At 43.2% G+C, this 56585-nt stretch carries 40 protein-coding genes (1 of these 40 cut by a window edge); 24 read left to right on the top strand and 16 right to left on the bottom strand.

Annotation, left to right across the window (positions count from 1 at the left end):
- From B4A24_RS06750 to B4A24_RS06725, 6 genes are all read left to right on the top strand, one after another.
- On the top strand, positions 1 to 448 hold a 448-nt coding region (locus B4A24_RS06750), incomplete at its 5' end, for an SDR family NAD(P)-dependent oxidoreductase (RefSeq protein WP_293943786.1).
- Positions 449 to 473: 25 nt separating this feature from the next.
- Positions 474 to 1256: an SDR family oxidoreductase gene (locus tag B4A24_RS06745; protein ID WP_293943784.1), complete on the top strand. Its 783-nt coding sequence runs from the start codon at positions 474 to 476 to the stop codon at positions 1254 to 1256.
- Positions 1257 to 1303: 47 nt separating this feature from the next.
- On the top strand, positions 1304 to 2305 hold the full coding sequence (locus B4A24_RS06740) for an NADP-dependent oxidoreductase (protein WP_293943782.1): 1002 nt from the start codon (positions 1304 to 1306) through the stop codon (positions 2303 to 2305).
- Positions 2306 to 2986: 681 nt separating this feature from the next.
- A complete protein-coding gene (locus tag B4A24_RS06735) occupies positions 2987 to 6097 on the top strand; it encodes a SusC/RagA family TonB-linked outer membrane protein (RefSeq protein WP_293943780.1) in 3111 nt (1036 codons plus the stop codon).
- 16 nt (positions 6098 to 6113) lie between these two features.
- A complete protein-coding gene (locus B4A24_RS06730; RefSeq protein WP_293943778.1) occupies positions 6114 to 7502 on the top strand; it encodes a RagB/SusD family nutrient uptake outer membrane protein in 1389 nt (462 codons plus the stop codon).
- A 21-nt stretch (positions 7503 to 7523) separates the two neighbouring features.
- Positions 7524 to 8930 carry a sulfatase family protein gene (locus B4A24_RS06725; RefSeq protein WP_293943776.1) on the top strand — a complete coding sequence of 469 codons (1407 nt, stop codon included), beginning with the start codon at positions 7524 to 7526 and terminating at the stop codon, positions 8928 to 8930.
- Between the two features lie 198 nt (positions 8931 to 9128).
- On the opposite strand, the gene B4A24_RS06720 is transcribed toward B4A24_RS06725, so the two are convergent.
- Positions 9129 to 9839 (bottom strand): TetR/AcrR family transcriptional regulator, encoded by a 711-nt coding sequence (locus B4A24_RS06720; RefSeq protein WP_293943774.1) that lies wholly within the window; start codon positions 9837 to 9839, stop codon positions 9129 to 9131.
- Between the two features lie 232 nt (positions 9840 to 10071).
- Positions 10072 to 12402, bottom strand: a complete 2331-nt coding sequence (locus tag B4A24_RS06715; protein WP_293943772.1) for a GAF domain-containing protein — start codon at positions 12400 to 12402, stop codon at positions 10072 to 10074.
- A gap of 211 nt (positions 12403 to 12613) precedes the next feature.
- On the opposite strand from B4A24_RS06715, the gene B4A24_RS06710 reads away from it, so the two are divergent.
- Together B4A24_RS06710 and B4A24_RS06705 are read left to right on the top strand one after the other, a co-directional pair.
- Positions 12614 to 13372, top strand: coding sequence for a YoaK family protein (locus tag B4A24_RS06710; RefSeq protein ID WP_293943770.1), 759 nt, complete (start codon positions 12614 to 12616; stop codon positions 13370 to 13372).
- 111 nt (positions 13373 to 13483) lie between these two features.
- Positions 13484 to 13909, top strand: a complete 426-nt coding sequence (locus B4A24_RS06705; RefSeq protein WP_293943768.1) for a hypothetical protein — start codon at positions 13484 to 13486, stop codon at positions 13907 to 13909.
- A gap of 172 nt (positions 13910 to 14081) precedes the next feature.
- Here the strand turns inward: B4A24_RS06705 and B4A24_RS06700 are convergent, their stop codons facing one another.
- Complete coding sequence (locus B4A24_RS06700) at positions 14082 to 14273, bottom strand: cold-shock protein (protein ID WP_104381945.1); 192 nt, start codon at positions 14271 to 14273, stop codon at positions 14082 to 14084.
- A 428-nt stretch (positions 14274 to 14701) separates the two neighbouring features.
- Positions 14702 to 16009, bottom strand: coding sequence for a fatty acid desaturase family protein (locus B4A24_RS06695; RefSeq protein ID WP_293943763.1), 1308 nt, complete (start codon positions 16007 to 16009; stop codon positions 14702 to 14704).
- 361 nt (positions 16010 to 16370) lie between these two features.
- Between B4A24_RS06695 and B4A24_RS06690 the strand changes: the two genes are divergently transcribed.
- The 5 genes from B4A24_RS06690 (at position 16371) to B4A24_RS06670 (ending at position 25327) form a co-directional block, all read left to right on the top strand.
- On the top strand, positions 16371 to 16877 hold the full coding sequence (locus B4A24_RS06690) for a catalase (protein ID WP_293943761.1): 507 nt from the start codon (positions 16371 to 16373) through the stop codon (positions 16875 to 16877).
- Positions 16834 to 18486 carry a catalase gene (locus B4A24_RS06685; RefSeq protein WP_293943759.1) on the top strand — a complete coding sequence of 551 codons (1653 nt, stop codon included), beginning with the start codon at positions 16834 to 16836 and terminating at the stop codon, positions 18484 to 18486. The genes B4A24_RS06690 and B4A24_RS06685 overlap by 44 nt, the downstream gene beginning before the upstream one ends.
- 101 nt (positions 18487 to 18587) lie before the next feature.
- Entirely contained in the window at positions 18588 to 20306 is a 1719-nt protein-coding gene (locus B4A24_RS06680) for an FAD/NAD(P)-binding protein (RefSeq protein ID WP_293943757.1), read from the top strand.
- Between the two features lie 329 nt (positions 20307 to 20635).
- On the top strand, positions 20636 to 22960 hold the full coding sequence (locus tag B4A24_RS06675; RefSeq protein ID WP_293943755.1) for a TonB-dependent receptor: 2325 nt from the start codon (positions 20636 to 20638) through the stop codon (positions 22958 to 22960).
- Between the two features lie 30 nt (positions 22961 to 22990).
- Positions 22991 to 25327, top strand: coding sequence for a TonB-dependent receptor (locus B4A24_RS06670; protein ID WP_293943753.1), 2337 nt, complete (start codon positions 22991 to 22993; stop codon positions 25325 to 25327).
- Positions 25328 to 25368: 41 nt separating this feature from the next.
- Here B4A24_RS06670 and B4A24_RS06665 read toward each other — a convergent pair whose 3' ends face one another.
- The 5 genes from B4A24_RS06665 to B4A24_RS06645 all read right to left on the bottom strand — a co-directional run bounded on the left by B4A24_RS06665 (position 25369) and on the right by B4A24_RS06645 (position 30199).
- On the bottom strand, positions 25369 to 25554 hold the full coding sequence (locus B4A24_RS06665) for a hypothetical protein (RefSeq protein ID WP_293943751.1): 186 nt from the start codon (positions 25552 to 25554) through the stop codon (positions 25369 to 25371).
- A gap of 263 nt (positions 25555 to 25817) precedes the next feature.
- Positions 25818 to 26714, bottom strand: a complete 897-nt coding sequence (locus tag B4A24_RS06660; RefSeq protein WP_172393973.1) for a helix-turn-helix domain-containing protein — start codon at positions 26712 to 26714, stop codon at positions 25818 to 25820.
- Between the two features lie 17 nt (positions 26715 to 26731).
- Positions 26732 to 27739 carry an aldo/keto reductase gene (locus B4A24_RS06655; protein ID WP_293943747.1) on the bottom strand — a complete coding sequence of 336 codons (1008 nt, stop codon included), beginning with the start codon at positions 27737 to 27739 and terminating at the stop codon, positions 26732 to 26734.
- 194 nt (positions 27740 to 27933) lie between these two features.
- Positions 27934 to 28629, bottom strand: coding sequence for a response regulator transcription factor (locus tag B4A24_RS06650; protein ID WP_293943745.1), 696 nt, complete (start codon positions 28627 to 28629; stop codon positions 27934 to 27936).
- Between the two features lie 19 nt (positions 28630 to 28648).
- Positions 28649 to 30199: a sensor histidine kinase gene (locus B4A24_RS06645; RefSeq protein WP_293943744.1), complete on the bottom strand. Its 1551-nt coding sequence runs from the start codon at positions 30197 to 30199 to the stop codon at positions 28649 to 28651.
- 185 nt (positions 30200 to 30384) lie between these two features.
- On the opposite strand from B4A24_RS06645, the gene B4A24_RS06640 reads away from it, so the two are divergent.
- Positions 30385 to 31230, top strand: a complete 846-nt coding sequence (locus B4A24_RS06640) for a GLPGLI family protein (RefSeq protein WP_293943742.1) — start codon at positions 30385 to 30387, stop codon at positions 31228 to 31230.
- Between the two features lie 8 nt (positions 31231 to 31238).
- Positions 31239 to 33866, top strand: coding sequence for a hypothetical protein (locus B4A24_RS06635; protein WP_293943740.1), 2628 nt, complete (start codon positions 31239 to 31241; stop codon positions 33864 to 33866).
- Between the two features lie 121 nt (positions 33867 to 33987).
- On the opposite strand, the gene B4A24_RS06630 is transcribed toward B4A24_RS06635, so the two are convergent.
- Together B4A24_RS06630 and B4A24_RS06625 are read right to left on the bottom strand one after the other, a co-directional pair.
- Positions 33988 to 34344 (bottom strand): DUF4406 domain-containing protein, encoded by a 357-nt coding sequence (locus B4A24_RS06630; RefSeq protein ID WP_293943738.1) that lies wholly within the window; start codon positions 34342 to 34344, stop codon positions 33988 to 33990.
- A gap of 60 nt (positions 34345 to 34404) precedes the next feature.
- The gene (locus B4A24_RS06625; protein ID WP_293943736.1) at positions 34405 to 34992 is read right to left on the bottom strand and encodes a Crp/Fnr family transcriptional regulator; all 588 of its coding nucleotides are present in this window, start codon (positions 34990 to 34992) and stop codon (positions 34405 to 34407) included.
- 341 nt (positions 34993 to 35333) lie between these two features.
- On the opposite strand from B4A24_RS06625, the gene B4A24_RS06620 reads away from it, so the two are divergent.
- The 8 genes from B4A24_RS06620 (at position 35334) to B4A24_RS06585 (ending at position 52509) form a co-directional block, all read left to right on the top strand.
- Positions 35334 to 36152: a M12 family metallopeptidase gene (locus tag B4A24_RS06620; RefSeq protein WP_293943734.1), complete on the top strand. Its 819-nt coding sequence runs from the start codon at positions 35334 to 35336 to the stop codon at positions 36150 to 36152.
- A gap of 63 nt (positions 36153 to 36215) precedes the next feature.
- Positions 36216 to 37112 carry a hypothetical protein gene (locus B4A24_RS06615; protein ID WP_293943732.1) on the top strand — a complete coding sequence of 299 codons (897 nt, stop codon included), beginning with the start codon at positions 36216 to 36218 and terminating at the stop codon, positions 37110 to 37112.
- Between the two features lie 105 nt (positions 37113 to 37217).
- Positions 37218 to 41228 (top strand): two-component regulator propeller domain-containing protein, encoded by a 4011-nt coding sequence (locus B4A24_RS06610; protein WP_293943730.1) that lies wholly within the window; start codon positions 37218 to 37220, stop codon positions 41226 to 41228.
- A gap of 181 nt (positions 41229 to 41409) precedes the next feature.
- Entirely contained in the window at positions 41410 to 44274 is a 2865-nt protein-coding gene (locus tag B4A24_RS06605) for a TIM-barrel domain-containing protein (RefSeq protein WP_293943728.1), read from the top strand.
- A 28-nt stretch (positions 44275 to 44302) separates the two neighbouring features.
- Positions 44303 to 47440: a SusC/RagA family TonB-linked outer membrane protein gene (locus B4A24_RS06600; RefSeq protein ID WP_293943726.1), complete on the top strand. Its 3138-nt coding sequence runs from the start codon at positions 44303 to 44305 to the stop codon at positions 47438 to 47440.
- A 12-nt stretch (positions 47441 to 47452) separates the two neighbouring features.
- Positions 47453 to 49081 carry a RagB/SusD family nutrient uptake outer membrane protein gene (locus B4A24_RS06595; RefSeq protein ID WP_293943725.1) on the top strand — a complete coding sequence of 543 codons (1629 nt, stop codon included), beginning with the start codon at positions 47453 to 47455 and terminating at the stop codon, positions 49079 to 49081.
- Between the two features lie 49 nt (positions 49082 to 49130).
- The gene (locus tag B4A24_RS06590; protein WP_293943723.1) at positions 49131 to 50066 is read left to right on the top strand and encodes a hypothetical protein; all 936 of its coding nucleotides are present in this window, start codon (positions 49131 to 49133) and stop codon (positions 50064 to 50066) included.
- Between the two features lie 10 nt (positions 50067 to 50076).
- On the top strand, positions 50077 to 52509 hold the full coding sequence (locus B4A24_RS06585; protein ID WP_293943721.1) for a glycoside hydrolase family 2 TIM barrel-domain containing protein: 2433 nt from the start codon (positions 50077 to 50079) through the stop codon (positions 52507 to 52509).
- Between the two features lie 184 nt (positions 52510 to 52693).
- On the opposite strand, the gene B4A24_RS06580 is transcribed toward B4A24_RS06585, so the two are convergent.
- Positions 52694 to 52891, bottom strand: coding sequence for a hypothetical protein (locus B4A24_RS06580; protein WP_293943719.1), 198 nt, complete (start codon positions 52889 to 52891; stop codon positions 52694 to 52696).
- 416 nt (positions 52892 to 53307) lie between these two features.
- On the opposite strand from B4A24_RS06580, the gene B4A24_RS06575 reads away from it, so the two are divergent.
- The gene (locus B4A24_RS06575) at positions 53308 to 53766 is read left to right on the top strand and encodes a MaoC family dehydratase (RefSeq protein WP_293943717.1); all 459 of its coding nucleotides are present in this window, start codon (positions 53308 to 53310) and stop codon (positions 53764 to 53766) included.
- A 70-nt stretch (positions 53767 to 53836) separates the two neighbouring features.
- Here B4A24_RS06575 and B4A24_RS06570 read toward each other — a convergent pair whose 3' ends face one another.
- The 4 genes in view from B4A24_RS06570 to B4A24_RS06555 are tightly spaced (at most 35 nt apart) and all read right to left on the bottom strand, a layout consistent with a single transcriptional unit that may run on beyond the window.
- Positions 53837 to 54070: a DUF6755 family protein gene (locus tag B4A24_RS06570; protein ID WP_172393983.1), complete on the bottom strand. Its 234-nt coding sequence runs from the start codon at positions 54068 to 54070 to the stop codon at positions 53837 to 53839.
- A complete protein-coding gene (locus B4A24_RS06565; protein WP_293943713.1) occupies positions 54067 to 54567 on the bottom strand; it encodes a Rieske (2Fe-2S) protein in 501 nt (166 codons plus the stop codon). The genes B4A24_RS06570 and B4A24_RS06565 overlap by 4 nt, the downstream gene beginning before the upstream one ends.
- 35 nt (positions 54568 to 54602) lie before the next feature.
- Complete coding sequence (locus B4A24_RS06560) at positions 54603 to 55169, bottom strand: 4Fe-4S dicluster domain-containing protein (RefSeq protein ID WP_293943710.1); 567 nt, start codon at positions 55167 to 55169, stop codon at positions 54603 to 54605.
- Positions 55170 to 55189: 20 nt separating this feature from the next.
- A protein-coding gene (locus tag B4A24_RS06555; RefSeq protein WP_293943707.1) for a molybdopterin oxidoreductase family protein crosses the window boundary here: on the bottom strand, positions 55190 to 56585 show its 3' portion. The gene runs 821 nt beyond the window's last position; 1396 of the gene's 2217 nt are visible here — the last part of the coding sequence; its start codon lies beyond the right edge, outside the window; the stop codon is at positions 55190 to 55192.

Raw genomic sequence — 56585 nt, 5'->3', positions numbered from 1 at the left:
TAATAATAACGCTGCCGAAAAGGCGGACACCGGGATCAACACCGACTATATTAGCGTGATCCATTTCACTTCATTGCTTACTCCACTGCTTTTGCAACAGGAGGAAGCGGCGATTATCAACATTTCTTCCATCGCTGTATTCAGGTCAAATAAATACCTGCCGACTTACTCTGCCAGCAAAGCGGCACTTCACAGTTATACTGAAGGACTAAGGGATACCTTTGCAGAAAACGAAAAATTGAATGTCTACGAAGTATATCCACCTTTGGTCAATACGGATTTTTCGGCAGAAATAGGGGGCGCCAATGGTATTCCGCCATCTGAGGTAGCCGATGAGCTGTTTACTGCTTTGGGAAAAAATCAGTTTGAAGTGCCAGTGGGAGAAACCAAGGTCTATGCTGCGGCAATCCAGGAAGCATTTGCAAACATTGTGCGCGGAAAAGCGTAAATTCAATCATTTAAAAACATTCACAATGGATTTAAAAGGAAAAAGAATATTAATCACCGGCGGAGGTTCGGGTATCGGCTTGGAAGCTGCAAGACAGTTTCTAAATATCGGCGCTCAGGTAATCATTACCGGAAGAAATCAGCAGAAACTGGATGCAGCAAAAAAGATGCATCCAGCTTTGATTACGATGCAAAGTGATGCTTCCACTGAGGCCGATGCAAATGCGCTATACCAACAGGTAGAAACATTGGGCGGCATTGATATTTTGTATCACAATGCTGGTGTGGGTGTACCGCCAACAAATCTCGGCATCCCCAATAAAAAGCATCTGGAAGGGGCTATTTATGAAATGGAAGTCAATTATTTGGGGGTTATCCGATTGAATGAGCTTTTCTTAAATATGCTTAAAGCAAAAAATGAAGCGGCTATCATCCATACCACATCCATCCTCAGTATTGTACCTTCGATAATGGAAGCGACGTATTCTGCATCCAAAACAGCTTTGGCTTTTTATACCAAGATGCTCCGTGCACATCTGGAAATTATAGACAGCAAGGTAAAAGTTTTTGAGCTTTTACCTCCGTTGGTCGATACGGACATGGTGGCCGACCGGGATGACAAAAAAATCAGTCCGGAGCAATTGGTAAAGAGTCTGATCAGCGGTCTGGAAAAAAATGAATTCACCATTCGTGTGGGCGATACTAAAGCGCTGTATCTTATCAACCGTTTGGCACCCAAAGCGGCATATGGCATGGTAAACCAAAAAAAATACGCTGAATACTTAAAAGGGGGCGTTGCCATAGCATAAATAAGAGAGATCATACGAAATAATCAGCATCAAAATAGACAGACAAGATGAAAGCATACAGTATGTCCAGGTATAGCAAAGAAGATAAGCTCCAGCTTATCGAAATGGCTGAACCGAATCTGAGAGACAATGAAATATTGGTCCAGATATACGCCTCCAGCGTCAATCAGCTGGATTCTAAATTGAAAAGTGGAGAATTCAAACTGATTTTACCCTATAAGCTTCCGCTCGTGCTGGGACACGACCTGTCAGGAATTGTGACCCGGGTTGGTTCAAAAGTGAGCAAATTCAAAGTAGGTGATGAAGTTTACTCAAGAACAGCTGATTTCCATATCGGTACGTTTGCCGAGTATATCGCAATAGCGGAGGAAGATGTAGCATTAAAGCCTAAAAATATCAGTTTCGAAGAGGCTGCATCCATTCCATTGGTCGCACTGACCGTATGGCAGGCATTTGTAGTGCGCGCACATCTTAAAAAAGGTCAAAAAGTCTTTGTCCAAGCGGGTTCGGGAGGTGTCGGAACAATTGCAATCCAGTTAGCAAAGCATTTGGGGGCGACAGTGGCTACTACGACCAGTGCAAAAAATGCCGATCTGGTAAAAAGTCTGGGTGCCGACCTGGTGATCGATTATAAAACACAGGACTTCGAAAACGTCCTGAAAGACTATGATCTGGTACTAAATAGTCAGGATCAAAAAACACTTGAAAAATCATTGAATGTACTGAAAAGGGGAGGAAAAGTCATTTCCATTTCCGGGCCACCAACACCGGTGTTTGCGAAGGAATTTGATCTGCCCTGGTATGTCAAGTTGGCAACAAAGCTATTAAGTAGAAAGATCCGAGCAAAGGCAAAAAAATTGAATGTGGATTATGAATTCCTATTTATGAAAGCCAATGGCGAACAACTTGCTCAAATTGCTGCGTTAATAGAGCAAAATGAGATACGTCCGATAATCGATAAAGTTTTTCCCTTTGAACAGACCAACGAAGCTATCGCATATGTGGAGAGCGGTAGGGCCAGGGGGAAGGTGGTAATAAAAGTCTATTAATTTAGTAGTTTTTTTTCAAAAAAAGTCTATATTTGGATCAGCAACAAAAAAATGACTTAAATGAATTTTTATATAGCAACTATTCTGATTTCTCTCAAAAAATTCAACAATGTTGGGTTTAGGGCTTACTTATTACAATTCTATGGATAGAAGAAAGAAATAAAGAGGAGAACAAGGTTCTCCTCTCATTATTTAACAATGAAACAAGTATCAATTGGCGTCGGCACTTGTAAGTATTCACTATTAAACATATCAAAGTTATGAAAAAAAACGGAGTAATCCGGTATTCAACCTACCTACTGTAGCCTTTTTCACTGTCTTCAAAGACAGTTAATTCATAAACACGCGCTGGAATTCTCATCAATATATCGTTTATCGAGCGGGTAATTGATGCTCAAAACAGCCAGACCTAACACCAGGCTTAACAGTACACCTTAAAAGCAATCATAGGCATCGTAAAAACAGATCGGAGCAGCAATGCTCTTGCTCTATATTTTAAATTAAATGAGATTATTTATCCTTTATTGTTATTGCTATTCGATGCGAATGTGAATTTCTGGGCGACCATCACAATACGTTGATTTAGGTTGTTCACCATCCTCGAATTATCGATAAGATCATAAACAGGTTTTCAATTGGCGTTGGCACTTGTTACTTACTTCACCATTAAATTAACATTACATGAAAAAAAATCGGATACTGCGGTATTCATTAGTATTCGCCTTGCTTGGAGGTCTTCAGCCGATCCAGTACAGCAATGCACAAGAAACCAATCCTATTATCAATGCCTCGCTGACAGGGAAAGTCATCGATGCGGTCACCAAGGAGCCTCTAGAAGGTGTAACCATCCAGCTGGATGCGGTCACCCATAGCGTAAAAAGTGATCGCGACGGGAATTTCCATTTTGTCACGGGGCAGACACTCCCTTTCAAGCTAAAAGTCTCGTTCGTTGGTTACACTTCCAAAACATTGGTTGTTACTGCGTCACCTACCGTTATCGCATTGGAGCCATCCACCGAGCATTTAGACGAAGTTATTATAGTTGGCTATGGAACACAGCGAAAACGGGATTTAACAGGCGCTGTGACGAGTTTAAAAGATGTTGATTTCAATAAAGGAGCAGCAGTAACCTCCGTTGATCAATTACTTCAGGGAACATCTGCAGGTATCAACATCCAGCAGTCAAGTTCGGAACCTGGAGGCGGAGTGAATGTACGTATACGCGGAAATAATTCCATCAATGCGGGATCGAGCCCCTTGTATGTTATCGATGGCCTACCCATCGATAACGCGACCAACCTGACTTCTTCCTCAGGAGAGGGTGGGATTGCCAATAATCTGGTGGCCAAAAACCCGATCAATGCCATCAATCCAAATGATATTGCTTCCATAGAGGTTTTAAAAGATGCTTCGGCAGCAGCTATCTATGGTTCAAGGGCCGCAAACGGGGTTATCCTAATAACCACAAAACGCGGTGCCAAGGGACAACGTAGACTAAACTATTCGCTTAATGGGGGGGTACAATCGATAGCGAAAAAGATCGATATATTAAATACCAGGGAATATATCGATGTGATCAATCAATTGGCATCAGAGAAGGGGCAGCCCGCTGTGTTTAATACAGGGGCTATTGCAGATATTGGTGCGGGGACGGATTGGCAAGAAGCAATCTTACGTAAGGCTTTTGTCCAAGATCACAACCTTTCGTTGTCTGGGGGCGACGAGGGATTAACTTATTTTACCTCTTTAAATATTACTTCACAGGATGGTATCGTACGGAATACTGGCATGGATAGATATGCGGGAAGGGTCAATTTAGAAAGCACCTTTGCCAGAAAAGGAAAATTTGGTGTAAACCTTAGCACAAGCCGGATTCTGGATAACAATGCGATTGATGGAAATAGTATTAACGAATCGGCAGGTCCGATTAACGCGGCTTTATTATACGATCCTACGGAGAGAATTTACAATCCAGATGGCAAATTCACACAATCTTCATTTTTAACCATTAACAACCCATTGAGCTTGATCGAAGGAATCAGCAATGAAAGTGCAACTAACCGCACATTGGGGAACCTGTTTTTCGAGTACGAATTGATAGAAGGTCTGAAAGCGAAAATAAATGTAGGAGCAGACCTGTTATCACAACGTAGGGATATTTTCAATAGCAGGCTTACCATTCGGGGAGCTGCCCAAAACGGGATAGCCAATATTGCAACCATGGAGAAAAGGGACATATTAGGGGAGTATACGATGAATTACCATACCCTGTTAGGTGGTAAAAACACATTGGATGTGCTTGGGGGCGTAACCTATCAAAATTTCCAGACGAAACGCTTTGTGGGTTCTATCGGAAATTTTCCCTCGGACGATTTGGAAACGAATAATTTGAGCCTCGGTGATATTGCTACAGCATCCTTAAACAGTGGAAAAGCTGATAATACATTATTGTCTTATTTGGGGCGGGTAAACTATACGCATAATGAGAAATATCTGCTCACGGCTTCATTTCGTGCAGATGGTTCATCGCGTTTCGGTGCAGATAATAAATACGGTTTTTTCCCATCACTTGCTGCAGGCTGGCTGATCTCTAGGGAGCCTTTTATTCCGGAGCTATTCGACAACTTGAAATTACGTGCCAGCTGGGGTGTGACAGGAAATCAGGATATCGGAAACTACAATTCCTTACAAACATACACCACCGGCGGAACGTTTGTATCCGGAAGTTCCCTCTATGTCGGAACATCACCTTCCCGCATCGGTAATAGCAGCTTAAAATGGGAATCTACAGCGCAAACCGATATTGGAATCGATGCTTCGATTCTTAAAAATCGTGTGGATTTGACGGTTGATTACTTTGTAAAGCAGACGCGTGATATGTTGGTTGAACTTCCTCTACCATCGGGAACGGGATATAATGCTATACTCTCCAACATTGGATCAATGGAAAACCGAGGCATAGAACTCTTTCTCTCAGGCAACGTGGTTCAAGGCGAGAAATTTAGCTGGACTTCGTCTATTAACTTCACACGCATCAGGAATAAAGTGACCGACTTGGGAGATATCAAAAACATTATAACAGGAAACGCTTCAAATATTGGGAATGTAGCGATTATCACGGAGGGTCAACCCGCCTTCACATATTATGGATATAAAGTGACCGGAATTTTTAAGGATGCAGCTGAAGTGGCTAATAGTGCTCAAAAATCATCTAAACCAGGCTATCCTATTTTTGAAGATATAAACAAGGATGGCGTTATCAATACTTCCGACCAACAGATTATAGGAAATCCTTTTCCCGATTTCACCTACGGATGGCGGAATGAACTTAATTATGGAAATCTTGGACTCAACTTCCTTTTCCAGGGGCAAAAGGGTGGTGATGTACTTAACGGAAACATATTGGAAAGTATGTATCCGAGCAACTACCGGAGAAATATGCTTCGGGTTACTGTTGAAGATCGCTGGACGCCAGAAAACACAGACGCGAAATGGCCGTCGGCAGTGGAACCCACCTCGTATGGAGGAGGAAAAGTAAACACCCTGGCATTGCAGGATGCGTCTTATTTACGCTTAAAGTATGTGCAATTGAATTATAATGTTCCTTTACGGTCTACAAAGGCGATTCGTCAGTTGCAGGTTTATTTGTCTGCCCAAAATCTCTTTACCATCAGCAACTATATCGGATATGATCCAGAAGCAAATGCTTTGGGAACAAGCAGTGCCCGGGTAGATCTTAATACATATCCTCTGGCTCGCGTTTGGGGTGCAGGTATCAATGTTTCATTTTAATCAGCTGTTATACATCATGAAAATTGTTAAATATATAAGTATTGGTCTGTGTTCTTTAGTTTTATCAGCCTGTAGCTCCATGTTGGACGAAGAGGTTTATTCTGAACTAAACGACGATTATGCAAATTCTGAGGATGGATTACAATCCTTATTGACTTCGGCCTATGGAAATGCCCAATTGCGAAATTACGCCTACTTCTTTACATCTGGCATGACATCCGGTGAAAATTGGAATGAATTTGGCGCCATTGAAGCAAACTTTACACCGCTCTCTAACTTTACTTGGGATAGCAATCACACCTATTTTAGCAGTACCTGGAAACAATTGTATACGGTGATACGTGATGCCAATCTTATTTTAAAAAACGCCTCCGGGCAAAATCAGGAACAGCTGATCGCGGAGGCCAAGTTTCTTAGGGGAATAAGTTATTATTTACTGCACGATTGGTTTGGTCCCTTGCCGCTATATAGTAGTCCGGATGACGATTATTACCTTGCTAGATCCACGGAAGAACAAACTATCGCTTTTATAGAAAAAGACTTAAGTGAAGCCGCTGCGGTGCTACCCCTCGAACAGACTGTATACGGCAAAGCAACTAAAGGAGCGGCACTTAGTTTTCTTGTTAAATTATATTTGAATACAAAGCAATGGCAGAAAGCAATAGACCGCACAAATGCGGTTATTGGTCTGCAGACTTATTCCCTGTTTGCTGATTATACGAAGTTGTTTTTAATTGAAAACGAAGGCAACAACGAGATGATTTGGACCATACAATCAACACCTCAATTAGGAAATCCTTTTGTTGCAAATACTTTTCCAACAGACTACCCGCATTTACCCAATCAGACCATATACGCTTCCCGTGTCTATCTCTATGATGAATTTGTTAACTCCTTTGACGCCAATGACAAAAGACGTAAATTGATCATTACTGCTTACACAAATACCAGCGGCGTATTTACGCAATTGCTGGGGAATAACAGGTCTTATCCCGGCAAGTATGAATTTGATAAGGATGCAATCGGGGCATCTTATGGAAATGATGTTCCCGTTATCCGCTATGCAGATATCCTGATCAGTAAAGCAGAAGCTTTAAATGAATTAAATGGTCCTACTATGGAGTCTGTCAGTTTGGTGAATCAGATTCGCAATCGGGCGGGCTTGAAACCGTTACAGGTTGGCGATCTTACCAAAGATAGTTTTAGAAGGCAGATTTTTAAGGAGCGAAAATGGGAATTCTGGTATGAACAGGCAGGTCGTTCTGACCAACTGAGAGAGGGTACATTTATTTCTTCTGCAAGACAACGGGGAAAGACAGCCGCCAACGCACATCAGGTCTTGTTTCCGATTCCGCAAACGGAGATCGATGCAAATCCAAATCTAGCACAAAATGAAGGTTATTAACAAACGATAAATAGATAGATTATGAAAAGAGTACTTATGATGAAGTCAATCGTATTATTTGCACTGACAATTGGCATTGCCCAGTTTTCCATCGCGCAGCGAAAAGACGGGGCCACGCGGCCGAATTTTATACTAATTTTTACAGATGATCAAGGATACGGGGATCTTGGAACCTACGGTAATCCCACAATCAAAACACCAAATATCGACCGCCTAGCGTTGGAAGGACAAAAATGGACAAATTTTTATGTGGCGGCAAATGTATGTACACCCTCTAGAGCAGGTCTATTAACGGGGCGTTTGCCGATTAGAAGCGGTATGCAAGGCGAGAAAAAAAGGGTTTTATTTCCGGACTCTAAAGGAGGTCTTCCCTTGTCGGAGATTACAATTGCTAAATTGCTAAAACAGAACGGATACCATACAGGTATCGTAGGGAAATGGCATCTTGGAAGTCGGCCTGAATTTCTGCCTACAAAACATGGTTTTGACTACTATTACGGTATTCCATATAGCAACGATATGGATCGCGTAGATTCTATCCCTTATGTAGAAGCAATCACCCAGCCGAAAAATGAATATTTCCAGGTTCCTTTACTCCGAAATGAGGTGGTCATTGAAAAACCGGCGATCCAGAACACACTTACGGAGCGGTATACGAAGGAGGCTGTTGAATTTATCACTAAAAACAAGGAGCACCCATTCTTTCTCTATTTGGCGCATTCTATGCCTCATGTTCCCCTTTTTGCGAACGATAAGTTTAAAGGAAAAAGTGCGCGGGGCATTTATGGTGATGTCATAGAGGAAATCGATTGGAGCGTTGGGGAGATCGTTGCGGCACTTAAAAAGCAGGGTTTGGATAAAAACACTTATGTAGTTTTTGTATCAGACAACGGTCCCTGGAAGATATTTAAAGAACTTGGAGGCTCATCGGGTCCGCTGTATGGTGCGAAGGGGAATAGCTATGAAGGTGGTGTGCGCGTGCCCGCTGTCTTTTGGGGTCCTGAGCGTGTCAAACCAGGTCAGGTAACCGAGATAGGGAGTACCTTGGATGTATTGACAACCTTCGCAAGTTTGGCCCACACAAAATTGCCAAAGGACAGAGTATATGACGGATATGATCTTACAGGGGTACTTACTGGTAGGCAACAAAAAAGCCCTCGTGATGAGATGTTCTACTATCATGCCTCGCAACTGGTAGCTGTACGTAAAGGTCCCTATAAGCTATCATTCTATAGCAATAGCGAATTTGCTTACCCAGACCAGCTTAGCAGGCTAGAGAGACCCAAGCTGTACAACCTTAATGAAGATATTGGAGAAGCTAATGATATCGCCGAAAAACATCCTGAGCTGGTAAAAGAGTTATCCAGATTGATCGAAGAACATCACAAAGGTGTGGTGCCTGTCGTTAGTCAATTGGATATCCCTTAATGTCGTTGGAGTGCTGGCCAAGCGATGTGGCTGGGTTCTTTTCAACCTCAAGACCTATGCCACCGCTGGAACCGATATTGAATGCAGCTGCAATAAATTTGCAGCTGCATTCAATAAAAACAAAATGAATGTATACAATGTTTTATTCTTCTGCAATGGGGCTGTATCAAAACATTTTTATTGTTTTGCTGTAACGGTTTACTGCTGCGTTTCCCATTTTTGCAAAATATCATTTGCCTCATAGAGGGCGATTACTTTCTTTTGAGTGGCAATAACAGCATTGAGGTGGGCAATAGTCTCATTTTTCTGTATGATCTCCGCCGCTGGTGCCGCCGGGGTCTGTCTGGGATCGTCTGGATTTAAAAGATTGTCAATGAGGGACTGCTTTATTCCGGCAATGCTTTCGGCGCCTTTGCCAAGCCGGGATAAAATAGGCAGCATCGCCAGGATATTTAATAGTTCGATTGCTTTATTTACTGGAGGCTGTGCGCATACAAAGTGCTTTTTATGGATTCCATCTGCTAATAAGGAAGTGAGCCAATCGGCTAGAAAATCGTAAAATTTACTGACTTCACCTTTGATATTGGGATCTATGTCTTTCATGTCGGATGAAATCGAGACAATAGGGCACATCTTTCCTTTAAGGGCTAAGTCCACGTAAAAATCTATCAGCACAGCTAGTTTTTCAGGGGGCGTCTTGTCTGCAATGGACGCAAATAATGCAGTCTGTATGTGCTGAGAATAATGTATGACTGCAATAATAAGATCGCTTTTGGTCGGAAAGTAATAATGTATGGAAGAGGTTTTGATGCCGATCTCCCTTGAAATGTCATGAAAGCTAAAGGCATTAAATCCATTGTCAGACAACATCTCGGCGGCAGTATTGATTATTTTCTCCTTGGTATTCATAAATCTATCTACTACTAGGTAGATAAATATAACTGTTTTTTCTGATTATAATTTGAGAATTTTCAAATTCGCCTGTATTCGGCCTTTAGATACCTAAGGCTTAGCAGTGCTATTCGTCATTGGACTGAAACAAAAAAATCAAACCAGCTCCACCAACCATTAGGCTGAGATGCAATGCAGAGCTGCACCAATGCTGGTGAGCTGGGGCCTGCGAAGGCGAATGATAACCGTTTTAGCGGTGATCCTGAAACGTAAATCCAACCCGAAGAGCTTTAAGGCCGATTAGCCCCTGCAGATCTTCTACCTCAAACTTTTCAATTTCATCATTTAATAAGCCTTTATGTTGCAGCAACTTGATATACCCCAGATATTCTGTTTCTTCATGGGCATGTGAATAGACAATGGCTAATTTACCTTTTTGGGTAATACGTTCGGCCGATCCTTTGATCTTAGCTTTGTCGATGCGCTTTTTCACAATTTCATAACGTACATTGTAGGAGCCGTCGATATCAAACTGCTTTTCATCCATTTTAAAACGGATGGAAATCGGATTTCCAAAAACGAGGATCAGCGATGTGACATCCAGTTGGTGTGGTAATTTGGGCTGGATCTTTTTAAACTTATTCTCCATTTCACACATGATCTGCATTTGCCATAACCGGAGATTTTTGAGATAGTATAGATCAAAATTCTTGCCCGGTGCGATGGAAGCTCCGATATACATATTGTGCTCAATGCCATCTGTTTTATAACGCTCGTAATAATGCGGGAAGTATTCTTGCGCTTCTACCTGTTTTCCGTCAAGAATAGTCACTAATTTCTTATTGATCAGATCGATCGAGTTGTCGTAATCTTGCCTAGCTTCGTAAAAACCACCTATGGCAGGATTTATCCGATCGAAGTAGGCGTCAATAGTCTTGGCGATGGGACTATTTGTATTGTTTTTCCGAAAGTTGTCCAAGATTGGGTGCACATCCAGATTGAAATGGTCCAGCACCACCTGTTCTGTATCGGTGGACAGGGAATGGTCAAGTGTCTCCAGGTTGCGCTCCAGATCAAAGACTTTCTGCTCAAATAAGGGCAATCGATGTTTTTGGTTTATCGCTGTGAAAAGCGCGATCAGATCGGTGGTCTGGTTGACCAAATCTTGTTTAATGGCCTGATTTCTGGATTCTGAAGACCCCTGGACATCAATCTGCCCATAGAGCGGGTAAACGTTTTCAAAAACGATTTCCTGAAGGGTGTAGTCTTTTCCAAAAGCCTTATCGTTGAGGTAATGGATGGCTTCTTCCTGAAACCGCCATTTGACACTTGGATGAATGGATGTGTATTCTTTCTGGATGATGGCTTCAATCTGGTTTTCTGTTTCAAAAAATGCCTTGGATACTTTGTCTCTGATAAACGGCAAGATAAAGTTGAGTTTATTGGCATTGACAGAATTCAGTTCACGTACCCGGGACGAGGACATTTCCAATATCCCCAACACTTTGTCATCCTGTATCAAGGGGGCAAAGATAAAGCTCTTCACATTTTGCTGTTTCAGTTTGTTTACAAAACACGCTTGCTTTGGATCTGAAACCGGCATTTTGTCGATGTCGGGAACGACGAGCAGTTCTTCTTGGGTGAGCAGGCTCTCCAAGGTATCATTGCATAGCATTTCTTCACACTCTGCAATCGTAGAGTCGTACAGCAGATGGCTATAGAGCTGTTTTTCGACAATTCTGAGGTTATACTCTTCCCTGACTTTTTCAAAGGAGGTAAGTCCTATCCGCAAATCGTCTATTTTATAGATTGACCTGAAAATGGTTTCAATTTCTGCTAATTGTATGGTGCTATCTTCCCGGAGTAAGTTGCTCTTGAAGCTGGACACCGCATTTTCAATGGTCGCATCAAAAAGGGTCATAATGGAAAAACCTTTCAAAATCCAGCTTTGCTCTGGAAATTTGGACTTCCACAACGCGATATCTGAAAAATGATCAACTAGCTCAGTAATGTCCTCAGCCGAAAGAGCAATGGCACGATCGGTAGGAATGACATCCATAAAATCGGCGTTGAACAGTACCCGGTAGTGATGCATGATGTTATGCTTATCGGGTATATCCAAAAACAGGGGGGCATCCATGGCATCCACCTTGAATCCATAGTATTGGCTCAGGATCACACAGCAATTCAGAATATAATAATAATCGGCAGTGATATCCCGCAAATTAAACTGATAATGATCTCCGGCATCGCTTAAAATACGATCTAACCGTGCTGTATGATTAAATGTATAGGAATGGAAAGGGATTGTAATGGCTTTTATCTCATTTTGCGTCAGCGAACTTGGGAACAAATCTGCTAAAAGGACTTTGATGATAGGCTCATACTGTTTCAGCTCTTCGGTTTTTTCGATCCCTTCGATAAGCGCTGGATATTTTTTGAATTCTTCCAGCAAGGATTTCGCATAGCTAGCCTGAAAACCAACTTCGGATAAAGCCGTTTCCTCAAACGGTTTTATAATCTTATGAAAAGCGATAAGCGTCTTAAAAGGACTGGATTCGAATGAGAAGTTAAATTGCATAGCAGTTGTTCCCGACTAAATTAGATTGTTATTGGAAGTCATACAAAAATAGGAAATAATCAGCGATTGAGCAGCAAAATCTTAAGTAAACATTTCGTTTAAAAATAAGATAATTTATTTATTGCACTTCGCTATTAAAAAAGGTAAATTGGACCTATTTATTATACATTCTCAAAAGGTAGTTCAATAGACAGTAAGTGAAAACAGCATTATGTTTAGGCATAGAAATAAGGGACGGAATTACATCCATAATGTGCAATTAGCTGCATTATTGTCCATAGTAGCCGGAGTAGTGAATATAGTTGGGGTACTTTCCTTTAAAACATTGACAACAAATGTAACTGGCCACTTTGCCTTTTTTTCCGAGGAACTTTATCGAAATAATTACTTGTTTGCCTTGCTAAGTATATTATATGTTATTTCCTTTTTGCTGGGAGCATTTATCGCCAACTCAACAATGGAACTTACATCCAGGAGAAGGGCGCATTTTTCCTATAGTGCACCTATCAGCATTGAAATTATTCTACTTACATTTGTATCTCTTTTTAATATTCCCATCTTCAACAGTTCTGTTTGGCTACCGTGTGTTCTTTTGCTCGCTATGGGATTGCAAAACGCGCTGGTAACTAAAATATCGGGGTCGGTAGTTCGCACCACGCATTTAACAGGATTGTTTACAGACCTAGGGATTGAGCTATCTCAAACTATTTTCTATAAGAAAATAAATGAACGTAAGCGTTTGAGACGAGGTATCCTACTCAAATTAATCATCATTGGAGGGTTTTTCTTAGGTGGTATTATAGGGGCTTTTATATATAGCTTGTTTGACAGAAAGACACTATTATTGCCTGTAATCATATTGTTGTTTGCGCTTTGTTATGACCGCTTACTGCTCGGATTCTATAGACTCAGAAGGCGGTGGCAAGATCACTCACATAAATCAACCGCAGGCCATTGGCGTAGCAAATAGCACAACAATCCGAACCATTTCGTGCCGCTGGATGTTCTCAAAGTAGCCTGTTGCAAACTTTACAGGAACGATTGAAAACTTAACACTTGAAGTAATGAATGTATTTAAAATATGTTGGGCGGACTGATCGGTGCCGTTGTGCTCAACGTGATCCAAAGTGCTGCAAAAAGATTTGATCCAAAAGCTCCAGAAATTGACCAGGTAGGTGAGGAGGCGATGCAGAAGTCGGTACGTGCGGCCGGATTTGAACCGCCAAAAGGAAATGCACTCGTTGCAGCTACATTTGGGGCTGATGTGGCTTCAAATGCAATGTTATATACCATGATCGGCTATGGTGGTGATAAAAATATCCTCCTCAGAGGAGCACTACTCGGAACAGTCGTAGGCCTGGCAACATTGACAATACCTGAACAGGCCGGGCTCAATGCCAAACCGATAAAAAAGACAGCTCGGACAAAAATAATGACGGTAGCTTGGTATGTCATCGGCGGAATGGCAGCCGGGCTGGCCATAAAAGCCATGCGAAAGAAAATTTAAATAGACTAGACCCGTTTAGGTAGTTATTTTGGTAAAGCTGGATAGACAATCCTATTACCTTTAAGGATTGGACCGGAATAGAAGGGGGCCAAATAAAAAAAGTGTAACAGATCTCTGTTACACTTTCTTAGAAAATGCGCCATGCAAATTCCAGATTGACTATTCTACTTAATTAAGCGATACGTACGTTCGTGGCATTAATGCCTTTCTTACCGTTCTCTAAATCAAATGTTACGCTATCGTTTTCGCGTACTTCATTGATTAGACCAGTAACGTGTACGAAAATGTCTTCACCACCATCAGCTGGTGTAATAAAACCGAAACCTTTTGTCTGGTTAAAGAATTTTACTGTTCCTTCTTGCATTGTATTATATATTAGTATTAAATTATTCATTTTTTAACCCCATTGCAATGATACTATTATCCTTACTCTGGTCAATCGTTTTGTTCGCAAGAAATGATGTTTGGTATTTAATGGGCTTGGGTTTATGCAAGTTCAAAAAGGTACTTCACCTATTATTTTGACAACAAAATTAGCTACTGAAAATGCGAAAACTGAGTGGAAAAGTAATACTTGACGATTTCAGAGAAGCAAAGGCGAAGCCTGATTATATTACAAGTATAGGTATAATATATTGACATTTAGCATAATTTGTGTTTTATTTTTCACATAAGTTTATAAACAACCCCTATATCGCATTAAAGCTCCTTTTTCTGCGCAGATTAATTGCAGCAGAAAAAGGAGCTTTATATTCCTTAGGCTGACTATGTACAATCAGCCGCTAAATTCATTTACTTGGACATCGAATGAATGACGCCAATATGGGACCTGAAAGCAGCCCAGAATGTTCTAAATTCGTTATACTGCAATTTATATTCCTCACATGTCTGTTTCACAATGCGGTTAAGTGCCGGGTAATGGACATGGCTGATCTTAGGAAACAGGTGATGCTCGACCTGAAAGTTAAGCCCGCCAAGCAACCAGGTCAATACCTTACTCTTGGTGGCGAAGTTGGCCGTCGACTGAATCTGATGGATCATCCATTCTTCTTCCACCCGTGAGGCTTCGATGGTCTTGAACTCTGTTCCCGAAACCACATGCGCCAGCTGGAATACCGTGGCCAGGCTCAGTCCACAGACGACCCCAGCAATTAATAAACCAAGCAACGTAGGCAACCAACCCACAAATATAATCGGAACAACCACAAATAATGTAAAATGCAGCAGCTTGCTCACCCAAAATATAACGCGCTCCTTGAGCGGAAAATGAAAACGATCGGTATCATTGCCCATACGGCCGCGGAAGTATTTCTCGTAATCCTGATAAAAAATCCAGGCCAGATAGGAGATACCATACAACAAGGGGAAGTAAAAGCGTTGATAACGGTGGTGTTTCTTTAATTTTTGATCATGGTGTATCCGCATAAATTTGACCTCGATATCGTGGTCCTCGCCATCAATATTGGTGTAGGTATGATGGGCAATATTATGTTTGAGTTTCCAAAAATAGATATTACCTCCTAATAGATTGAGCGAATAGGACAAAATGGTATTCAGCCGTTTATTGCCCGAAAATGAATTGTGCCCGGCATCGTGCATGATATTGAAGCCGATAGCGGCTAGGTTGGCCCCGAAAATAAGGCACAATACAATGGCGATACTCCAATGGATGGGGACAAATACCAATAGAACGTATAGAATGATAAAAGTGGTCAATAGAATGGAAGCCTTCAAAAAAATTCGTCGATTGCCGGTTTTCTGCTTTGATGAATTATTGAAATAATGATTGATTTTTTGCTTCAATGTTTTGGAGAACAATGTATTTACATTGTCGAATTTAATAGACTGGGACATGTGAATTTTTGCGGAAGAGATATTTCTTGTATTTATTTTCCAACCTCTAGTGATTGGTTGATGTGAATTTACAAAATATAATTGATTATCTATACTTAATAATGTTAAATGATTGTTAAAGGTATGATTTACCATCTTTCCAAATGTTATGACAATCGCCATATGTCCCGAACATCGCCCCGGTACGGGCTCCGCTTCAACAATGGAAAACTGCACCAACACTGGATTCAGCGAAGATACAGACATAGCTTTACAAAATAGGCTAACATAATCCTTGATACCGTTAAGGGAAATATTCTGTAACCTATATTAATTTTTTTTTGTACAGATAAAACATTTCAGTACGCTATTTGTTATTTATGTTGAATTGCGATTTAGCTAACTATCGTTTGGGTGGTCTCGAAAAAACACAATTCCCAGTCGTCATTTTATTTTTTGTAGATATTTTATTCGGTGTTAGGTAGCTATCTAACGTCAATATAGGGCTTATGTAATGCTCAGAAATACGCATGTGCTACGATGTTATCACTGGTTATTTATCAATACTTGTTTGATAAAACAAGCGGTAGGAGCATGTATAAAATTGTACAACATAGAATATTTGAATATGAAAAAGGAAAAAAATGTAAAAACGATCGAAATTGATCAGCGATCAGTTGACAATCACCAAAAAGTGATGACGACCAATGATGGTGTGCCCGTGTATGATAATAACAATACCCTGAAAGCGGGAGAGCGAGGACCATCATTACAGCAAGATCATATTTATTTTGACAAGCTGATGCATTTTGACCGTGAGCGTATTCCTGAGCGGGTGGTGCATGCCCGGGGCTCTGGTGCGCATGGGATTTTTGAAGCTACGGCAGACCTCTCCCAATATACGACTGCTGCATTCTTAAAGAAAGGCACAGTGACACCGTTGTTTACACGGTTTTCGACGGTAGCAGGATTTAAGGGATCTACCGATCTGGCAAGGGATGTAAGAGGTTTCTCGGTAAAATTCTACACCGAAGAGGGAAATTATGATCTTGTCGGAAATAATATTCCTGTTTTTTTTTATTCAGGATGCAATGAATTTTCCCGATCTGGTGCATGCCGTCAAACCGGAGCCTAACAATGAAATGCCACAGGCGGCATCTGCACACGATACTTTTTGGGATTTTATTTCGCTGATGCCCGAATCGGCTCATATGATCATGTGGACGATGTCTGACCGGGCAATACCCAGAAGTTTGCGGATGATGGAAGGCTTTGGTGTGCATACCTTTAAATTTGTCAATGCGCAGGGAAAGGGGACATTCGTTAAATTTCACTGGAAACCACGATTGGGTGTTCATTCGGTCGCCTGGAATGAAGCGCAGAAAATCTCTGGATTTGATGCCGATTTTCATAGACGTGACCTGTGGGAGGCCATTGAAAAAGGTGATTTCCCACAATGGGATTTGGGTGTACAACTTATTCCGGAGGAAGACGAACTGAAATATTCCTTCGATATCCTTGATGCTACCAAAATTATTCCGGAGGAATTGATCCCGGTACAGATTGTCGGAACAATGACGCTAAACCGTAATCCGGAGAATTTCTTTGCCGAAACCGAACAGATTGCCTTCGATCCGGGCAGACTGGTACCGGGCATCGATGTTACGGATGACCCGCTACTGCAGGGGAGAATCTTCTCCTATATGGATACGCAAAATTACCGTCTTGGGGGCCCTAATTTTCATGAACTGCCCATCAATCGCCCGGTAAACGGAAAACATAACAATCAAAAGGACGGTTTTGCGCGAATGGATATACCCACTGGTGCGGTCAGTTATTTTCCCAATAGCAAAGCTGAAGGCTGCCCGTATCACGCTATGCTCAACGGGGAGGTTGGATTTGAATCGCACAAACAACCGCTCAACGGCACTAAAGTAAGGGCCCGATCGGAGTCCTTTGCCGATCACTTTAGTCAGGCAAGGTTATTTTTCACCTCACAGAGTCCTGAGGAACAGGATCATATTGTCAATGCACTGAGTTTTGAGCTTTCTAAAGTAAATGATGTCAACATACGTAAAAGACAACTTGCAATTTTAAATCAGATCGATAAAGATCTTGCGAAGAAAGTGGGCGCAAATCTGGGTCTGGAGCCCGCAAATGAGCTCGATCCTTTAACGCTTAAATTTGCCCGTCAAAACCACCCTAACTATCCGATCAAACCCAAAAAACCGGAAGTTGACCAGTCGCCAGCACTGAGTATGAAGGTGAAAGCCGGTGAGGGTACCATCAAAACCCGCAAAGTTGCCTTTTTGATCGATAATGGGGCAAGTAAAGCCTCAATAGATAAAATGAAGGCTGCACTTGAATCTGAAGGATCTCAGGCGGTATTGATCGCAGCTCATGTGGGCAAGATCCGCTTTAAAGAGGGGTCGGAGCAAGAAATCCAGCATTCGTACCTCACAGAAGCTTCTGTCTGCTATGATGCTTTTTATACCCCAGGCGGTGATTCGGTAATGACGCTCGCCACTAATCCGGACTACCTGCAATTTATCAATGAGGGCTACCGTCACTGTAAAGCCTTGGCTTTTGCTAACGACGCAGAGCAATTGGCAGCAAGGTCGTTTATTGAAAAGGATAAGGGGGTGATCTTCGAAAGCAAAGATAATCTGACTCAGGATTTTATCAATGTAATGAAAGGGCACCGCGTCTGGGAGAGAGAAAAATCTAGAAAAGTGCCTTCATAGTCTAAAAACATTTTAGGTTTATCATACCAGCCTTATCTAAGTGATCTTAAGGCAGGTATGGTTAACATTAATTAGGCTAACTACATCATCTAATAACTTTTATGAAATATCAAAAACTAAGATCGATTGCGCTAATCGGAGGGGGACCTGCTGCATTATTTATGTTAAAGCAGATTGTCAACCAGCATCTATCTGTTGAAAATATATACATCTTTGAAAAAAATGAACGGCTGGGAGTCGGAATGCCCTACGGTAAATATGGGGCGTGCCCTGAACATCTCGCCAACGTCTCGGCCAATGAAATTCCGGCATTAGCTAATGATATATCTTCGTATCTGTCAAAATATCCTACCAATGATTATCCGGACTACTATGCGAATGGCAAACTCAATCCATACCAGGTAGTACCGCGCCTACTTTTGGGGGATTATCTCGAAAACCAATTTCACCAATATATCAAACTTGCGATAAAGAGCAAGATAAAGGTGCAGGTCAACACCGAGACCTCGGTAAGCGACATTGTTCGCGATGATAAAAATGAAAATTACCGGATAGTTATCACCGAGGATGAAGAATATGAAGCCCAAATCGTGGTATTATGCACCGGACATCATTGGGGTATAACTTTTGAGGGAGAGACCGATGGATGGTATGACTCGCCCTATCCGCCTGCTAAATTTGACCACGCCACAGATTACCCCATCGCGATCAAAGGAGCGTCGCTGACTGCTGTAGATGCCATCAAAACCCTTTCCCGTCGAAATGGTCAGTATACTTACGTGGGGGACAAAGTCAGCTATGTGCTGAATGAAACTTCCAGCAACTTTACCATTCATTTATTTTCAACAAGTGGCTTTCTGCCTGCATTGAGATTTCATTCTGAACAAGAACCCTATTCGTTGACCTGGTCGATGACATTGCAGGAAATTTATGATTATAAAACTAAAAATAATGGTTTTGTGGACCTGGATTATGTTTTCGAACGAAATTTTAAAAATCCGCTTATGCAAAGGGATCCTGCTTTTTATGAGAAGGTCAAAGACCTCAGTATCGAGCAGTTTGTGGATGAAATGCTGGCGCTACGTAAAGAACTGGACAGTTTCACTCTTTTTAAGGCTGAATATCAGGAAGCTGAAAAATCCATTAACAGACGACAGTCTATCTCATGGAAGGAATTATTGGCCGCTTTTAGCTACGCCATAAATTATCCGGCCAAACATTTTTCTGCCGAAGACATGCTGAGATTGCGCAAAGTCTTAATGCCGCTCATCAGCGTGATCATTGCATCCCTGCCGCAGGAATCTTATAGCGAGATTATTGCTTTATATGAAGCGGGTGTCATAGATCATATTCAAGTTGATAAGGAGAGCCAGGTCGTTCCTCATGCTGACGGCGGCGCAATTTACAACTATAAAGATACAGAAGGAAATGAGCAAAGCGTCCATTATCAACTCTATGTAGATGGCACCGGACAAAAGGCTCTCGAATTTAATGACTTACCCTTTGAGGGCCTAAAGCATAATGGGCTGATCAGTACGGCTTACTTAAATTTCAAAAATAAAGCGGAGGGACTCAGCTATTTGGATGAAAATGATCTAAATGTAAGGGCCGACAGTAATGGCGGCTATTATATGCAGGTGAAAGGACTAAGTATCAACGATTATTTTCAGGCGCTCGATTCCTTTGGAAACACAACAGAAAATCTATTTATCATGGCCGTACCTTTTATCGGTGGGTTGAATCCGGATTATTCGGGTCTTGATTTCTGCGACACAGCGAGCGAACGGATAGTAAAGTTTATAAAAAATAATCATGTTTAAGGTCGCTGCCTTCGGTACTTGTCCGCGGTGCCTGAGATGGGACTTATAGCTTTGCCTCTTATTGTATTTTTCAACGATCAAAATAACCCTTAATATAGATTAGGGGTTATTTTTTTGTACAATCAAGTTGAATTCACTGGTGATCAGGTCCGGACAAAAATCTTATGATCCGTATGTTTCGTGGGGTAAAATCAGATTATTATCAGATTTTATTTAGAATTAATCAAAATAATATATCTTTGTCCCCGTTATTATTATTTTAAATTTTAAACAGGCATTAAAAATCGTCTACCAGTCCATTACAAGCAATGAAAGTCAATCCATACAGCATGGCTAAAATCACAGCCGCTTTACTATATTGTTCTTGTTCGTTATCCTCCACAGTTTCGGCGGAGGTGGCCTTTATCCGTGAAAATCCTTGGTCTACATCTTCATTCCCCATGCAACAGAAGGGTGCTATCAGCGGCCGTGTTGTCAATGCACAGGGTATGCCTTTAGCAAATGTGCATGTTCAGCTCAATGGGCTGAAGGGTGCGAAATCTGACCGCGAGGGCTATTTCAAACTGGAGGGGATCCCTTATGGAACGTACAGTTTGACGCTGAGCTCAGTGGGATTTGAAGGTATCGTCCACGCGATTGAGCTGCGTGAAGAAAGCCATCAAATTGATGCGCCGCTGGTGATGCAGGTGGCTCAGCACAATTTGGATGAAGTGGTGGTAACAGCGAGTAGACTGGCCGAACATATCGATGAGGTGCCCTCTTCAGTAACCTATATCGGTGGCAAGGCGCTGGATCAGCAACGCCAGATCAACGACAACCTGCCGTCTATCCTGATGCAAAAGGTACCCAGTATCTCACCTAGCGAAGAAAGTCAAAATAACTTTATCGCCAAGATCCGTGGCCGTAATTTTCTGGTACTCATCGATGGTATCCCACAGTCTACGCCATTACGTAATGGCGGACGTGACCTAAGGACGATAGACGCCAGTGCAATAGATCATATCGAAGTGATCAATGGCGCGACGGCAATGTATGGTAATGGTGCCGCAGGCGGTGTGATCAACTATATTACCAAAAAGCCTCAAATAGGCAAGAAACTGAGTTCATCCACTTATCTCAATAATTCGCTGAGTTTGGTAAAACCTAGCGAAACCTATGGCTACAATATTGCACAGGTATTTTCGGGACAGATAGCCAAATGGGACTATGTCGTACAGGGCAAGATGGGCCGTACGGGCGTGGTAAGAAGTGCTGATGCAGCAGTGGCAAGTCCTTTCTATGGACTGGGCGAGACAAAATCGTATAATGCACTGGCCAAAATCGGCTACCAGATTGCTCCGGATCATCGCATCGAATTTATGGGCAACTATTATCGTAGTCTCCAGGATAGCAAGTATGTGGGTACAACGGGCAAATTTGGCGAATCGCCGGCAATTGGTATTCCATCCGATACGGTCATCAATGGTGGTACACCCTACAATAAAGCCTTGCATTTGAAGTATGACGGCCAATATGGAAAGACAGCAGCAAATTTGAGCCTCTACTATGAAGATATGAATACGGTCTTTGAGACCTACAATCAAAATTACTCGGATCACAAAGGAGCAAGGCTAAACTTCAATACGCCTTTTCAATTGGGCGCATCTACAAAGATGGCGCTCATCTATGGTGTGGATTTACTAAAGGACCACACGGTTCAGAAGACAATGAAAGATGACCTGGTGACACCAGATATGAATATGAACAATCTGGCTCTTTACCTGCAGAGTAAATTAAACCTTGGTACCGACTGGATCCTAAAAGGAGGGCTACGCTATGAAAATATCCGGTTTAAGGTCGGTGACCTGACCAAAAATGGTAAACTGACTCCGGGTGAAAACAATAATTCGGATGCCTTGGTATTTAATATCGCCACGCGTTTTAATAAATACCGCTATGCGCAGCCTTTTGCTTCTTTTTCGCAGGGCTATTCCATTGGTGATGTCGGCCTCATTCTGCGCAACGGTGTACCATTGAGCCAGATTGATCCCAAACCCGTGGTGGTCAATAATGTTGAATTGGGCGTAAATGGTCAGATGGATATATGGGACTATCAGCTGACAGGCTATTATAGCACCTCTAAAAAAGGAACGACCTTTGCCGAAACTTCTACGCCTGGTAATTACGAACTGAGCCAGGTACCACAGCGTATTTATGGACTTGAGTTTGTCGGAAATGTCAAGCCGCTTCGATGGTTGTCCCTGGGTACAGTGCTTGGCTATATGGATGGACGCCAGGATCTGAAAAATGAAGGGACTTACAAGGATAAATTGGACAACTCCATTATTTCACCCTTCAAAATTAATTTGAACGCTGATTTTAAATTAACGGAGCAATGGAATGTGTATGTGCAGTACCTCCATTTGGGCGGAAGGGATGTTTTTCCTGCAGAAGCGTATAATTATGGTAAATATCCGATTTCGGGTTATAATCTGGTGGATTTACAAACACGTTATAAATACCAGAAATTCACCTTTTTATTCTCCATCAACAATTTATTCAATGCTGATTATTACCCCGTTCATGCGGAAGTACGTGGTGCCACCAATGAGGGCCGCTACTACATCAAGGGAACAGGCACAATGGCAAATCTCGGAATACAGTTTGATCTGTAAGTCTTAAATCATCTACTTAACCAAATGACCATGTCTCAGAAACGGCTTTACTCGGCCTTGTTTATCCTATTATCGTCTACTGCGCTAACGCATGCTCAGGAAGGTCACCTATCGGGTGCGGTGCACACAGAAAATGGGGATGCACTGGCCCATGTTACTGTCCGCATAGATGGACAGCGTAAACTCCAAACAAACTTGTCTGGCAAGTTTTATGCTGAATTGCCTGCTGGACAACGCCGTCTTCAATTGAGTTCGATAGGCTACCAGACGCTAGACACCGTTATTACTGTACCGCCTCAGGATAGTGTCAACGTACTGCTGACATTGCAATCCAATAATAGGATCAATGAGGTCGTGGTGTCGGCATCTCGTCGCGTGGAGTCCTTGGACGAGGTGCCTTCATCCGTGACGATTCTCTCACAAAAGCAGTTGGATGCACAACGTAGCATCAGCAGCAACCTCAGTGACATCTTGGCGTCCACCGTGCCTGGACTTGGCTTTTCGACCAATCGTACTCAAAATCTGGGGCAAACATTGCGCGGAAGGCGTGTATTGGTTATGATAGATGGTATCCCGCAATCAACACCGCTGCGTGATGGCGCCCGCGATATCCGTGCCTTGGATCCAAGTGTGATCGAACGTGTGGAGGTCATAAAAGGGGCTACGGCGATCTATGGCAATGGAGCGGACGGAGGCTTGATCAATTACATCACAAAAAAAGCCACACCGGACAAAGCTTTGCGTGGAAGCACAGAAATAGGAAGTAACTTTTCACTTGTCAAACCCGGACAAACGGGCGGCTATTATCTGGGACAACTTTTTAGTGGACATCAGGGACGTTGGGATTATGTCGTCAGTGGACGCTATGAACAAACAGGCCTGTACAAAGATGCGGATGGCAGGGTGTTATCGCCCGAATATGGTATGAACGATCTGAAGAATTGGAATGCATTTGCCAAGATCGGTTATACCATCAATGCCAATAGCCACTTGGAGATGATGTACAATTACTACAAGAGCACACAGTATACCGATTATATCGCGAAGGCTGGTAAATATGGCGATACCAATACGCCAACGACTGGGGTACTGGGAAAGAGGCCGGGGGATCATGAAGGGACGCCTTATAATCATAACGCGAGTTTAAAATATAGCGCACAGGAATTGATCGGAAAAACGGATCTGGAGGCGAATCTCTATTTTCAAGATTATAACACCTTGATCAATTACAGCAACTTTTTCGAAAATAATGGCCAGCCAAGTACCCGTAGCAAGAAATTGGGCTTGCGCCTGAATTTTAATACGCCTTATCAATGGTCAGATCGGGTAGAGAGCCAGCTTACGTATGGAGCGGATCTGCTCTCGGATAAAACAAATACCATGCTTACGGATGGGCGCACCGTAATCCCTGATATGCGCATGCGTAATTTGGCACCTTATTTTCAGGTCAAAACTTCATTTGGTCAATACCTTATTTTCAAAGCGGGCAGCCGCCTGGAAAATGTGCATATCGACGTGCCTGACTATACCACCATCGGGATCTTAAACTCGGTCAGTGGAAGTTATGTGGGCGGCGGGACCAACGTTAATGGCGGTCAATTGAATTTTACAGCCTTGATGTTCAATGCCGGATTGCGTTACACTAAAATACAGGCTTTCAAACCGTTTGTCAGCTTCTCACAAAGCTTTAGTGTAGCTGATTTAGGGTTGGTCTTACGCGCAGCTAAAGAAAATACCGTAAGTAATACCGCTATCAAAGCCGTAAAAGCGAATAATTACGAAATGGGATTTTCGGGGGATGTTGGTCGCTTGTCGTATGAGGCTGCAGCCTATTATAGTACTTCGACATTGGGGGCATCGTATGTATTTGTGGATGGCAACCCGCAGATCGCTCGGTCGCCAGAGAAAATTTATGGATTTGAACTGTCGGCCAATTATCGCATACACCCGATTATGGAGTTGGGAGCTAGCTATTCTTATACCGAAGGTAAGCGGGAGCTAGCAGATGCCTCAAAGATATATCTTGGTGGGGATCGTATCAACCCTCCAAAGATTACAGCCTATGCAACAATTCATCCCACGGCTAAATGTACTTTGACGACGCAGCTGGTCAATACCACGGGGCGTGATCGTTTTGACCCGGTCAATGGACTGTACAGTTATGGTACCGGTCCGGTAAAATCTTTTACGATTTTTAATTTATCATCCAGCTATGAAATACGTCGCAGCACCGTGCTTAGACTGGGCGTGGAGAACCTGTTCAATAAAGACTACTTTACCGTAATCTCGCAATGGCAATCCAATAACATGAATTATGTAAAAGGGAATGGTGCCCGCATGAACATCAGCTTGGCACATGCGTTTTAACAAGAATGATCGTCTAAAAATATAGCGGGGTAGGTGTCCGATTAAGCTTCGTCCTTGGTATTTCTCACCAAACCGATTCCCGAAGAAAAGAAAAGCAAACCGAGCACGCCGATCACTATTAACGTCGTGTAATCTGAACTTTTATTTATTATCTCATAGGCAACATAGCCAAGACCGGTGATACCCAAAATGGTTAGGATCGTTCCGAAAATACGTTTTACATTCATCAGGTTTTTTATTTATCAATTATACAGTTACGAAAGATCTGCTTGAATAGGAGTGGATCTGCTTGAATAAGGTGTGCATTTTTACAAATATCTGTGTTCTGCTTTGCAATAGGACAATACAGCAAGCACAATAGTTTTCGATTTCTTTTTACTGCCTGTGTTGGGCAGTCCATTTGGAGAGAAAATGGCCGTTGAAATAAAAAAGCGATTTCTGAATTTAGCTTATAGCTCCTGAGGTAACCAAGGCTGAGTATCTGTTGATTTTATTTGAATTTTTCCCTGAACTCGACAGGCGTCGTTTGTGTTTTCTTTTTAAAGAGTGTACTGAATGACTGCGGGTGCTCAAAACCGAGCTCATAGGCAATTTGGCTTACAGATAGCTGTGTCGTCGAAAGCTTTTCCTTTGCTTTTGCGATCAATTTTTCATGGATATGCTGTTGGGTATTCTGTCCGGTTAAAAAGCGCAACATATCGCTTAGGTAATGCGGAGAAAGATTCATAAGGTTGGCTACGGACTGCACAGTAAGCAGACCGTCTTGCGCATATTTATTGTTTTCGAAGTAATCATTTAAAACTTCTTCAAATTTTGCCAACAACTGATGGTTGCTATTCTTGCGCGTGATAAATTGTCTTTCATAAAATCGTTTTGAATAGTTGAGCAGCAGCTCTATTTGTGCCAATACAATCTCCTGCGTATGTCTATCAATATGCGCACACTCCCGGTCGATCTTAAGGAGGATATCAATCAGATCGTCCTCCTCATGCTCAGAGAGATGAAGGGCCTCATTGACGGCGTACGAAAAAAATCCAAACTCTCCGATACGGGTTGCCAGTGGATGATTGAGCAAAAAATCTTCATGAAAGATCAGTAAATAGCCTGCCCCACAATGGACATTCTGGAGATCCAGGTACTGCACCTGATTTGGTGCAGTAAAGCTGAGAACCCCTTTATCGTAATCATAATATTGCTGTCCGTACCTGATTTTCCCTGTAGCATCTCGCTTTAGGGCGATGCAGTAAAATTTATTCACAAAGCCTTTCCATATCTCATCTTCTAAAAAGATACTCTCTGATAGATTGATTACACTAACCATCGGATGCTTTGGCTGAGGCAGTGACAATAAACGGTGAAAATCGGAAACGGAAGCAATGCTGTTCATAACGCTAAATTTAAGTATTAATAATCCAAAAGTCCCATACTGAATTCATCATAAGGGGCACCGGTATCGGTTCCCAGCGGAATAATGACCTCCAGCTTATCCATATCGGCTTGATCCAGCTTGATCTTAGTTGCTTCGATATTCTGTTCGACATATTTTCTACGCTTTGTACCTGGAATCGGTACAATTCCCTTTTGCATGATCCAAGCGAGGGCAAGTTGTGCGCTGCTTACATTTTTGATTGCAGCCATGCTTTCTATAGCCTCAACCAGTTCGATATTTTTATGAAAATACTGCTGCTGAAAACGCGGGATCGCCCTCCTGAAATCATTTTCTGGCAAATCATCAATCGAACGGATCTGGCCGGATAGAAATCCCCGTCCAAGTGGGGAATAAGCGACAAACCCGATACCCAGATTGTCGAGGGTCTGCAAGACACCCTTTTCTTCCACCGTTCTTTCAAACAATGAGTATTCACTCTGAACCGCAGTAATGGGATGCACAGCATATGCCCTGCGTATCGTTTCTGATGATACTTCTGACAAACCGATATATTTTACTTTCCCTTCCTGCACAAGATCTGCCATCGCTTGAACGGTTTCTTCGATCGGCGTATTCTTGTCCAGACGATGCATGTAATAAAGGTCAATATAATCTGTGTTCAGATTTTTCAAAGAGCGTTCGACTGCCTTTTTTACATATTCCTTTTTCCCGTTGATAGCCCAAGTCACTTTGTTACTATCATCGATCTCCCAGCCAAATTTTGTCGCAATGATATAATGTGCCCGATTGTTTTCAACAGCCTTTGCAATAAGTCTTTCATTTTCAAATGGGCCATATAGGTCTGCCGTATCTAGAAAATTTCCGCCCAGTTCAAAGGATCGATGGATGGTCGCGATAGCCTCTTTTAGGTCTACTTTTCCATACATGTCGGCATCTTCAAATCCAGTCATACCCATACATCCCAGACCTATTTTAGGGATTTCCAGTCCTTGACTTCCTAATTGAATGTGTTCTATGCTCATATTTTTCGTTTTTTGATACTACAAATTTCACTAGAAATCAGTGTTGCAACGTATGCAAAATACCGAAAGTTGTATGCGAAATACGGTAGCAGCGCTTAGATAACAACCTTTTAGCGCCCGTGGGATCTTTTGCTGTAAAACCTGTCGTCACACAGAGCGAAGAAGTTGGTAAAATTGGCACATTCAGGTTGAAATTATGAACCGACGATCAATTTAAAACCCTTGCCGCGGATATTGATAATTTTGACTGCTGGATCACCTTCCAAAAATTTGCGCAGCTTGCTGATAAAAACATCCATGCTCCGGCTATTGAAATAACTATCGTCGCCCCACACGTAATCCAGGGCGACTTTACGATCGAGTACAGCATCCCGATGGTCAACCAATAGTTTCAATAGTTGCGCCTCCTTATAAGAAAGCAGCTGTTGCTTCGTACCGATGCAAAGATGCAGGTTACGAAAGCTAAAACGGTATTTTCCAATGACATATTCTTCATCTAGGCTAGCGGATTGCTTCAGTGGCGAACGCCTCTTGAGGAGGGCATGCATCCGAATAATCAATTCTTCCATGCTGAATGGCTTTTTGATATAATCGTTGGCTCCGACCTCAAAGCCCGTAGCGAGATCTTGAATTGTTGACTTTGCCGTAAGAAATATTATTGGCAACTCGCTGGCCAATCCGCGAACTTCTTGCGCCAGCGTAAATCCATCCTTGTAGGGCATCATGACGTCAAATATACAGATGTCGGGCCGCGCTACACAGAAAGATGAAAAGGCTTTGAGCCCATCCATAGCCCAGATCACTTCAAAGTCCCGGAGTTCTAATGCTTCCTTGATAAGCTTGCCCATCATGGGTTCATCTTCGGCCAATAATACTTTTATTTTATTCATGCGGATGATATGAAACGAATTATGATTTAATAGGAATATGCAGGACAAATGTTGTCCCCTTGTCAACGTGGCTCGTCACACGGATAGCCCCTCCATGAAGCTCAACAATTTTTTTAACATAGGATAGGCCTAAGCCAAAGCCTTTCGTCGCATGGACGTTGCCCATAGGCACCCGAAAGAACTGATCGAATACTCGGTCGAGGTATTCCCTGGGAATACCCATTCCATTGTCGGCAAAGGACAAAAGAAAGTGATCTTTCTGCTGGCTGACATCGATTTGAATGTTGGGCGATAGGCTACTGTATTTGAGACTGTTATCGAGAAGATTGTACAGTATATTTTCTAAATGAGTCTTATCGACTTCGACCGGTGGAAAATTATCTGCTATCGTTATGGTCAATGTTCCTTGCGCTTCATCCATTTTGGATGCCGTCTGGCTTCGGAAATCATAAAGGATCTGTTGGAGATCTGTAAACTCTTTCTCGAGGAAATAGGGGTTATCTTGTGCCAGTCGCAGTACCGTTTCAATCATCGTCGATACACGCTTTAGCTGAGCGCCACAGATATCAAGATATTCATCCAGTTTTTGGGGATTATTCTTTATTCCAAATTTGCTCATTAACTCCACCGCCAGACTTGCAGTAGCGATTGGTGTTTTGAATTCGTGCGTCATGTTGGAAATAAAGTCATTCTTGATCTCGGTCATCTGCTTCTCGCGGTTGAAGGAGCTAATGAGGGCAAGAGCCGTATAAAAAAGCATCCCCAAGATAAGTAGGGAAACAAATAATAGCCATTTCATTCCCTCCAGGCTTGTCAATACATCTGGCTGTACGCTAATCTCAGCACTGTAGCTAGGACTGACAGCGCTTCTTATCATCAGGTAATGACCTACTGAATCACTTTGTTGTTTTGTGTGAGCTGCAATGGAAGCAAAGGAAACTTTAAATTGATTCTTCAATTGTAACGCAGTAAAATTTGCGTTGATCAGCGAGTCCAGCAATCTTCCAATAGCGAGCGTATCCATCGGTTTTTGTATGGATTTTGCATCATTTGCATAAATCTTAACAGCAGAGCCACGAGATGAATTCTCGGTAGTGGTGACATTAACTTTCGTCGGACGCCTGCCGCCATACTTTGTACCTAGAATTGAATCCGCTAGCTTTTTTTCGAGACCTTTGGCATCTTCGGCGATATTCATCCTAAATTCATGGGTGGTCTTTTTTGGCCTCGTTACGCAGGTATCACAATTTGTTGTTGCCCCGGAATCTTCTGTAATCTGCCGGTGAATCTGCAGCCCCTTCAGCTCCTTATTGGACACTTGGTCAAGTATTCCGCCCATGGCACGGAGGATGGATAACTGTTCTTTGGAAAGGGAACTATCGATACCGAAATATGTCTTGAGGCGAATGACATCTATCGCATCTTTGACCGCTCCCTGAATGATAATCTTTTCTTTTTGCTGGTTGATACGAAATGCATTGGACAGCCAAAATACCTGCATGACAATGACAGCTATTGTACTGGCAATGAGCAGGGCAATGATAATGCGTGTTTTCTTGTGTGTCGTCATAATAAAATACCGCCTACAATGCTAGTTAAAATCCGTCAAAAACAAGGATTTGCTAACAGTTCATAACATTACTTAACAGTAGTTAACAATTCAATTGCCGGTTAACAGTATTTAACAAAATGATTACAGAGGGGGCTGTCCCTCCACACTACTTTTGGTGCATTGACAGTATAAAAGTAATAAAAATGAACAGAACAAAGTCTTTGCTGACCGTTATGACCGGTCTTATTTTCTTCGCACAGCGGCTCGTTGCCCAAGAACATCAAGTGAATATGTTTATCAAATATGATTTTGAGCATATTGCTGACAGCACCAAAAAGGAGCAGCCTATTTCACGTGCCATGTACCTCTATATTGGTGATGAGCGCTCTTTCTATGCAATGACGCCCATGGAAAAAGATCAGGAGCAGCGCTTGTTTCACATCAGTATGGATGCAGATGAGCAGTCTGATGCATTGGTCAACCTCTATACACCTTTCGGAACAGGTGAGGCCCCCAGTGTAGTGACCATGCTCGGCAAATTGTATCGGGTATATCCCAATAAGAAATACAAAATAGATTGGCAGATCACCGAAGACAAACGGGATATTGGTGGTTACATGTGCTCCAAGGCGATAGGCCAATTTGGTGGACGTAGCTATGCAGCTTGGTTTACCGAAGAAATTCCATTTCCGGTCGGTCCCTGGAAGCTCAACGGCCTGCCTGGTGCCATTCTTGAAGCCAAAGATTCGACCAATGAAGTACACTTCCGCTACGCTGGACTGGATAAGGTGACCGACAAAATCTCGCTTATGGACATCGACAAATTGCCTGAACTCCCGTATGAAAAATACCGTAAGGCTCTCGAAAACAGCAAGGCCAACAAGCTAGGTGCGATGATGGCGCAATTGCCAGCGGGTGCTATCGTAAAATTCAAGACGCAGGATGGAAGGGAGATCTCTCCAGAACAGGCGGAGGCCTTGATGAAAGAAGAGGGAAAAAATAAGCAAAAATTTCGGTTGAACAATCCGGTCGAACGTACCATCAACTAATAACCCTCATGAAAGCAATCTTTTGTGGCCTATGCCTGATCATGGCTTCCATGCTCGTTTTTGGGCAGGAGAAAATTGAGGGTACCATCAGCAGCGACAAGCGGGCAATACCCTACGCGACAATTGTGATAGGCTATGCCAACAACAGCATCCAAACCGTCAGAAGCAATAGTATGGGTCAGTATACATTGAATCTTACAAAAGAACAGATGTCGAAAGTCCAATGGATAGAGGTCAGTCATATCTCGTACGAAAAAGCCCGGAAGGAATATAAAGATCTAAGCCGAAAAGTAGATTTTGAGCTGACCAAGAAATCGATCCAGCTGGCGGATGTCACCGTTAAGAGCAGACCGCATGCGGTACGCCGGGCAGGTGATACCACCCGTTATGCAGTCAGCAACTTTGCCGCCGCAGAAGACAGGAGCATCGGCGATGTGCTGCGCCGCATGCCCGGTATTGAGATAGACGACAATGGTGTCGTCAAACATAATGGCAGGACCGTCAACCGCATGTACGTGGATGGGGATAATATCTTCCAGAACGGCTATGGCGTAGGCACAAGGACGATACAGCCCAAAGCGGTAAAAGACGTGGAGCTGGTCCAAAATCACGAGCATAAAAAAGTCAAGCAGGGGGTGAGCAATTCTGAAGATGTAGCATTGAATCTGGTCTTGAATGAAGATGCTAAAATGATCTGGTCCGGTGAAGCAACCGCAGGTATTGCTGCCCCCATAAATGCTTTTGTCAACGCAAACGCAATGAGCTTTAAAAAGAAGTATAAAACATTAAACACGCTGCAATGTAATTCGATAGGTGAACGCAACAACAATGATGTGGAATCGATCGGCTCTTTCAACCTGACCGAACCTATTGCTGCAGCAATACCATCCGTACCGACCAATAAGTATTACAACAACAGATCCTTAGCATTCAATACAAATCAATTTTATAAATCCTCCGAACGGTGGAGCACCAGCTTTAACGGCAATTTATGGGCGGATCGGGAACGGCTTGCTGCTGATGGCATGCAAAAATATCTGCTGGCTGATGGAAATCAAGTGACCTACGCGAATTATTACAATACCACAAAAAAGCCCTTCTATGGACGTGGTAGCTTTACGCTGGAGGGTAACGACAATCGATTTTATCTAAAAAATATGATCGATTTTAAAGCCGAAAACCAAAATCATCACACCTGGTTGCTGGATGAGGAGCTGCGGTACGATCAATGGGGGCAGGATCGGCTGAATTATTTTTCTGAATCTTTGGAGTATACCCCTAAATTAAAAAACAAGGATCTCATGACCTTTAATCTGGATCTGGGACGCAAATGGCACAAAGACCGCCTGGAAGTAATGCCTGGCATAATGGCAAACTATTTAAATGACAATCAAGCCTATGATGCTGTGCAGCAAACGGTCGCATTGCCACAGACTAGTGCAAAGGCACAGGTGGCTTATACACGCAACAATACGCGCTTAAAACGTACTTACTTTGCCATTGCGCATTACTTGGCAAAAGAGCTCAACTCGGCATTAAACCTGGTCAAAGATGAAGCTGTATTTGCGAATGAAAATTTCCCGGACAATAATCTGCACTGGAAACAAAAGCAACTATCCAGTGGTGTCAAGCTCGACTGGAAAAACAAGAATTTTACCCTTTCGGGAGCCTTTCCGTTGACCTGGAATGTATGGGATATTGCAGATCGCCAAAATGGGTCAATGACCTCAACAAAGAGGATGTTGTTTACGCCATCGGCCTCCATGCAGGCTTACTTGCCCAACAGGGATTATTTCCTGTTATCGCTACGCTTTAATCAGGAAAATTCAGATCTCGACCAGCTTTACCCGAATCCAATATTGAGTAATTTTAGGGAAATTAAAAGTTTCGCTGCGCCATTGTATTTCACATCAAGTCAAGCATATACATTACGTTACAATATCGAACGACCAATAAGCTTATTTTACCTCAATGTAACTGCATCGCATCTAAAGACGAAAAATGATTACCTAATCGGTCAGGAGGTGACACAGCAGGGTATCGTCAGCAAGTTGCTCCCCTACGATAACCGCACGAGCAGTAATAACCTGGCTTTGGGTTTGTCCAAGTCTTTATTGAAAACGGCCATTTTTGCGGGATTGAACGCCGGTGTGAGCCAAAATAAATACAATCAATTGTTAAACGGTCAACTTGCCGCCGCCATAGGCACGACGGTGACGTTTAGCCCAAGGCTTGAGTATAAGGGTATTGCCAATACAACGCTGTCCTATCAATATAGTTACAGCAGGTTTCTCAATAAACTAAAAAGTGATAATCAACAAAACGCCAATCGATATACATCGCAGACACACAGCTTGAGCACGCTGTATGTTGTCGGTACATCCTTATTTATAAAGGCAAGCTGGAGCTACGGTAGCTATAGGAGCAGTGCACTAGACCCCATTGCCAATGGCTTTCTGGATGCCGCCATACGTTACAAACCATTGAAAAGTAAACATAGTGTGGGGCTGAATGTAAATAATATTTTCAATAAAAAATTATTTACAAGCTACAGTTTAAGTCCAAATTTGGAAAATCGTCAGGTCATTCCACTGCGCGGCTGCCAATCGGTATTGAAGTATAGTTTTCTGTTTTAGGGATACATGGAGAAACCTTGGTATGTCTGATTATTGGCTGTGGCATAGTTAAATCGGAGCGGCTAAATGGCCAGTTCCGATTTGAGCATATGCGTTGGATGAGCTTCGGTCGGCCTTGTCATTACTTTGCCACAGGAATCTCAGCGATATCGTAATAGATCGTTACCCCTCTTTCCTTCGCCAACCTTACATCTTCATCAGCGCCCTTGGATTCACCTGTGATACGTAGTACAGCATCACATTTTTCCAGCATACGATGGGCTACCGGATATTGAATTTCCTCCCATTGTTGGTCTCCGACTTTCGTCGATCCTGCCAGTTTTATTAAGGGAAGCGCCATCCATTCTCCTATAAAGGGAATGTGTCCTTTGCGAAAAATATCCAATGCAAAAGATTCAAGATTGTCCAGATTTCTTTTCATCAAGATCGGATCGTCGTTGGTGCCACCACGATAGGGGCCTGCAATTAAAATAAGCATAGTTTTGTACCGTTGTTAGTTGGGGCTAAGTAACAAAGTCATCGGCCGAAAAAAAATAAACTAGTTTAAGGTTTCTGACTTTTTTCGCTTAATCATACTTAAAAATTCAGCTGTTATGCCTAAATATGAAGCAATCTGTTTTTGCTTTACCTTATTTGCAACTTCTGGATATTTTTTTATAAATATATCGTAGCGCTCTTCCGCTGTCATCGAAAGATTTTGTACGACACGCAATTGCTCACGTATATACGCGTTCTGCATCAATATCCTGAAAAAACGTTCAAATTGTGGGACCGACCGATACAGCTGTTCCAAATCGTTTTTCTTTAATTGGTATATCATGCTGTCTTCGATTGTTTCTATCGTCAACATGGCCGGAAGCGTATTTACAAAGCAATACATATCGGTTACCCACCAATCTCTTACTGCAAACATAATTGTCGATTCTCGGCCCGAAACATCCAGATAAAATGCGCGTAATGCACCAGAATCAACAAAAAAAAACGAATCACACAACTGCCCCTGTGCAAGCACCTTAGTTTTTCGGGCGAGCTTCCTTTTCTTTAACAGCGCTAAAAACAGCTCGCGCTCGCTGTCATTGAGGGCAATATGTTTATAAATATTTTCCAAAAGTGAACGGTGTTCCATATGTTGTCAAGCTACAAATTTCTTTGGATTTCATACGCTTATCACCACAAATTTGGCAAAAAAAATAAATCGCCTGATGGAGCAGAGAGGCTTTAAACTCTGTCCTTAAGGAACTTAAAAAGATCATCCGGATTATTTAGTTTAAGTGAACATTCATTTTCTTTAAAAATGCAGCAATTAACCTGAACTGAAATTTTTCTAATTTGACTATTGTTTCAATAAAATATATTTTTTAGCTTTGATTTAATGTAACAGAGGTGTTACATTGTTCACGCGTTAGTTTTTCATGTGGCCACGTTGTAAGCTGACTTAAATTATGATAGATTAAAAAATAATAACGTATGGAATTTAGAAAAAAAATCCTATTTGGGTTGATCCTTTCCGCTTCGGCTACCATGGTAGCTTGCAACAAAAACACTGAAATCACCACAGCACAAGATTCTTCTGAACTAAAAGCGGTCGCATCGGCTGATATACCAGCTGGTTTTAAGGATGCGCATGTGTGTAAAGATGTCTATTTACCTGGTGGTACTGATCCTAGAGGTGCGGTCATCACGGCAAAAAAATGGACCAATGGAAGCGTCATTACCGTGCGCCTGTATGGTGGATCAACCAAAGTGCGCCAAAAAGTAATGCAATATGCCAATGAATGGTCCAAATATGCCAATATCACCTTTCGGTTTGTTACCAGTGGTAAGGCTCAGTTAAGAGTCACTTTTACTGAAGGTGCCGGATCGTACTCTTATATCGGGACCGACGCGCTACGAATTGCTTCCAATCAGGAGACAATGAATTTTGGCTGGTTTGATGATAATACCCCTGATACCGAATTTAGCCGAACAGTAATCCATGAATTTGGTCACGCACTGGGAATGACCCATGAACACCAGCATCCACTGGCGGCTATCCCTTGGGATAAAGACAAGGTCTATGCCTATTATGCGGGCTATCCAAATTATTGGACTCAAAGTGATGTCGATAATAATTTGTTTGCAAAATATTCAACGACTCAGACGCAATATAGCAGTTATGACAGTAGTTCAATCATGCATTATTCGATCAGTAGCCAGTTGACGACCAATGGTTTCAGTGTTGGAAATAATACGGTGCTATCTGCAACCGATAAGTCTTTTATCGCGCAGGTGTACCCCAAAAACTAACGATTAAATTTTAACTTCTTCCATACACCCCAGTGTATCCGGGGTGTATGGTATTTATTAGGCATGAAAATCTACATTACCCTTTTGTCTTTAAGCTTACTTTCAGGTGTGACCATCGCGCAGGAAAATACCACTAAGTTGACGATAATGCCTAGTATAGCCTGGAACCAGGAAAAATTGGACTGGAATATTGCAGGCGACGAAAATGGCAAAAATCCAAATGTACTTTCTGAACTCAAATGGCGAAAACTCAGGGGGCCAGAACTCGGAATATCATCCGTCGTCACACTATCTCCAGACTTTGAAGCAATGGTTTCGATTAGCCATTTTTACATTACCCAAGGTGTCGTAAATGACTCCGACTATGTAAGCGACAATAGAACGGAAAAAACTGCTGACTTTGACTTTAAAGCTGATCGGGGTCATGCAACCAGCGCCCGGGCTGAAATCTATTATAGCATCCGAAAGACTGAAAAGTTTAGCCTTGCAGCGCATACGGGATATTTTGGCCGTTATCAGACTTTGTATATGCTTGATGGCGAGCAACCCCTTGTCGTTGGCAAAGAATTGAAAAGTACTTATAAACCCAGATGGCATGGTATTATTCTGGGATTGAATACAGCTTATCATGTCGATCAATGGCATGTTTGGGTGGGGGTAAGTGGCCTCTATTTTCCCCGTTATTCGGCCAATGCCAATTGGAACCTGCAGGAGGAATTTAATCATCCGATCAGCTTTACTCATAAAGCTAAAGGGATGGGCTGGGAAGCAAACCTGCAATTGCAACGTCAGGTGGCTAAGGCAATTTACCCTTTTTTACAGGTGGGTTATACAGGACTCACAACCAGAACAGGAACAGACCAGCTGTTTAAAGCCGATGGTACGAACCTTACGACACAGCTGAATGATGTGAATTCTTCAAGTTTTCGTATTGGACTGGGGGCCAGAATCCAGTTTTGATGAGGATGGACAGTTGAAACATATAACTGATATTTCGATTGATAAAAGGTTCCTATGACTTGCTGTATTTGATCAATTTTTGTATCATTGGGGATATCTTAACCAATGCAGCATCTGAAGTTTTTTTTATCCGCCTGTCGCTACTTATTCCTTTTACTCGTATTAGGTCAGTCTTCTGCTTTTGCACAAGTGAATACCTATGCATTCAAAACCTTAACATCTGACCAGGGATTGGTTCATAATCACGTGAATTGTGCGCTCCGGGATAAATATAATTATCTTTGGTTTGGTACGGAATCTGGCCTGAGCCGATTTGATGGTGTACAATTTACGAATTTCCGTTATTCTGCCAGTAAGGGGACAGGTCTGAGCAGCAACGTCATTTCTGCTATTTTCGAGGGCCCTGAAGGTAATGTCTGGATCCGTACCGCCAATCAGATGAATGTATATGATCAGCGCTCGGGCACCATCGTTCAACAGCTTGACTCGATACTGGCCAACTTAAAATTACCCATTAAAGATGTATATACCATTCGGCAGATAGATGCTCAGACCTTTGCAATACTGTATAGCGATCGCTCGTTGGGCTTGTATGATAAACTAAAAAAGACCTATCGGCCGGTTCCCAGACTGACCGCCAGCAGTAGGATTACCGATGTCATCCCCAGCCAGGGACAAGCCATTTGGGTGATCTATGACAATGGCCTGCTCGGCCTTATTGATACCAAGTCATTACAAAGCATCCGGACTACCAGGCTGCCCTCAACAAATAAACCGGTAAATTTTAATCTATTTGCGGATAAAGATGGCGATCTATGGGTCTTCTCAAAAGATATTCCTATTGGTGTGTATTGGCTTGATGCAAATAACTGGTCTGTCAATCATCTCCAAAAAGAATTGTCAAACCCTTTTGTGGGCAATATCGTGCAGGACGATAAGGGGTCTATCTGGCTCGGTACTGATCATGGTGGAATAAACGTGTTTAATAAAAACAATCATTCTGTTGAGATCATCGGCAATGACCGGTATGACTTAAGAAGCCTTCCCTATAATAGTATAACTTCCTTGTACAAGGATAAATCGGGTATTATCTGGGCCGGCACCTACAAAGGCGGCATTAGCTATTATCATCCCAATCTGTTGCTGTTTTCATTAATTAAAAATTATCCCGGATTGCCCAAATCACTTCCCTTTGATGATGTCAATAAATTTGTCCAAGATCGTAAGGGTAACCTTTGGATCGGGACAAACGGAGGTGGGTTGCTTTATTATGATCGTGTGAAAAAGACTTTCAAACAGTACCTGCATGATGCGCATAATCCAAATAGCTTGAGCAGCAACGTCATTGTTTCACTATTCCTAGATACCGATGATATACTGTGGATAGGAACCTATCGCGGGGGGATGTGTCGATTCGATGGCAAAAATTTTAAAGTTTTTCATCGCGATCCGCGACCTGGAAAATTGAACGATGATAGCGTATGGGAAATCTTTGAAGATAGTTCGCATCGATTTTGGGTAGGGACACTGAGCAGTGGTCTATATCTATTCGATAAAAAAACGGAACGCTTTTCCAAAGCATATAACCAGCAGGGGCTCACGGTAAATCACAATTACATCTCGGTCTTGTTCGAGGATTCGAAAAAGCGGCTGTGGATCGGCACCGCCACAGGCTTAGCCGTACTGGAACCAGACGACAAGATTACCTACATCAGCACCACTAGCTCGCCAAAGAAACTTAGGAATGATCTTATTTATGACATAAAGGAGGATAAGCAAGGTCGTATCTGGGTAGCTACACAAGATGGACTACATATCATCGAAGGTGGGAAAATAACATACCTGACAACAAAGGATGGACTTAGCGACGATGCTATTCTGGCACTATTGGTCGATAATCAGGGAAATATCTGGGGCTCTAGTGTAAAGGGCTTGTCCGAAATTGTCGCTACTCGACAGGCACACAAGTTTATAATCCGCAATTTCACACAGGAATTGGGCCTGCAGAGTAATGTGTTTAATGAGAACGCGGCTTTAAAGATGGGGGATGGTAGACTTATTTTTGGTGGTCCCAAGGGATTCAATTTTATCGACCCGGCAAGAGTCAGGGGTGAGGGTGAACTGATTTTACCCGTGTTGTCCAATCTCTATTTATTCAACAAGCGAATAGCAGTAGGCGAAGAATTCTCGGGGCGTGTTATCTACAATCAATCGCTCAATAACCTAAAAGAGCTCAGCCTGCCGTACAACCTCAACGCCTTATCGCTGGAGCTGTCAACCTTTGATTATCTACAGCAACATAGTGGGCTGTACCAATATCAATTGGCAGGCCTAAGTGACGAATGGTTTGATTTTGAACCTGGAACAATGCGTACTAACTTTACCAATCTAGACTCACGGACTTATCGATTGTATATTCGGCGGGCCATCGACTCGAATAGCTGGTCTGAAGGTGTTCTCCTGCTAACGATTGATATACAACCTCCGTTTTGGCGTTCGAACTGGGCTTTTATCTTTTATGCCGGACTTGCATTGGCTGCTTTATGGGCATTTTCTTATTTGACAAAACTGCGCGCAAAGACACGCAACCAACTCTATCTCGCCAATGAGCAGGCGCTGCAGGCTAAAGAACTGGACGCATTGAAAACGCGCTTCTTTACGAATATAAGCCATGAATTTAGGACACCGATCAGTTTGATCCTGACCCCCACACAGCACTTACTGGAGGAGGAACAACATGAAGGTAAAAAAGCAGATCTCAACCTCATCAAGAAAAATGCCGATCGCCTACTGAAATTGGTGAATCAGTTACTGGATTTTAGAAAGTTGGAAAAAAGTGAGTTGGAACGGAGCGAGGAATATGGTGACCTGATGGGATTTATCCGTGAGCAGCTTGATGCATTTGTCGGGTTGGCACAGAGTAATCGGGTGCTGCTCCAGGTGCATATTGAGCCGGATTCCTGTACCACTTGGTTTGATAAGAATAAACTGGAGAGTATTATTTTCAATCTGGTCTCAAATGCAATCAAATTCAGCCCACTGGACGGGATTGTGGCATTTAAAGCTAAAATTGAGGCGACAGTGACGGCAAAACTGCTCACTATTGAAATCAGGAATATGGGTACGCCCATTCCCGAACCGCTTCAATCCCGCGTATTTGAACGCTACTTTCAGCTGGAAGTACCCAATGGTAAACTCAACCAGGGTACCGGTATTGGGCTTTCGATCGTCAAAGACTACGTGGAATTTTTGGGCGGGAATATTACCCTAGCGAGCAATCCGCAATGGACCACATTTTCTGTACAGTTGCCCGTACAGACCGTCAATGTAGCTACCGAGGCACATGACAATGCAAATCAGGGCCGGCCATGTATTCTAGTGCTCGAGGACGATGCTGATTTCATGCAGTATCTGGAGCGGACACTAGGTCTGGAATATACAATTGTTGCGGCACATACGGTCAGTGAAGCAAAATCACTCCTGGCCAGGCAGCAGATTGATCTGGTCTTGACCGATCTGAGCCTGCCTGGTGAAAGTGGATTGGATCTCTGTCGCTATCTAAAAGATCAGGTCAAGTATGCCCATATCCCGGTGCTTGTTGTGACTGCAGTAGTCAATCAGAAAACTGAATTGGAGGCACTGCAGGCTGGCGCCACCGACTACATCAATAAACCTTTTAATATCAATTTATTGCGATCTAAGCTGGCACAAATCCTCAGTCAGCAGCAAAAAATGGTAAAACGCTATAAAAAACAGATTAATGTCAACCTTGCGCAACCTGAAATAGCATCCGCGGATGAACAGTTTATCCGCACTCTTGTGAAGGAAATTGAACAGGACTTAAGCGACTCGTCGCTATCGGTCGAATTGCTTGCAAAACGAATGAATATCACACGGGTCGGACTCTATAAAAAAGTACTTGCGATCACAGGGTATTCTCCCATGGAATATATCCGGCATATCCGCCTCAAACGGGCCATGCACCTGGTACAAAATTCTAAATTATCCATGGCGGAAATTGCTTATGAAGTAGGATTCGGAAATCCGAAACAATTCAGCAAGTATTTTAAATCCGCATTTGGCAATTTACCTTCTTTTTACCGTAAGCAGCTTTAAAACAACGTAATAACTGTTATTTGATTCGATTTGGACTTTTTCAGGTTAACAAATTAGCCCCTAAATGTTAACAAATCATAACCATAAGACAACCGGTTGCATTCTATATTTGAAATGTTCTTTTGATAAAAAAGGACAATGAATAACCAAGGGAATACAGTAACCAATAAATCTTATTTAAATGCGCAACTTAACGTATGCTTTAAGCGGTTTGATGCTCGTCGCGATGATGCATCAGGGATTCGGGCAAGTCAACAAAGCTCATTATGAAAAAACATCAACCGGCATTAAAGTCAGCTTCAAAAATTCGGAAACTTCAATCGATCAGGATGTCTATCTGGACGTCGTAACGGACAAAATCGTTCGGGTGACGGCCGTTCCTGCAGGCGCCGCCTTTCCAAAGCAATCTAGCCTCGTAATCGTAGATTCGCTGCGTCGGCAAGTGAAGTCATTGACCGTAGGATCCACCGACTCGACGGTAAATGTAAAAACGGCCAATGTGCAGGCAATCGTCTCCCTCAAAAATGGTAAAGTGGAATTTTTTGACTTAAATGGCCTCCCCATTGTCCGTGAAGCGAAACGGAATTCAAGCTCCTTTACAGCGGATAGTTACAATGGCGATTCATTTTATCGCATCAATCAGGACTTTGTCGTAAATCCTGAAGAAGGAATCTACGGACTTGGACAACATCAGAATGCGGTCATGAACTATAACCGTGGCAAACAGGTCACCTTGTTGCAATACAATACCGAAATCGGCATCCCGTTTTTGATTTCCACCAATAATTATGGTTTACTATGGCACAACTATTCCATTACCCAGGCGGGCGACGTACGTCCCTTATTGCCGTTAAATGCATTTAAACTCTCATCAAAGGAAGGTCAGCAAGGTTGGCTCACTGCCTCTTATGTAAATCGTAACAATCCAGCCGAAGTCTATCTATCGCGGCCTGAATCCATTATCGATTATGGCTACCTGACGGATCAGCATAAGTTTCCAAAGGATGTGAAATTGGCGGATACGAAAGTAATCTACGAGGGAAGTATTGCATCTCCTTATGCGGGGAAGCATGTGCTGCACTTTAAATATTCGGGTTATATGAAGGTCTGGATAGACGGCGAATTGCTGGCCGACCGCTGGCGGCAGTCCTGGAATGCAGGTACTTTTGAGATTGAAAAGGAAATGGGAAAAGATCAGCCACACAAAATCCGCATGGAATGGATACCTGATGGGGGTGAATCTTATTTTACGTTAAATTGGCAAAGTCCAATTCCTGAAGCACGTAAAAACTTATTTTCATTTAATTCGGAAGCTGGGGATGCAATTGATTATTACTTTGTCAAGGGGTCTTCCATGGATGAGGTCATCGCTGGCTATCGACACTTATCAGGCAAGGCACCGATCATGCCGATTTGGAGCTTTGGCTTCTGGCAAAGCAGAGAACGCTATAAAACACAGGAAGAAATAGAACAGGTCGCCGCCGAATTCCGGAAGCGGAAAATTCCGATTGATAATATCGTTCAAGACTGGTCTTACTGGAAAGAAAATGACTGGGGAAGCCAAAAATTTGACCTGGATCGTTTTCCTGATCCTAAAGCCATGGTAAAGAAATTACATGATCAACACTTGAAAATCATGATTTCCGCCTGGCCAAAAATCAACGAAGAATCGTCGGTATACAGCGAATTTAAGGCCAACAAATGGATCTATCCACGCAATATTTATGATGGTCGCAAGGATTGGATCGGGAAGGGCTATACATCGACATTCTATGATCCTTTTAACCAAGGCGCAAGGGATGGATTCTGGAAATTATTGGACAACAACCTGTTTAAGATAGGTATCGATGCTTGGTGGATGGATGCAAGCGAACCGGATATCCATTCGAACATCGACCTGGATGAACGCAAATCTGTTTTTCAGCCCAGTATTGGTTCTTCGGTCCGCTATTATAATGCTTTTCCTTTGCAAAACGCAAAGGGTATCTACGAAGGGCAGCGTGCTACAGATCCCAACAAACGGGTTTTTATCCTCACCCGTTCATTTTTTGCGGGACAACAGCGGTATGCGGCGGCGGCCTGGAGCGGCGACATTGCCTCCAGATGGCACGACATGAAAGACCAGATTGCCGGTGGTATAAATTTTTCGATGTCGGGTACGCCATATTGGACGATGGACGCAGGTGGTTTTCTGGTTGAAAACAGATTCCATAAGCCCAATGCAGCTGACCTAGAAGAATGGCGTGAAATGAACAGCCGCTGGTACCAATACGGTTCATTCTTGCCCTTGTTCAGGGCACATGGGCAATTCCCATACCGGGAACCGTTTCAGATTGCCCCTGCGGGACACCCTGCATATAACAGCATGATTTACGCAATCAATCTGCGCTATAAATTGCTTGCTTACAATTACAGCCTGGCTGCAAAAACATTTTTTGAAGATTATTCGATGATCCGGGCACTGGCAATGGATTTTCCACAGGATAAAGATGGATTTGACATCAATGACCAATATCTCTGGGGACCTTCTTTATTGGTAAATCCGGTCACGGAAAAAGGCGCGACTTCGCGGAAAATCCACTTTCCGAAAGGAGCAGACTGGTACGATCTATACAGCGGCCGTAAGGTGGTGGGCGGGCAGAACTTGTCTATTTCAACACCCTACGAACGTATTCCGGTATATGTCAAAGCTGGAGCTATATTGCCCATAGGCCCTGTCATGCAATATACAACCGAGAAAAAGCAGGATGTATTGGATCTGTATGTCTATGATGGTGCTGATGGTCAGTTTTCATTGTATGAAGATGAGGGTAACAATTATAATTATGAGAAAGGTAAGTATAGCAAGATCGACTTCAATTATGACCACAACACAAAAACGTTGTCCGTGGCCAATCGTAAAGGTGAATTTGAGGGTATGCTGTCCCAAAGAAAGTTCAACGTCGTTTTTGTCAATGACAAAAATACCGTTGGGGTAGATAGTGTAAAGAAAAAAACAACGGTGATCTCCTATAGTGGAAAAGCCTTACAAGTTAAATTAAAATAAGTAACAACCAATTTTTAAATCAAATCATATGATAAGCAAACAATTGTTGAGCAGGGGCGTGGCCGTCGTGGTCATGACCAGCGTGACCTCATTGGTCTGGGCACAGTCCTTTACAGGATCGGTTGTTTCGGCTGATTCCGGCTTGCCGATCGGGGGGGCGAGTATCAAAGTAAAGAATCAGAAGACTGCAACAAGCAGCGACGAATCGGGGAAGTTTTCATTGGCCGCTGCCAAAGGCACGGTCCTGACGGTATCCTATGTGGGTTATCGAACGGAGGAAATTACGGTGACTGGTCCCAACATGACGATTCGCCTTCAGCCCAGTGCTTCGGATCTTGAAGAAGTAGTGGTAATCGGTTATGGTGTACAAAAGAAAAAGTTAAATACAGGTGCAAACCTGAAGGTCGAGGGCGAAGAACTTCAAAAACGGAATCAATTGAACCCTTTGCAGTCCTTGCAGGGACAAGCTCCGGGGGTATCCATCACTTCGACATCGGGCCAACCGGGAGCGGATATGAAGGTGGTCGTCCGTGGATTGGGGACGATAGGCAATTCGGGGCCACTGTATGTTATTGACGGGGTACCCGGCGGTGATATTTCGGTCTTGAATGCGGCCGATATCCAGTCCATAGATGTATTGAAAGATGCCGCTTCTGCCGCGATCTATGGCTCTCAAGCCGCCAATGGTGTTGTCCTGGTGACGACAAAGATGGGGGCTGCGGGTAAAAGTGTGCTCTCTTTTGATGGCTATACGGGTATACAGAATGTATCGCGCAAAGCTAAGTTGCTGGATGCCAACCAATATAAGGCCATCATGAACGAGCAATCGCTGAACTCTGGAGCTTCGATGATTGATTTTGATAAGATGGAAGGCCTGGCAAATACCAATTGGATGGATTATATGTTCAAGGACAATGCAAAAATGGATAACTACAATGTTGCACTGACCGGCGGATCAGAAAAGTCTACCTATGCCTTGTCAATGAATTATATTGGTCAAGAAGGGATCGTGGGCGGTAAAGATGTGTCCAATTACCAACGTTATGGTTTCAGAACAAATTCGGAACATAAGCTCTTCGACAATTTTGTAAAAATCGGTCAGCACCTCAATTTTAACTACATTAAAAATCGTGGTATCGGTGTCGGCAATCAATACAACAATACATTGCGTGGGGCTTTTGCTACTTCGCCCTTATCGCCGGTCTACTCTGACAATGGCTTATATGGTAGCCCGTTTAACGATACCTCAAACTCGCCTTGGTACAATGGCGATAGCAATCCCTATGGGGTCATGATGACCAACTCGAACAACAACAATGATGGCCAAAAACTACTTGCGGATGTCTTCGCAGAGGTAGAACCGATCAAAGGCTTGAAAGTACGCTCGCTATTGGGATTCAATTATTATGCATCCGAATACAGGAGTTTTACACCGATGTATCGTTTCTCGATCTATACCTACAATCAGGACCATACCACGACTTCACAGAACATGAGTAAAGGCCATACCTTGACCTGGACGAATACAGCTTCCTATGATTTTGATCTCAATACAGATCATCGTTTCTCGGCGATGGTGGGGATGGAATCATTGCGGTATCAAGGCACTTATCTATCAGGATCTAACTGGAACCTACTTTCTCAATTCAATGATTTTGCACATGCTTATTTGGACAATACCACCGGGCAGGCGCACTTGGACGAAAAAGGAAATGTAGTGGAGACGCGGACAGTCTCCGGAAGACCGGAAAACGTCACACGGAGGGTCTCTTATTTCGGAAGATTGGGTTACAACTATAAAGAAAAATATCTGCTGAATGCGACCTTGCGGGCAGATGCATCTTCTAAATTCTCACGCAACAATCGCTGGGGATATTTTCCATCGGTCTCAGCAGGTTGGGTATTATCGTCGGAAGAATTCTTTAAAGAGAACTTAGCGGGAATCAACTTCTTTAAACTGCGGGCATCATGGGGCCAGGTGGGCAACCAGGATATAGCCGATTTTCAGTATGCTGCACCGATCAGCACCTCAACAGGTATCACCTCGTCCAATCCAGGTGCACATTATGTATTTGGAACCAGCAATAACAATATTGCAGGTGCGTATCCAAGCCGCCTGTCAAATCCAAATTTAACGTGGGAAACTTCAGAACAGACAAACATCGGATTTGATGCCAAGTTTGCAAACAACCGTCTGGATGTTGTCGCTGACTTTTATGTCAAAAAGACAAAGGACTGGCTGGTAACCGCTCCGGTGTTGGCAACCACCGGAACGCTGCCTCCGTTTATAAATGGCGGCGATGTGAAAAATACAGGGGTTGAGCTAGCATTCAATTGGGCCGATAAGGTAAATGACTTCAAATACCGCCTGGGTGTAAATGGGGCTTACAACAAAAATAAGGTCGGTAAGATCCCTACGGAAGATGGCATTATCCACGGCCAGACAGCGATGTTATACGATAATTCGGAGGAATTTTACCGCGCAGCCAACGGATTGCCAATTGGCTACTTCTGGGGCTATAAGACCGATGGATTATTCCAGAACCAGGCAGAAATCGATGCCTGGAAAACTGCAGGCAAAGGTGTGCTGCAAGCGGATGTAAAGCCGGGAGACGTAAAGTACGTGGACCAAAATGGCGATGGAATCATCAATGCTTCTGACAAGACAAACCTGGGCGTGGGCATGCCTGATTTTACTTATGGATTTAACGTCGGCTTCGACTATAAAGGATTTGATTTCTCGGTCAATGCCTATGGATCGTTAGGAAACAAAATTGTGCAGTCTTATCGTAATCATACCAATAAGCAGGCAAATTATACAACACGCATATTGGACAGATGGACTGGCGAGGGCACGTCCAATACGATTCCGCGCGTGACCGAGACAAACGTCAATTGGCAGTTTTCAGATCTATATATTCAGGATGGCGATTTTCTTCGGATTAGCAACGTCACACTGGGTTATGACCTTTCTAAGCTGATCAAGTGGAAATACGCGAATCAGATCCGTTTTTACGTGCAGGGGCAAAACCTATTCACCTTTACCAAATATGATGGTATGGATCCCGAGATCGGCTACGGAACGGATGGTTGGGTGTCGGGCATTGACCTGGGCTATTACCCTCGACCACGGACGGTGTTATTTGGTTTAAATGTTAAATTCTAAAATCAGGAAATCATGAAAAAAACGAGTTATATCTATCATTCAATGCTCCTTGGATCCTTGGTATTGGGATCATGTTCATCCAGTTTTCTGGATGTCGAACCGATGACAAGCGTCTTGGAAAACAATTTTTATAAAACAGTGGCTGATGCTGATATGGCTTTAGTCGGTTGTTACGACGGTTATCAGCGGACTACGTCCAACGGCAACCAGTCCTTCTATATCACCTCAGAGCTTGCGGCAGATAATTGTTTTGGCGGTGGCGGTACCACAGATGGCCGTGGATTCCAGGCAATTGACCGCTTTGATATTGCCCAGTCACAATCGGACAATAATATCTTTGATGGAACCTGGTCGGACTACTATGCGGGTATTTTTAGGTGTAATACGCTATTGGGGAAATTAGATGGTACTGATTTTTCTAGCAATGCAGCGGCTCGCGCCCGAATAGAGGGTGAAACGAGATTCCTACGGGCGCTAATGTACTTTGATCTGGTACGCCTTTTTGAAAATATTCCCCTATTGACTAGCCCTACGAGCGAGAATATTCCGCAATCAGATCCAAAAGAGATCTATAAGCTGATTGTTTCGGATCTCAAATTTGCAGCGGGCAGCATTCCGGCAGATGCTTACCCGAAATCGAATGCAGCGGCCAATGACGGACGGGCGACTCCCTTTGCAGCGAAGGCTTTATTGGCCCGGGTCTATTTATTTTACGCTGGTTATTATGGAGCTGAGGATATCGGCGCATCCAAGGCTGAAGCACTAGCCGGATTAGAAGAGATCATTAACAGTGGGCAGTTTGCGCTGGTAGCTGATTTTAAGAATCTATGGCCTGCAGCAAGTTATATTCCAAATGCAAGCAACAATACCTTGGATATATCCAAATATGCCGGGAAGGGAAATTCGGAAGTGGTATTTGCACAGAAATTCAATAATACATCCAATTACAGTGGTTATGTCGACGGGAATCGCTGGGTGGTATTTTTGGGCCTACGCGGCAAGAACTGGTCTCCGTATGGCCAGGGATGGGGTGCATGTACAGTAAGCAAAAATTTCTTCAACGAGTTTGCGAATAATGACACCCGCAAGTCTGCTTCGATCATTGATATCGATGGTGAAAAGATAACAGGCTTTGACCTGAAAGATCAACGTGAGTATACGGGGTATACAGTGAAAAAATATGCGCCAACGGCATTACCGGATGGGACCACCAATACAGGTGGCGACAAAGATATGCAACTATCTCAAGATCAAGACTATTTTGTCATTCGTTATGCTGATGTTTTGTTAATGGCTGCCGAATTAGGATCGCCTAATGCGCAGAAATACTTTGATGAGGTGCGCAAGCGGGCTTACAAAACCAATTTCGTCACAGTACCTGTTTCAAAAAATGCCATCCTAAAGGAGCGAAAATTTGAATTTGCATTTGAGGGTATCCGCTATTGGGATGTGCTGCGCCAAGGCTTAAATAATGCTGCTGCAACATTGGAAACATCCGAAGATGTATTGAGTGGTTCGGTACCAGAAAAGGTCGTTATCACGAAAGATAGATTTTTGACCACACGCGGGTTGATGCAGATACCGAACAAGCAGATCACCCTATCCAATGGTGTGCTGAAACAAAATGCCGGTTGGAATTAGCGAAAGGCGTGCTTAAACGCAATGTTGGTTAACTATAAAATTTATACAAATGAAAAAGATCATAACATATGTCGTCTGCCTTTTTTCGCTGATGGCACTATTTGGCGCTTGCTCTCCTGAGAAATATGAGCTGGGAGAAATTGATGTCACCCCGGCACAACTGGAGAAAGGAAAATCGTATACTATCGAGCATGATGCCAATAATCCGAATATTGTCTATTTAACAAGTCTGATAGATCCCAAATATACACCTTTGTGGGATCACCCGCAGGGAAGGAGCCAGGATCGAAAGGTAACTTTGAAGATGCCATTTCCTGGGGAATATTCGGTAAGATTTGGTGTTGAAACTCGTGGTGGCATTGTTTACGGTGAGCCGGTGACCTTTAAAATCGACCAGATGTATGCCGATTTTATCAGCGACGAGACTTGGACATTGCTGACTGGCGGCGCAGGTGAAGAGAAAACCTGGTACCTCGACCTCGATGCCGACGGTGTATCTCGTTATTTTAAAGGGCCGCTGTATTTTTATGGAACCGGCGATTGGTGGGGCACCATCAATAAAACAGGCGAGCCATTAAACAGCGATAGCTGGAGCTGGGAACCGGACTGGAAAGGGAATAGTTGGCTCATGCCCGCGGGAGATTATGGAAGCATGACTTTTGACCTGAAAGGTAGTGCCAATGTCAATGTCAACCATGCAATGCTAGGCAAAATACAAAAAGGTGTTTTCAATATAGATACTGAAAAGAAAACCATGCGCCTCACCGGTGCCTCGCCCTTACACGGCAAGCCACAAGATGGTATTGTGGTCGACTGGGGCGATGTCCGTATTATGTCACTGACGGAGAACACCATGCAGTTAGCGGTATTAAGGGATCCTGTTCTTTCCAAAGACAGTGCTGCTATGTTGACCTTTAATTTTATTAGCAAGGCGTACAAGGAGAGCTTGGAGGAAAATGCATCGGATTCCAATAAGGCTAAATAACGCGCTTCCAATGAATTTAACATTCTATAACAAAATACTGGGCATCCTGTCTATTTTACTCCTAATATCAGGGTCTTTAGCAGGACAATCCCGGCAAGTAGTCAATTTTAATGTAGGATGGTGGTTTAAATTGGATAGCAGCCAGCACCACGCCAACGGCAGAAACGGCGCGGGCTGGCGCTTCCTTGACCTGCCACATGACTGGAGCATAGAAATGCCTTTCAAGGAGCATAGCCCCGCCGGTAGCGGGGCTGCTTACTTGGACGGGGGTGTCGGCTGGTACGAAAAATCTTTTGTGCTCGCTGAGACTGATCGAACTCAACGTATATTTATCGCGTTTGAAGGGGTCTATGAAAATAGCGAAGTATGGATCAATGGCCACTTCCTGGGGAAAAGACCAAATGGTTATATCGGATTTGAATATGAACTTTCGCCCTACCTATTTTGGGATGGACGGCAAAATAGGCTCTCGGTTAAAGTCAATAACAATAAACAGCCTAACTCGCGTTTCTATTCGGGTTCGGGAATATATCGGGATGTACAACTGCTGATCCGTAACCCGATCAGTATAGCGACCAACAGTACGTATATAAAACCGATTCAGTTGAACGATAAAAATGCGATCGTCAATCTGTCTCTGGATATAGAACATCAACGGAAAGAGAGCAAAACAATAAGCGTGCGAACGCAATTATTATCGCCCAAAGGCCAAGTTGTCGCAAGTCAACAGACCGTTCTGAAAGCGCTTAAAAAGGGTATTCATCCGATTAACCAACAAATCACGATTGACAATCCAGTTTTATGGGATATTGACAATCCGGCTCAATATAAGGCAAGGGTGCAAATCGTAGCAGAAGGCAGGATAGTGGACGAATTGGAAACCAAATTTGGCCTGCGCAATTTTAGCTTCGATCAACAGCAGGGATTTATACTGAATGGTAAAAGGCTCAAAATCCGCGGCGTATGCCTTCATAGTGATCTTGGCGCTTTAGGTATGGCCTTTAACCGATCTGCAGCGTTACGGCAACTGCGCACAATGAAAGCTATGGGTGTCAATGGAATACGTACTTCCCATAACCCGGCAGCTCCTGCATTCTTGGACCTCTGTGACAGCCTGGGTTTTATTGTAATGAGTGAAACCTTTGACGTCTGGAAAGGACAAAAGAATCCTTTTGATTATCACTTATATTGGGATCAATGGTATAAGCGGGATTTTGCCGATCATGTCAAACGGGATCGGAATCATCCAGCATTGTTTATTTGGTGTCTGGGCAATGAAGCACAGGAGCAATGGCATTCAAAATCGGATGGAACAGCTATCCCGCTGGCATTGGCCGCTATCGTGGATAGCTTGGATGGTACACGGCCGACCACCATTGCCAACAATGAGCTATCCAAAAACAACCCTGTACTCATGAGTACGGCAGTGGATTTGGTGGGCTACAATTACAACCACAAGAAATGGGCAAGCTTTCCACAGGATCATCCGGGAAAGAAATTTATCGTGACCGAAAGCACCTCGGCACTGGAAAGCCGCGGACAATATGATTTAGTTCCTTACGATTCGGTCCGCATGTGGCCCGAAAGATGGGATATCCCATTCAACGGAGGCAATAGCGATAAAGGTATTTCGGCTTACGATAACGTATACACCCCGTGGGGTTCGGACCATCAAACCAGTTTGCGGCTCATGGAGCAATATGACCATATCGCCGGTATGTATGTATGGACTGGCTTTGATTACTTGGGCGAACCCACGCCTTACACCTGGCCTGCACGAAGCTCGTATTTTGGGATTGTGGACTTAGCTGGGTTCCCAAAGGACGTATACTATCTGTATCAGAGCGTCTGGACCGAAAAACCGGTCTTGCATCTGCTACCGCACTGGAACTGGAAGCAAGATGATAAGGTCGACGTGGTGGTCTATTTTAATCAGGCTGACCGTGTAGAACTATATCGCAATGGCAGAAAGATCGGCGAACAAACCAAGGATCCACAGCGCTATGACCTCGTTTTCAAAGCTGTTGATTTTGAACCCGGGACGCTTGAAGTGATCTCGTATCGGGGTGGAGAGAGGGTGCTGAGCAAAACGGTCCATACGGCAGCAAAACCTTATCGCGTGAAACTTGTCACTGAATATCCTACCATAAATACGGCAAACAAGGAGCTGGCTTTCGTACATGCCTATATCGTAGATGACTCGGATACGCTCGTTCCAGATGCTGCGCACGAAATCGAGTTTACCGTTGAGGGAGAAGGTGCTGCAATAGTCGCCACAGACAATGGAAATACAACTGATCTGCACCGTTTTCAATCCAGGTCAAGAAGGGCATTTCATGGCAAAGCGCTGGCAATTGTCGCAAGTAAAAATAAAGGTAAATTAGTCGTATCAGCAAAAAGTCAAGGACTTATAGCTGATAAAATTCAAATTGAGGCGAAGTAGGCAATGAAATGTTCGAATGCTGTCCAGATCGGTTTTAATCTTTTGCTTATTACGGATCACGACACATTCGAGCACTTTGCTTTGATTAATATGTTCAGGCACTGGCTGCACCTATAAGTCCGGCCGTTTTACATCGCCTTTTTTTGATGCAATGGGTGGTTATCTTTTGTATTCAATATGGCTTCTATTTTGGCTTTTCTGTGTTGTCACCATCTTCGATTTGTTCAAAATATTCCCGCGCTTTTTTGAGCCCGGTAGCGATGGCGATACCCTCCTCAACACCTTCTTCGAGCATAGCGTTCGCTATTTCGGTCGCTTTATCGCGAATTTTAATTGGTTGATTTTTATAAGATGCTGGGTAATTTCCGTTGTACCAAGGCATATTTCCTCCTTTTTGTGGAGAACAGTTGCAACAAGGGAATGGTTTGATCAAGAAAAATCGAACGGATTGTAAAGCAAGGTTGCAAATTGTAAATCAATAGGCAATAGAACCTATAATGAGGTTATTTTTGAAAACAGTTTGGATCGTGTTATAACAGCATTGACAGCAGACAGGAAGCGCAGGACGTCATCAAACTGTATCCAGAGGACTGGTACGAATTTCATAAAGAAGAAACCTGGTAGAATATGCACCAGCGAGATTGGGGTTATCGTATGCTATAAGAAGAGCTATCCAGGGATGGGAATAGACGATAACTGCGTATCATGTCGTACCAAATGATCTTTAATAGTTAAATTTTTACAAATTTATGTTACCTTGTCAATGGATCGTGTGAACCAAGATAAATCCAAATAACAATGATAATTATTAACAATTTTGAAGAGTATAAATCCTACGAAGGGAAAATTATTGGAGTTTCTGATTGGCATCAGATCGATCAGCAGCAGATAACAAAATTTGCGGAATCAACGCTCGATTTCCAGTGGATCCATGTTGACCAGCAAAAGGCAAAGCAGGAGGGTCCCTTTGGAACGACCATTGCCCACGGCTATTTGACCCTTTCGCTTATCCCTTATTTATGGAAGCAGATTGCTGATGTACGTAACGTAAAAATGGAGATCAACTATGGGATAGAAAACTTTAAATTTGGCCAGGCAGTTCCGGTAGATAGCGAGGTACAACTTAAGGCCACAGCAAAGTCCATATCAAATCTGAGGGGAACAGTGAAGGCTGTTATCCAGGCAAAACTGGCCATTAAAGGACAAGACAAGCCTGCTTATGTGGGTGATGTTATTTTCCTTTATCATTTTCAATAGCGTATGAAAGGCAATTATACCTTAAAATAAATAAAAACCTACCTGAGTTTTCAGACAGTTTTACCCTATATTATTTTCTGGGAAGAAAATAGAGCCAAATGACACAGGCAATAAAGAGCACAAATGAAGCAACAAAGGTACTATAAGCCACTTCGGGGTGACCTTCGAGGGCATTGTTAAGTGCCGTATATAATAACCAGATCTGTATCAACAAATTGATCAACAATACTGCGATCAGCGTTGACAGGATCATATTTTTTTTCTGGGGGTGGGACTGCTCTTGTCCTCTTCTAAAATTGCTCATACCGATTTGTGGCTAATTTTTTGAACGAAGATATCTTTTCCTTCGATGGTGACTGCTAATTTGTTCAAAGGTCGGGGTGGCGGCCCCTGTAGCACTTCGCCGGTTTTTACGTCAAACCAGCCATTGTGGCAAGGGCATTCGATCTTCATGGTTCCGGGACGATAATAGACGGCGCAGGAAAGATGGGTGCATTTTTGTTCATACGAATAATACTCATCTTCTTCAGTACGAACCAGTATATAGGGAATGGCGCTATTCTCCAGTACAAAGGACTTTGTACCACCAACGGGTATGTCACTTGTCGTGCAGATTTTTTGCTTTTTAGAATCAGTCTCTTTTTTTGAAAAGTATGCTTTTGCAGCGATCGCAGCATTGCCAAATACCATTCCCCCGGACACGAAGGTCAATATCCGCGCAAAATCTCTCCGGCTCACTTCATTGGACTCTGGCCGGTTGATCGGGAAATCTTCTTTCCAGTGTTTTTTATCATTGCTCATAGAAATACGGTTTTAAATAGCACATATCTTTCACGCTATAAGACGCGCAATTCAGTGCTGCCCTTTGGCATCATTAGGTTGACCTTTGTTTTGACGGTTTCCTCGCCAAAAAGGAATGTGTTGATCGGCGTGGAATTTGGGCGCTTGGCCTGTATCTCCTCCCGGGTTCCGTAAAATAAAGCGCCGCTGGGACACACCGTGGCACACATCGGTTTTTTGCCTACACTAGTACGGTCGTAACACATATTGCATTTCATCATGAGGTCATATTCCTCCATTTTCTTAGGGACGCCAAATGGGCAAGCCACGACACAATTGGAGCAACCTATGCATCGCGATGTGTTGGCGGTATGGACTACCCCAAATTCATCCTTGGTGATGGCGTCTGCCGGACATACGTTGGCACAAACGGGATCTTCACAGTGCATACAGACCTGTACGGTTGTCTGAATAGTGGTACTTCGATCCACATAGTTTACATGGATCATGGATTCCTGTCCATTGGTCTCGCATTCGGCACAGGCCGCTTCGCAAGCTTTGCATCCGATGCAACGCTGCATGTCAACAAAAAATTCTTCTTGCAATTTATAATACTCTGCCATAATCTTTCCTTTTTATGCTGTTATATACTTTGATAATCCAATGCATCATTGCCAATGTAAGAGTGGTTACCCGTCGGAATAAGCTTACAGGCACTTACCTTAAATTCCGGGATTTTTGAAATAGGGTCTAGAAATGCGCTCGTCAATTGATTGGCGGATTTTTTTCCAGGCCAGTGATAGGGTAAAAACACAGTATCTTCGCGAATTGTTTCTACAATATTGGCCGGAAAAATGGCATCACCCCGTTTGGTAACGACCCGAACATCTTCGTATTGGCTTATTCCGAGTGTCTTGGCCAATACAGGGTGGATCTCTAAAAAGGGCTGCGCAAATTGCTTGACCAGCTTTCCGATACGACGGGTCTGTGTACCACTAAGGTATTGTGAAACAACCCGTCCAGTTGTTAGTATCACGGGATATTCAGCGTCGGTAGGATCCATGCTGGGATGATATTCAACGGGATTGAAATGTGCTTTGCCATCCGCAGTCTTAAATTTACGGTCTTCCCAAAGTCGGGGCGTGCCGGGATGATCAAGTTCGGGACAAGGCCAGAATATGCCCATATTCTTTTCAATTTTTTCGTAAGTGATCCCATAGTAATCTGCAGTACCGCCTTTGGAAGCAATGCGCAATTCATTGAATATCGCCTCACTATCAGGGTAGGAAAATTTATCGCCGACACCGAGACGCCGGGCGATCTCCATAATAATTTCGGAGTCGGCGCGTGCACCGACAGGTGGATCTACGACTTTACGAATCCGGACAACTCTCCCCTCGGCAGTGGTGACCGTACCTTCCTCTTCTTCGTGCAGAGAGCCTGGTAGAATAACATCACAGTGGCGCATTGTCTCACTCATAAAGAAATCAATGCCCACATAGAATTCTAACTTTTCAAGTGCAGCTCTGACATAATTATTATTTGGGAGAGACACAAGTGGATTGAAACAAATGGATATCAACCCCTTAATTTCATCCCGATGAATGGCATCAATGATTTCATAGGCTGTAAGTCCTTTTCCGGGCAGATCTTTTTCGTCTATGCCCCACACATCAGAGATATACTTGCGATGCTCCGGATTTTCTATATCACGATTGCCAGGTAACTGGTCACATTTATGACCGTGTTCTCGGCCTCCCTGTCCATTACCTTGTCCGGTGATGGTGCCATAACCACAATAGGGTCGTCCAATTCTGCCCGAAGCGAGGACAATATTGATACAACTCAATACGTTTTCTACACCTTTGGTATGATGCTCGATACCGCGGGCATGCAGCAGGAAGGAGGTAGAGGCTTTGCCCCAGAGTTTGGCTGCAGCCTCGATCTTCTCTTTCTTTGCGCCGGTGACCTCCTCGGCCCAAGTTAAAGTATAGTCTTTGACCGCGGCTATGGTCTCGTCGAAGCCAGAAGTATAATTG

The organism is Sphingobacterium sp. UBA7249 (assembly GCF_002472835.1).
Taxonomy (GTDB): Bacteria; Bacteroidota; Bacteroidia; order Sphingobacteriales; family Sphingobacteriaceae; genus Sphingobacterium; species Sphingobacterium prati.
Note: the sequence above shows the minus strand (reverse complement) of the source record. Positions and strands in the feature narration are given on the sequence as shown.

Excerpts from the sequence above, each read along its gene's own strand:
- B4A24_RS06660 (WP_172393973.1), bottom strand. The coding sequence starts at position 26,714 with ATGAACAGCATTGCTTCCGTTTCCGATTTTCACCGTTTATTGTCACTG.
- B4A24_RS06670 (WP_293943753.1), top strand. The coding sequence starts at position 22,991 with ATGTCTCAGAAACGGCTTTACTCGGCCTTGTTTATCCTATTATCGTCT.
- B4A24_RS06680 (WP_293943757.1), top strand. The coding sequence starts at position 18,588 with ATGAAATATCAAAAACTAAGATCGATTGCGCTAATCGGAGGGGGACCT.
- B4A24_RS06605 (WP_293943728.1), top strand. The coding sequence starts at position 41,410 with ATGCGCAACTTAACGTATGCTTTAAGCGGTTTGATGCTCGTCGCGATG.
- B4A24_RS06645 (WP_293943744.1), bottom strand. The coding sequence starts at position 30,199 with ATGACGACACACAAGAAAACACGCATTATCATTGCCCTGCTCATTGCC.
- B4A24_RS06705 (WP_293943768.1), top strand. The coding sequence starts at position 13,484 with ATGTTGGGCGGACTGATCGGTGCCGTTGTGCTCAACGTGATCCAAAGT.
- B4A24_RS06610 (WP_293943730.1), top strand. The coding sequence starts at position 37,218 with ATGCAGCATCTGAAGTTTTTTTTATCCGCCTGTCGCTACTTATTCCTT.
- B4A24_RS06635 (WP_293943740.1), top strand. The coding sequence starts at position 31,239 with ATGAAAGCAATCTTTTGTGGCCTATGCCTGATCATGGCTTCCATGCTC.
- B4A24_RS06745 (WP_293943784.1), top strand. The coding sequence starts at position 474 with ATGGATTTAAAAGGAAAAAGAATATTAATCACCGGCGGAGGTTCGGGT.
- B4A24_RS06700 (WP_104381945.1), bottom strand. The coding sequence starts at position 14,273 with ATGCAAGAAGGAACAGTAAAATTCTTTAACCAGACAAAAGGTTTCGGT.
- B4A24_RS06580 (WP_293943719.1), bottom strand. The coding sequence starts at position 52,891 with ATGCCTTGGTACAACGGAAATTACCCAGCATCTTATAAAAATCAACCA.
- B4A24_RS06720 (WP_293943774.1), bottom strand. The coding sequence starts at position 9,839 with ATGAATACCAAGGAGAAAATAATCAATACTGCCGCCGAGATGTTGTCT.
- B4A24_RS06570 (WP_172393983.1), bottom strand. The coding sequence starts at position 54,070 with ATGAGCAATTTTAGAAGAGGACAAGAGCAGTCCCACCCCCAGAAAAAA.
- B4A24_RS06665 (WP_293943751.1), bottom strand. The coding sequence starts at position 25,554 with ATGAATGTAAAACGTATTTTCGGAACGATCCTAACCATTTTGGGTATC.
- B4A24_RS06735 (WP_293943780.1), top strand. The coding sequence starts at position 2,987 with ATGAAAAAAAATCGGATACTGCGGTATTCATTAGTATTCGCCTTGCTT.
- B4A24_RS06715 (WP_293943772.1), bottom strand. The coding sequence starts at position 12,402 with ATGCAATTTAACTTCTCATTCGAATCCAGTCCTTTTAAGACGCTTATC.
- B4A24_RS06655 (WP_293943747.1), bottom strand. The coding sequence starts at position 27,739 with ATGAGCATAGAACACATTCAATTAGGAAGTCAAGGACTGGAAATCCCT.
- B4A24_RS06690 (WP_293943761.1), top strand. The coding sequence starts at position 16,371 with ATGAAAAAGGAAAAAAATGTAAAAACGATCGAAATTGATCAGCGATCA.
- B4A24_RS06595 (WP_293943725.1), top strand. The coding sequence starts at position 47,453 with ATGAAAAAAACGAGTTATATCTATCATTCAATGCTCCTTGGATCCTTG.
- B4A24_RS06615 (WP_293943732.1), top strand. The coding sequence starts at position 36,216 with ATGAAAATCTACATTACCCTTTTGTCTTTAAGCTTACTTTCAGGTGTG.
- B4A24_RS06685 (WP_293943759.1), top strand. The coding sequence starts at position 16,834 with ATGAATTTTCCCGATCTGGTGCATGCCGTCAAACCGGAGCCTAACAAT.
- B4A24_RS06590 (WP_293943723.1), top strand. The coding sequence starts at position 49,131 with ATGAAAAAGATCATAACATATGTCGTCTGCCTTTTTTCGCTGATGGCA.
- B4A24_RS06585 (WP_293943721.1), top strand. The coding sequence starts at position 50,077 with ATGAATTTAACATTCTATAACAAAATACTGGGCATCCTGTCTATTTTA.
- B4A24_RS06565 (WP_293943713.1), bottom strand. The coding sequence starts at position 54,567 with ATGAGCAATGATAAAAAACACTGGAAAGAAGATTTCCCGATCAACCGG.
- B4A24_RS06575 (WP_293943717.1), top strand. The coding sequence starts at position 53,308 with ATGATAATTATTAACAATTTTGAAGAGTATAAATCCTACGAAGGGAAA.
- B4A24_RS06695 (WP_293943763.1), bottom strand. The coding sequence starts at position 16,009 with ATGTCTGTATCTTCGCTGAATCCAGTGTTGGTGCAGTTTTCCATTGTT.
- B4A24_RS06600 (WP_293943726.1), top strand. The coding sequence starts at position 44,303 with ATGATAAGCAAACAATTGTTGAGCAGGGGCGTGGCCGTCGTGGTCATG.
- B4A24_RS06560 (WP_293943710.1), bottom strand. The coding sequence starts at position 55,169 with ATGGCAGAGTATTATAAATTGCAAGAAGAATTTTTTGTTGACATGCAG.
- B4A24_RS06640 (WP_293943742.1), top strand. The coding sequence starts at position 30,385 with ATGAACAGAACAAAGTCTTTGCTGACCGTTATGACCGGTCTTATTTTC.
- B4A24_RS06710 (WP_293943770.1), top strand. The coding sequence starts at position 12,614 with ATGTTTAGGCATAGAAATAAGGGACGGAATTACATCCATAATGTGCAA.
- B4A24_RS06730 (WP_293943778.1), top strand. The coding sequence starts at position 6,114 with ATGAAAATTGTTAAATATATAAGTATTGGTCTGTGTTCTTTAGTTTTA.
- B4A24_RS06625 (WP_293943736.1), bottom strand. The coding sequence starts at position 34,992 with ATGGAACACCGTTCACTTTTGGAAAATATTTATAAACATATTGCCCTC.
- B4A24_RS06650 (WP_293943745.1), bottom strand. The coding sequence starts at position 28,629 with ATGAATAAAATAAAAGTATTATTGGCCGAAGATGAACCCATGATGGGC.
- B4A24_RS06630 (WP_293943738.1), bottom strand. The coding sequence starts at position 34,344 with ATGCTTATTTTAATTGCAGGCCCCTATCGTGGTGGCACCAACGACGAT.
- B4A24_RS06675 (WP_293943755.1), top strand. The coding sequence starts at position 20,636 with ATGGCTAAAATCACAGCCGCTTTACTATATTGTTCTTGTTCGTTATCC.
- B4A24_RS06725 (WP_293943776.1), top strand. The coding sequence starts at position 7,524 with ATGAAAAGAGTACTTATGATGAAGTCAATCGTATTATTTGCACTGACA.
- B4A24_RS06740 (WP_293943782.1), top strand. The coding sequence starts at position 1,304 with ATGAAAGCATACAGTATGTCCAGGTATAGCAAAGAAGATAAGCTCCAG.
- B4A24_RS06620 (WP_293943734.1), top strand. The coding sequence starts at position 35,334 with ATGGAATTTAGAAAAAAAATCCTATTTGGGTTGATCCTTTCCGCTTCG.